Annotated in this window: 45 protein-coding genes (2 of these 45 cut by a window edge); 13 read left to right on the top strand and 32 right to left on the bottom strand. The window is 45.8% G+C overall.

Going from position 1 to position 57,671, the window contains the following annotated elements:
- Positions 1–352: the 3' portion of a hypothetical protein gene (locus AC6R00_RS04475; protein ID WP_500639459.1), read on the top strand. It extends 188 nt beyond the left edge of the window; the window shows 352 of its 540 coding nt (coding positions 189–540); the start codon falls outside the window, past its left edge; its stop codon occupies positions 350–352.
- A 5-nt stretch (positions 353–357) separates the two neighbouring features.
- On the opposite strand, the gene AC6R00_RS04470 is transcribed toward AC6R00_RS04475, so the two are convergent.
- Positions 358–1,335, bottom strand: coding sequence for an ion channel (locus tag AC6R00_RS04470; protein ID WP_004744420.1), 978 nt, complete (start codon positions 1,333–1,335; stop codon positions 358–360).
- Positions 1,336–1,479: 144 nt separating this feature from the next.
- A complete protein-coding gene (locus tag AC6R00_RS04465) occupies positions 1,480–2,364 on the bottom strand; it encodes a LysR substrate-binding domain-containing protein (protein ID WP_425666461.1) in 885 nt (294 codons plus the stop codon).
- A 104-nt stretch (positions 2,365–2,468) separates the two neighbouring features.
- On the opposite strand from AC6R00_RS04465, the gene AC6R00_RS04460 reads away from it, so the two are divergent.
- Together AC6R00_RS04460 and AC6R00_RS04455 are read left to right on the top strand one after the other, a co-directional pair.
- Complete coding sequence (locus AC6R00_RS04460) at positions 2,469–3,719, top strand: D-amino acid dehydrogenase (RefSeq protein ID WP_500639458.1); 1,251 nt, start codon at positions 2,469–2,471, stop codon at positions 3,717–3,719.
- 314 nt (positions 3,720–4,033) lie between these two features.
- The gene (locus AC6R00_RS04455; protein ID WP_004744423.1) at positions 4,034–5,572 is read left to right on the top strand and encodes an alanine/glycine:cation symporter family protein; all 1,539 of its coding nucleotides are present in this window, start codon (positions 4,034–4,036) and stop codon (positions 5,570–5,572) included.
- 161 nt (positions 5,573–5,733) lie between these two features.
- On the opposite strand, the gene AC6R00_RS04450 is transcribed toward AC6R00_RS04455, so the two are convergent.
- From AC6R00_RS04450 to guaB, 4 genes are all read right to left on the bottom strand, one after another.
- On the bottom strand, positions 5,734–6,330 hold the full coding sequence (locus AC6R00_RS04450; RefSeq protein ID WP_500639457.1) for an acetate uptake transporter: 597 nt from the start codon (positions 6,328–6,330) through the stop codon (positions 5,734–5,736).
- A gap of 240 nt (positions 6,331–6,570) precedes the next feature.
- Complete coding sequence (locus AC6R00_RS04445) at positions 6,571–8,247, bottom strand: glycoside hydrolase family 19 protein (protein WP_500639456.1); 1,677 nt, start codon at positions 8,245–8,247, stop codon at positions 6,571–6,573.
- Between the two features lie 292 nt (positions 8,248–8,539).
- A complete protein-coding gene (gene guaA / locus AC6R00_RS04440) occupies positions 8,540–10,093 on the bottom strand; it encodes a glutamine-hydrolyzing GMP synthase (RefSeq protein ID WP_500639455.1) in 1,554 nt (517 codons plus the stop codon).
- A gap of 211 nt (positions 10,094–10,304) precedes the next feature.
- Positions 10,305–11,768, bottom strand: coding sequence for an IMP dehydrogenase (gene guaB, locus AC6R00_RS04435; RefSeq protein ID WP_239850989.1), 1,464 nt, complete (start codon positions 11,766–11,768; stop codon positions 10,305–10,307).
- A 231-nt stretch (positions 11,769–11,999) separates the two neighbouring features.
- On the opposite strand from guaB, the gene xseA reads away from it, so the two are divergent.
- Complete coding sequence (gene xseA / locus AC6R00_RS04430) at positions 12,000–13,331, top strand: exodeoxyribonuclease VII large subunit (protein WP_500639454.1); 1,332 nt, start codon at positions 12,000–12,002, stop codon at positions 13,329–13,331.
- 36 nt (positions 13,332–13,367) lie between these two features.
- On the opposite strand, the gene AC6R00_RS04425 is transcribed toward xseA, so the two are convergent.
- The 14 genes from AC6R00_RS04425 to AC6R00_RS04360 form a co-directional block, all read right to left on the bottom strand.
- A complete protein-coding gene (locus AC6R00_RS04425; protein WP_004746282.1) occupies positions 13,368–13,589 on the bottom strand; it encodes a zinc ribbon domain-containing protein in 222 nt (73 codons plus the stop codon).
- Between the two features lie 37 nt (positions 13,590–13,626).
- On the bottom strand, positions 13,627–14,655 hold the full coding sequence (locus tag AC6R00_RS04420) for a sensor domain-containing diguanylate cyclase (RefSeq protein WP_500639453.1): 1,029 nt from the start codon (positions 14,653–14,655) through the stop codon (positions 13,627–13,629).
- Between the two features lie 318 nt (positions 14,656–14,973).
- Entirely contained in the window at positions 14,974–15,840 is an 867-nt protein-coding gene (locus AC6R00_RS04415) for an alanyl-tRNA editing protein (RefSeq protein WP_500639452.1), read from the bottom strand.
- Positions 15,841–16,001: 161 nt separating this feature from the next.
- Entirely contained in the window at positions 16,002–17,489 is a 1,488-nt protein-coding gene (der, locus tag AC6R00_RS04410; RefSeq protein WP_004746279.1) for a ribosome biogenesis GTPase Der, read from the bottom strand.
- A gap of 167 nt (positions 17,490–17,656) precedes the next feature.
- On the bottom strand, positions 17,657–18,817 hold the full coding sequence (gene bamB, locus AC6R00_RS04405; protein WP_500639451.1) for an outer membrane protein assembly factor BamB: 1,161 nt from the start codon (positions 18,815–18,817) through the stop codon (positions 17,657–17,659).
- A gap of 9 nt (positions 18,818–18,826) precedes the next feature.
- Positions 18,827–19,441: a YfgM family protein gene (locus tag AC6R00_RS04400; protein ID WP_004746277.1), complete on the bottom strand. Its 615-nt coding sequence runs from the start codon at positions 19,439–19,441 to the stop codon at positions 18,827–18,829.
- A gap of 57 nt (positions 19,442–19,498) precedes the next feature.
- Positions 19,499–20,767 carry a histidine--tRNA ligase gene (gene hisS / locus AC6R00_RS04395; protein ID WP_500639450.1) on the bottom strand — a complete coding sequence of 423 codons (1,269 nt, stop codon included), beginning with the start codon at positions 20,765–20,767 and terminating at the stop codon, positions 19,499–19,501.
- Between the two features lie 48 nt (positions 20,768–20,815).
- A complete protein-coding gene (gene ispG / locus AC6R00_RS04390; protein ID WP_500639449.1) occupies positions 20,816–21,934 on the bottom strand; it encodes a flavodoxin-dependent (E)-4-hydroxy-3-methylbut-2-enyl-diphosphate synthase in 1,119 nt (372 codons plus the stop codon).
- 9 nt (positions 21,935–21,943) lie between these two features.
- Positions 21,944–22,930, bottom strand: coding sequence for a cytoskeleton protein RodZ (gene rodZ / locus AC6R00_RS04385; RefSeq protein WP_500639448.1), 987 nt, complete (start codon positions 22,928–22,930; stop codon positions 21,944–21,946).
- Positions 22,931–23,254: 324 nt separating this feature from the next.
- Positions 23,255–24,382, bottom strand: a complete 1,128-nt coding sequence (gene rlmN / locus AC6R00_RS04380) for a dual-specificity RNA methyltransferase RlmN (RefSeq protein WP_500639447.1) — start codon at positions 24,380–24,382, stop codon at positions 23,255–23,257.
- Between the two features lie 219 nt (positions 24,383–24,601).
- On the bottom strand, positions 24,602–25,033 hold the full coding sequence (gene csdE / locus AC6R00_RS04375) for a cysteine desulfurase sulfur acceptor subunit CsdE (protein ID WP_500639446.1): 432 nt from the start codon (positions 25,031–25,033) through the stop codon (positions 24,602–24,604).
- 18 nt (positions 25,034–25,051) lie between these two features.
- Positions 25,052–25,861, bottom strand: a complete 810-nt coding sequence (tcdA, locus tag AC6R00_RS04370) for a tRNA cyclic N6-threonylcarbamoyladenosine(37) synthase TcdA (protein WP_500639445.1) — start codon at positions 25,859–25,861, stop codon at positions 25,052–25,054.
- Between the two features lie 73 nt (positions 25,862–25,934).
- Positions 25,935–27,038, bottom strand: a complete 1,104-nt coding sequence (gene mltA, locus AC6R00_RS04365; protein ID WP_500639444.1) for a murein transglycosylase A — start codon at positions 27,036–27,038, stop codon at positions 25,935–25,937.
- Between the two features lie 69 nt (positions 27,039–27,107).
- Positions 27,108–27,500 (bottom strand): DUF2850 domain-containing protein, encoded by a 393-nt coding sequence (locus AC6R00_RS04360; RefSeq protein ID WP_500639443.1) that lies wholly within the window; start codon positions 27,498–27,500, stop codon positions 27,108–27,110.
- A 237-nt stretch (positions 27,501–27,737) separates the two neighbouring features.
- On the opposite strand from AC6R00_RS04360, the gene argA reads away from it, so the two are divergent.
- Entirely contained in the window at positions 27,738–29,075 is a 1,338-nt protein-coding gene (gene argA / locus AC6R00_RS04355) for an amino-acid N-acetyltransferase (protein ID WP_500639442.1), read from the top strand.
- A gap of 206 nt (positions 29,076–29,281) precedes the next feature.
- On the top strand, positions 29,282–29,458 hold the full coding sequence (locus AC6R00_RS04350) for a hypothetical protein (protein WP_004746266.1): 177 nt from the start codon (positions 29,282–29,284) through the stop codon (positions 29,456–29,458).
- A 26-nt stretch (positions 29,459–29,484) separates the two neighbouring features.
- Here AC6R00_RS04350 and recD read toward each other — a convergent pair whose 3' ends face one another.
- The 9 genes from recD to AC6R00_RS04305 form a co-directional block, all read right to left on the bottom strand.
- Positions 29,485–31,626 (bottom strand): exodeoxyribonuclease V subunit alpha, encoded by a 2,142-nt coding sequence (recD, locus tag AC6R00_RS04345; RefSeq protein ID WP_500639441.1) that lies wholly within the window; start codon positions 31,624–31,626, stop codon positions 29,485–29,487.
- Between the two features lie 2 nt (positions 31,627–31,628).
- The gene (gene recB / locus AC6R00_RS04340) at positions 31,629–35,255 is read right to left on the bottom strand and encodes an exodeoxyribonuclease V subunit beta (RefSeq protein ID WP_500639440.1); all 3,627 of its coding nucleotides are present in this window, start codon (positions 35,253–35,255) and stop codon (positions 31,629–31,631) included.
- 307 nt (positions 35,256–35,562) lie between these two features.
- Positions 35,563–39,021, bottom strand: a complete 3,459-nt coding sequence (gene recC, locus AC6R00_RS04335) for an exodeoxyribonuclease V subunit gamma (RefSeq protein ID WP_500639439.1) — start codon at positions 39,019–39,021, stop codon at positions 35,563–35,565.
- Between the two features lie 167 nt (positions 39,022–39,188).
- Positions 39,189–40,907 (bottom strand): extracellular solute-binding protein, encoded by a 1,719-nt coding sequence (locus AC6R00_RS04330; protein ID WP_494505743.1) that lies wholly within the window; start codon positions 40,905–40,907, stop codon positions 39,189–39,191.
- 115 nt (positions 40,908–41,022) lie between these two features.
- A complete protein-coding gene (locus AC6R00_RS04325) occupies positions 41,023–41,295 on the bottom strand; it encodes a DUF2160 domain-containing protein (protein WP_004746261.1) in 273 nt (90 codons plus the stop codon).
- A gap of 11 nt (positions 41,296–41,306) precedes the next feature.
- On the bottom strand, positions 41,307–42,125 hold the full coding sequence (locus AC6R00_RS04320) for a carbohydrate ABC transporter permease (protein ID WP_004746260.1): 819 nt from the start codon (positions 42,123–42,125) through the stop codon (positions 41,307–41,309).
- A gap of 16 nt (positions 42,126–42,141) precedes the next feature.
- Entirely contained in the window at positions 42,142–43,005 is an 864-nt protein-coding gene (locus tag AC6R00_RS04315; RefSeq protein WP_004746259.1) for a carbohydrate ABC transporter permease, read from the bottom strand.
- On the bottom strand, positions 43,005–44,105 hold the full coding sequence (locus tag AC6R00_RS04310) for an ABC transporter ATP-binding protein (protein WP_171322221.1): 1,101 nt from the start codon (positions 44,103–44,105) through the stop codon (positions 43,005–43,007). The genes AC6R00_RS04315 and AC6R00_RS04310 overlap by 1 nt, the downstream gene beginning before the upstream one ends.
- Positions 44,106–44,110: 5 nt before the next feature.
- Positions 44,111–45,199: an ABC transporter ATP-binding protein gene (locus AC6R00_RS04305; RefSeq protein WP_500639438.1), complete on the bottom strand. Its 1,089-nt coding sequence runs from the start codon at positions 45,197–45,199 to the stop codon at positions 44,111–44,113.
- Positions 45,200–45,542: 343 nt separating this feature from the next.
- Here AC6R00_RS04305 and AC6R00_RS04300 point away from each other — a divergent pair, with 343 nt between their 5' ends.
- A complete protein-coding gene (locus tag AC6R00_RS04300) occupies positions 45,543–47,426 on the top strand; it encodes a sigma-54-dependent Fis family transcriptional regulator (protein ID WP_500639437.1) in 1,884 nt (627 codons plus the stop codon).
- Here AC6R00_RS04300 and AC6R00_RS04295 read toward each other — a convergent pair.
- Complete coding sequence (locus AC6R00_RS04295) at positions 47,423–48,397, bottom strand: TDT family transporter (protein ID WP_500639436.1); 975 nt, start codon at positions 48,395–48,397, stop codon at positions 47,423–47,425. The genes AC6R00_RS04300 and AC6R00_RS04295 overlap by 4 nt on opposite strands.
- Positions 48,398–48,501: 104 nt before the next feature.
- Here AC6R00_RS04295 and AC6R00_RS04290 point away from each other — a divergent pair, with 104 nt between their 5' ends.
- Positions 48,502–49,389: a LysR substrate-binding domain-containing protein gene (locus AC6R00_RS04290; protein ID WP_171322216.1), complete on the top strand. Its 888-nt coding sequence runs from the start codon at positions 48,502–48,504 to the stop codon at positions 49,387–49,389.
- A 53-nt stretch (positions 49,390–49,442) separates the two neighbouring features.
- Here the strand turns inward: AC6R00_RS04290 and AC6R00_RS04285 are convergent, their stop codons facing one another.
- Positions 49,443–52,625, bottom strand: a complete 3,183-nt coding sequence (locus AC6R00_RS04285; RefSeq protein ID WP_500639435.1) for an efflux RND transporter permease subunit — start codon at positions 52,623–52,625, stop codon at positions 49,443–49,445.
- 4 nt (positions 52,626–52,629) lie between these two features.
- Entirely contained in the window at positions 52,630–53,862 is a 1,233-nt protein-coding gene (locus tag AC6R00_RS04280; protein ID WP_272786453.1) for an efflux RND transporter periplasmic adaptor subunit, read from the bottom strand.
- A 150-nt stretch (positions 53,863–54,012) separates the two neighbouring features.
- Between AC6R00_RS04280 and AC6R00_RS04275 the strand changes: the two genes are divergently transcribed.
- From AC6R00_RS04275 to AC6R00_RS04255, 5 genes are all read left to right on the top strand, one after another.
- Positions 54,013–54,645, top strand: coding sequence for a TetR/AcrR family transcriptional regulator (locus tag AC6R00_RS04275; protein WP_500639434.1), 633 nt, complete (start codon positions 54,013–54,015; stop codon positions 54,643–54,645).
- Between the two features lie 129 nt (positions 54,646–54,774).
- Positions 54,775–55,077 carry a YebG family protein gene (locus AC6R00_RS04270; RefSeq protein WP_004747950.1) on the top strand — a complete coding sequence of 101 codons (303 nt, stop codon included), beginning with the start codon at positions 54,775–54,777 and terminating at the stop codon, positions 55,075–55,077.
- A 157-nt stretch (positions 55,078–55,234) separates the two neighbouring features.
- The gene (locus tag AC6R00_RS04265; RefSeq protein ID WP_500639433.1) at positions 55,235–55,984 is read left to right on the top strand and encodes a copper homeostasis protein CutC; all 750 of its coding nucleotides are present in this window, start codon (positions 55,235–55,237) and stop codon (positions 55,982–55,984) included.
- A gap of 57 nt (positions 55,985–56,041) precedes the next feature.
- Positions 56,042–56,824, top strand: coding sequence for a polyphosphate kinase 2 (gene ppk2 / locus AC6R00_RS04260; RefSeq protein WP_500639432.1), 783 nt, complete (start codon positions 56,042–56,044; stop codon positions 56,822–56,824).
- A gap of 12 nt (positions 56,825–56,836) precedes the next feature.
- Positions 56,837–57,671, top strand: partial view of a LysR family transcriptional regulator gene (locus AC6R00_RS04255; protein ID WP_500639431.1) — the 5' portion only. Its footprint extends 113 nt past the window's final position; only the first 835 of its 948 coding nucleotides appear in the window; it begins with the start codon at positions 56,837–56,839; its stop codon lies beyond the right edge, outside the window.

The raw sequence follows: 57,671 nt of genomic DNA, 5'->3' as shown, positions 1-57,671 counted from the left end.
TAATGTGGGTATCGAGGTTGTTATTCTTTATCGCGGTTTGGTGTTTCCAGTCGCCATTGACCTTGTTAACCAAGACTATACTGAAGAGTTAAAAGCTAATATCCACCAGCAAGCGAGGCGACTAAAAGAGTGCCATCTTGAAAGCAAGTCGAAGTTTATAGTCCCAGTGCAGATAGCGACAAACGCTACTCCTCTAGGCGGCGCGATTACCGTCTCTGAAGATTTAGTTGCTGACACCATGTGCGACACAGGCGAGCACCTTGCCGCTTTAATTGAGCACTTTTCTAACCAGTACAAAGACGACCAAATAATCCTCTCTGACTGGCTAGATATTGACTACAAAGCAAAGTAGTTGGTTTAACGAGTCATTTTCTTAACAAACACCACCACAAACAACGCCATGGTAAAGCTGCCTAAGAAGGCTTCACAGGCAGCGATAAACCTCGCGACCCCGACGGGCGATATATCTCCATAGCCTAAAGTGGTAAAGGTCACGACGCTGAAATAGAGCGAATTGAAAAACTCTAAAGCGTAAAACTTCCACCCCGTGACCCCTTCATAAATAGGATGTGCTCCGGTCGTGTCTAACAAGAAATAAGCCAACGCACAAACCAGTATTAAGAAGATAGAAAAGCCGACGACTCGCACAGGATCTTCACCATATCCACAAAAGACGTCCACCAACTTGGAAATCATTCTTTTCAAACTGAACAATGGCATTTGATAGCGCCGATATCGCATTTCGCGCTTAAAGAAGTCACCAGCCATTTCAAATAGCCCCTGCTTCTCACACTGCTTGCGAATGTTACGGCACACCTCTTCGGCTTCCTGACACAGCATGACAGACTTCTTTCGGTCCCTCTGCTTTAACGCTTTCTTCGCTTCAAGTTCTTGCTTTAAACAACCACCCCATTCGATGTTTTCTAACTTGGCTCGAGAAAGCTCTGCTCCAAGTAAGTTGCAATTGTCTAACTTGGCACAATGTAAATTCGCGCCAATAAGCTTGGCTTTCATCAAAGATGAACCACGTAAATCTAAGCCAAAAAAGTGAGCATCAGTTAAGTTTGCTCGATAAAAATCAACATCTCGACATAGATAACCTTCTTTACAGCCTCGGTTTACTAAATCTATGTCTTCGAGGTTTGTTTTTGCCAACTGAAATCCGTCTAAAGGTTTACCCGCTGCGGCCCATTCTTCAACCTGGTCTTTTATATCATCTTTGCTTTTATCGACTTTTGGGTCATGCCAGTAACACAAGCCTGACTCCCCACACGGTTGATCGCAGCACCAGCCATCAGGATTTTGATAGCTGCATTTGCCTTGGTGAGATTCCATATGCGCTGCCCCTAACATTATCTATCTCGGCAGAAGCCAACATAGACACATTACTAAGTGTAGTGGGTGCATATGGTCGCGCCATTGTTATTTACAATTTAATTAATAACGCTTAGGCTTAATGACTGACTTTACGTAAGAAATTTAGTTGACCTGCTCTCTCAACCATTGTTTGAACAATCGAGTGTAGGGATCATCGATATGAGTAAGAACAAAATAGCCCGCATTGGCTTCGATGGCAGCAAAAGGCGCAACCAACTTCCCCTGTTCAATCTCATCGCCTAATAGCGCAACCCTTGCTAGCGCTATCCCTACTCCGGCCTCTGCTGCTGACATCGCCATGTCGGTACGATTAAAAAAATGGCCGCGATTGGTTTCAAAATCTAGCTGCTGCTGAGACGCCCAATAGAGCCATTCATAATCTTTCGGCGCACCATGCCAAGGCATCACATCATGTAATAGTGTCACTTGTTGCCACTCGGTGTTTCCCTCCGTTAGCTGCGGATGTGAGCGCAAGTAGTCACGGCTCATGACCGGGATCAGCGACTCCTCCATCAACAGCTCGGCATCTGAGTGCTTGTAAGGGAGCGGCCCGTAATCAATCGCAATATCGAAGTTGCGCTTGTCACTGTCGACTAGCGCCCCTTCTGCAAAGGTATGAATTTGAATGTCTGGATACTGTTTGTGGAAGTTTTCTAGTCTTGGCACCAGCCATTTAAAGGCAAAAGAAGGCGTTAGTTTGAGGCGGATCTGTTTGCGCTCTGAAACCTGCGTCAGCTGAAAAACATTTTCTTCAATCGAAGCCAGATGATGGCTAGTCGCATCAACCAATTTCGCACCCTGCTCTGTTAAACGGATTCCACGAGCATGACGTTCAAATACACTAAACCCTAACCGTTGTTCAATTTGCTGAAGTTGTTGGCTGACAGCTCCGAGCGTAAGGTTCAGCTCTTTAGCAGCGCTTGTTAGGCTCTGATGGCGAGCAACAATGCAGATTAAGTTCACCCCATGCAGCAAGGTCGATTTCATATTAAGCCTTTAGAAAAACTAAAACCTAATATCAATTCTTATCGATTGTTAAGCGGATGTAAATTATTCATCCTTAGCAAAATTTCAAACTGTGAGTAGCGTTCGTGAAGGTTATTGTTTTAGGGAGTGGGGTCATCGGATTAACCAGTGCTTGGTACTTAAATCAAGCTGGATTCGATGTCACTGTGATAGACAGACAAGCTAAAGCGGGAGAAGAAACCAGCTTTGCCAATGCAGGCCAAATCTCATATGGTTACTCTTCACCTTGGGCAGCGCCCGGTATTCCAACTAAAGCTATTAAGTGGCTATTTGAACAACATGCCCCGCTGAAAATTAAACCCTCCCTCAACCCTGATTTGCTCCATTGGGCGAGCCAAATGCTCGGCAATTGCCAGTTGGATAAGTACCGTGTTAACAAATCTCGTATGCTTACCATCGCCAATCGTAGCCGTGAGTGTTTAGCCGCATTAAACCAACAGTTTGAGCTCGATTACCAAGGACGTACTCAAGGCACGCTGCAAATATTCCGCACTTCTACCCAGCTTAAAGCCGTAGAAAAAGATATGGCGCTGCTCGAAGAGAGTGGAACCCAATTCAAATTACTCGATGCCAAGCAATGCCTCAATCAAGAACCTGGGCTGGCTAATATGCAAGGTGAATTGGTTGGCGGGCTTTACCTGCCCGATGACGAAACCGGAGATTGCTATCTGTTTTGCCAACAGCTGCATAAGATGGCAGAGCAAGCCGGAGTTGAGTTTATGTTTAACACCGATGTTGAGGCTCTACTAACGGAAGGCACTAAGGTGGTGGGTGTTAAAACCTCTCTAGGGACGTTAAGTGCCGATCACTTTGTGGTCGCATTAGGCAGTTACTCGAAAGCTCTACTTAACCCGATCGGTCTCGATATTCCGGTTTATCCGGTTAAGGGCTACTCATTGACCCTGCCAGTGACTAACGAGCAGCAAGCCCCTTCGTCCACCATTATGGATGAAACCTACAAAGTGGCACTCACCCGCTTTGACCAAAGGATCCGTGTCGCAGGCACTGCAGAGTTGGCAGGGTTTGATCCTGCCTTACCCGATAAGCGCCTCGCAACACTGAACCACGTCGTCAGTAACTTGTTCCCACAAGGTGTTGATTTCTCTCAGGCTGAGTACTGGACAGGGTTTCGCCCCATGACACCTGATGGAACGCCAATCATAGGCCAAACAAAGTTCAGTAATTTGTTCACCAACACAGGGCATGGAACATTAGGCTGGACGATGGCGTGTGGTTCAGCCGATATCTTAGTGGAGTTGATGGCATCAAACGGTCAGAAGCCTCTTTCAGAGCTCAGTATGGAGAGGTATGCCTAAAAGCTAAGCTAGACCACACTTTTTACATCAACACAATTAACTCATTTACGTTCTATTAACAAAATATATAGCAACGTATCTGGGTTATTTGTCGTACGTATAAACCACCACCAAACCTCCCCATTCGACCATATAGCGTTCCAATTGAAGCCCAGTAAGTAATCAATCGCTACTATTTAACAATTTTTTAGCACTTTGTGTTTTGGGTCACGCTAATTAACACTAACAAATAAATAAATTAACAATTACATTACAGAAAGGGTAATATCCTGTTCAGAAAACAACCACTACAAAACAAAACAGGGAAAATACTTATGCAGTCATTAGTTGATTTTCTGAATGGAATTATCTGGAGCCCGGTATTGATTTACCTTTGCCTTGGCGCTGGTTTGTTCTATTCGATCATGACTCGATTTGTTCAAGTTCGTCACTTTAGCGAAATGTGGCGCTTACTACTTTCAGGGAAAAGTTCTACTAAGGGTATCTCATCATTCCAAGCACTAGCGGTTTCGCTGTCTGGTCGTGTGGGTACAGGTAACATTGCAGGTGTTGCGGCGGCTATCGGTTTTGGTGGTCCTGGCGCAGTATTCTGGATGTGGGTTGTTGCCTTCTTTGGCGCAGCGACAGCATATGCAGAGTCAACACTGGCACAGATCTACAAGGAAGAAGACGAAGGTCAATTCCGTGGTGGTCCGGCTTACTACATTGAAAAAGCAATGGGTCAAACTTGGTACGCATGGATCTTCGCAATCGCGACTATCTTTGCTTGTGGTTTCCTACTACCTGGCGTTCAGTCAAACAGTATCGGTAATGCGGTTGAAGCAGCATTCGGTTCTGGTGAAATGATTGAAACAGCTATCGGTACATTCAGCTTTGCGAAAATCTTCACGGGTACGCTGATTTCAGTCATCCTAGCGTTTATCATCTTCGGTGGCGTTAAACGTATTGCTAACTTCACGCAGATTGTTGTTCCTTTCATGGCGCTTGCGTACATCGTGACGGCGTTCATCATCATCCTTCTCAACATCGGCGAAGTACCACGCGTATTCTCTATGATCATTGGCGATGCATTCACACCTATGGCGGGTGTTGGTGCTGCTATCGGTTGGGGTGTTAAACGTGGTGTTTACTCAAACGAAGCAGGCCAAGGTACGGGTCCTCACGCAGCGGCAGCAGCGAGCGTTGACCACCCTGCGCAACAAGGTCTAGTACAGTCGTTCTCTATCTACATCGATACACTACTAGTATGTTCTGCAACTGCATTTATGATCATCATCACTGGTGCATACAACGTTCATGGCGCTGAAGGCTTCCTAGTACAGAACGTTGCTGCTGATATTGCTGCAAACGGCCCTGTATTCACTCAGATGGCGATTGAAAGTGCACTACCAGGCATTGGTAAGCCATTCATCGCAATCGCACTGTTCTTCTTCGCGTTTACTACGATTCTTGCTTACTACTACATCGCAGAAACTAACGTGGCTTACATCCGTCGCCACATCAAAGTTAATGGCCTGATGTTCCTACTAAAAGTGGCACTAATCGCTGTCGTGTTCTACGGTACAGTTAAGACAGCAAACCTTGCATGGGCAATGGGTGACGTAGGTGTAGGTCTAATGGCGTGGCTAAACATCGTTGGTATCCTAATCATCTTCTTCATGTCTAAGCCTGCTTTGAAAGCTCTGAATGATTATGAAGAGCAACAAAAACAAGGTGTTACAGAGTACACGTTCAATCCAGTAAAACTAGGCATCAAAGGTGCTGACTACTGGGAAGACAAGTACCGCCGTAAGACAGGCAAAGAGCCTTCGGCTGAAACTGAGTCTAAACCGGTTGAACAACCTTCAACCTAATAGCGACACGCTATAAAAAATAAGAAAATGCAGTGGTAAAAAAAAGGGGTTAGCCAATGGCTAACCCCTTTCATCTTATCGTTCCCAAAAATTTACTAAGTTAGATAACTTAGGTTTAGTCAATGTTGCTTCAGGCACACCATCAACCAAATTCTTTTTAATTATGCAGCTACCTGTTCTAGCGGCATTTCTTGGACTGGCTTCTTCTCACCAATTGGCAGAATAGTGCGACCGTATTCGTTGTTTAGTACTTGTGCCATAGCGAAGTAAATCGCACTCGCGCCACAGAAGATACCTTCAAAGCCAGCAATAGCGCCGATAAGCTGACTTCCAGTGAAATCACGTGCTGCCAGTAAGAAGAACAGGATTGTTAGTGAGCCAAATACCACTTGCTTTGCTACTGGGTAGCATAGTGAGCCAATAAACATAAAGCCTGTGAAAATGCCCCATAGCGCTAGGTACCAACCCATAAAGCTTGCTGGGCTTGCTGGTAGCCCCATGTAAGGCATAACCAGAATTCCAACTAGTGTTAGCCAGAACAGGCCGTAAGAAGTAAACGCCGTAGTACCAAAAGTATCACCACGTTTGAAACACATCATGCCGACAAAAACTTGGCTCAGACCACCATAGAAAATACCCATTGCTAGGATCATTGAATCAATAGGGAAGAAACCTGCATTGTGGATGTTTAGCAGGATGGTTGTCATACCGAAACCCATTAGGCCCAGTGGAGCCGGGTTTGCCAGTTTTGTTGACATTTTGCGCACCTTTAAAAAAAGTTAATAAAATTTACGCGCAAATTTTAGTGACGTTCAATAAAAAAGATAGTGTTCGGAATCGCAATCTAAGGTTGCGCAAATCATTAAGTTAGAACTTTGACCGTATTTGAGCCGATAAGGGATGTAAAACACGTGAAATCCGTACAACATCGAGCAATAAAAAATAGGCCCTGAAATAAATTCAGGGCCTATTCAATCGATTTAGCTTGTTTTAAAGACTTACTGGCAAGAAATTTCGTCCCAGAACCAGTTTGCTTGAGTTGGTGTATCCCACGTTCCTGGACCATTTTTAGCAATAAAGCACTTGCCGTTGTAGGTCACTTTATCGCCATTCGCGACCTGAGAAACACCCGGTTGCCACTGAATAAACGTATTTGGATCCGGTGTTGGGTCTGGAGTTGGTGTCGGTTCCTGATCAGGCGTTGGGGTTGGGTCTGGAGTAGGATCAGGCGTCGGCTCTGGTGTACCAGCCACTAGCTCCCATGGGCCACCTAAGCTTGGATCATCACCTTGCGTCCACCATTTCGCTTTATAAGTTGCCCCATTGAATGTCACTTGATCGCCCGTGTTATATACCTTAGTGGCGCTCCAGCCTGTTCCATTGTCTGGATTAGGATCGACGGGGTCTAACTTGTCGACAACTCGGACTTCAGGCCAGCTAGCGTGTGAGCCGTAGAGGTTGGTTACACACTTCTCGTAGTCACCCGGAACCAGCGCTGAATACGCAGTCTGGAAGCCCACCAGTTCACACTCAAACGAGTACCCACCCGGTCTGTCTGCATAGTATTTCCAGTTACCATCCCAGTTGGTGTAAAGCACATCCGTTGCGCCATTAAGATTCAGGCTGCCGTAAGGCGTTTGCTGCCAGCAAGTGTTCTTTTCATCGGCTTCAATAGGAATCTGATAGTGCGCCGACAAACCTTCCCAATAGCGGATACGGTTAACTGGCTGACCTTTGTCTCTGTTTTGCTCACCACACTCAATGCCACCGTTAATAATGTTGATAGTGGTACCAAAACCGTAACCAATACCAGCGTCAATTTCGCGCTGAGAAGGCGTCCATGTTTTGTCAATGACATGCAGCATAGCTGGCTTAGGTGCTTGTGGTGTCAAAAAGAACCAAATCGCAGAAGCTAGGTTTAACCAAGAGTCGGCAACTAAGCCAGGATTGTTAAGCAATACTGACGCGTCACCGTCAAACATGACTTCAGAGAATGCACCATAGTTGAAATGATAAGAAAGCTGTTTAGCCCCGCGGCCAAAATAGCCCTGCCCTGTAGCACACGGCCATTTTTTGTTTTGCCAATCGTTTTGACCACACCCGGTTGTGTAGCCTTCCTGACCTTCAGACCAGCCCATTTCACGCACATGTACTAGGGCTTGTTGCCACTCTTCCAACGCTAACGGGTTATCAGAGGTATTATCTTTAGCGATGTGGCCACCTGTTTCTTGCGCAAAGTGGGCAAAAGCGGTCACGATCGAACGTTTACAGATGGCATCAGAATCACGTCCATCCGTGTACTCTGCACAAAATGCCGGGAACTTACCAATTGCGCGCAAGAAACGCGTGTAGGTGTATTCCGGCGCGGCCATGTGGGTCAGAAAATCCCATTCCGCTCGTGGAAAGACACGTTCAGCCCTTTTTACGTTATCTGGGTTGGTTGCTAACCCAGAATCAATCGCTTCAACAACCGAGTTGGGTGCAGTACGCAGCGCTTGAGACCAGATTTGGTACATTGGATCCGCCGTCTTTTGACTCTCTGCTGCTTGGATATCAGCACGTGAAACGACATAGCCAGTAGGGTTTTGAGGATCGGGTTGGATGTTCATCGTCGCCCAAGAGGTAGGTGCCGCAGATAGCATGACCATTGCAGCGAGATAGCTTGTTTTCTTCATCAGACAAGTCCTTATGTGTATTTCTGATGAAAAGACTAGAAAACTCGAGCACTAACTTCACGGCTAGTGTGATGTGGCAAGGTCAACTTGCGAGTGACTCTTAAGTTGCAACGGAATTTGAAACTATAGGTTTAGTAAAAAGTGTCTAGTGGGTTCAAAAACCGAAAATACTAAAACTGCCCACCTAAATAGTGTGATCATTCGGTAAAACAAAAAAAAGCCACACTTTAAATCTTCCAAAATAAAAAAAGCCAGTCTGATGACTGGCTTAGCTTATCTATTCAAACAGGGGTTATTCCCATTCGATTGTCGCTGGTGGCTTACCTGAGATGTCGTAAACCACGCGAGAAATACCGTCAACTTCGTTGATGATGCGGTTAGATACCTTACCTAGGAAGTCGTACGGTAGGTGTGCCCAATGCGCAGTCATGAAATCGATGGTTTCTACTGCACGTAGAGAAACAACCCAGTCATACTTACGACCATCGCCCATTACACCTACAGAACGTACAGGTAGGAATACAGTGAACGCTTGAGATACTTTGTTGTATAGGTCAGCAGCGTGCAGCTCTTCAATGAAGATAGCGTCAGCACGGCGTAGCAAATCACAGTACTCTTTCTTGATTTCACCAAGAACACGAACACCTAGACCAGGACCTGGGAATGGGTGGCGGTAAAGCATGTTGTAAGGCAGACCAAGCTCTAGACCAATCTTACGTACTTCATCTTTGAACAGCTCACGTAGTGGCTCAACAAGACCCATCTCCATATCGTCTGGCAGACCGCCAACGTTATGGTGAGATTTGATTACGTGTGCTTTGCCTGTCTTAGATGCCGCTGATTCGATAACATCTGGGTAGATAGTACCTTGAGCTAGCCATTTAGCATTTTTCAGCTTCTTCGACTCTTCATCGAATACGTCTACGAATACGTGACCGATTGTCTTACGCTTCTCTTCTGGATCAGACTTACCTTCAAGAGCCGCAAGGAAGCGATCTTCCGCATCAACTTTAATGATGTTTAGGCCGAACTTGTCGCCAAACATATCCATTACTTGTTGGCCTTCGTTTAGGCGAAGTAGACCGTTATCAACAAATACACATGTTAGTTTGTCGCCAATTGCACGGTGAACCAGCATCGCAACAACTGATGAGTCAACACCACCAGAAAGGCCTAGGATAACTTCGTCATCACCCACTTGCTCTTTAATACGTGCTACCGCATCTTCGATGATAGATTCTGAAGTCCAAAGACGCTCACAGCCGCATACGCCAAGAACAAAGTTCTCTAGCATTTGTAAGCCATTTTTGGTGTGCGTTACTTCTGGGTGGAACTGAACGCCAAAGTATTTTTTCTCTTCGTTCGCCATCGCAGCGTAAGGACAGGTGTCTGTCTCACCGACTTTCACGAAACCTTCAGGGATCTCGACCACTTTGTCGCCGTGGCTCATCCATACATCTTGAGAAGCTTCAAGATCTTTAAAGATTGATGATTCGCCAGAAACTTGTACTGCAGCGTAACCGAATTCACGCTCATCAGAAGTTGAAACTTTACCACCTAGCTGCTCTGCCATCGTCTGCATGCCGTAACATACACCAAGCACAGGAACACCTGAGTCAAATACATATAGAGGAGCGCGAGGAGAGTTGTCCTCGGTAACACTTTCAGGGCCACCAGATAGGATGATGCCATCTGGGTTGAATTCACGAATATCCGCTTCTTCTACATCCCAGCTCCAAAGTTCACAGTAAACGCCGATTTCACGTACGCGGCGCGCGACAAGTTGAGTGTACTGAGAACCGAAGTCCAAGATCAGAATACGTTGGTCATGGATATTTTTAGTCATTTTGAGCAGTCTTATAAGCTAGGTTATTAAAACGGAGGCGAGTTTACTCGCCTCTTATTAATGCTTCAAGGAAAAAAGCAAACGTTTCCGTCAAATATATAGGTTTTATTTTTACGACGATATTTCGTTTGAGAGCCAAGAGAAAGCGCGCAGTTTATAAGTATAAATGAGCACTTTCGATGCAGCTACCGAACGAAATAGCCAGTAAAAATTAACCTAGACGGTAGTTTGGTGCTTCCTTCGTGATCTGAACGTCGTGTACATGAGACTCTTTCATGCCAGCGCCTGAAATACGTACAAATTCAGCTTTAGTACGCATATCTTCAACCGTTGCACTGCCTGTAAGACCCATGCTTGAACGTAGACCACCCATCTGTTGGTGAACGATCTCTTTTAGGCGGCCTTTGTATGCGATACGACCTTCGATACCTTCTGGTACTAGCTTGTCTGCTGCGTTATCTGACTGGAAGTAACGGTCAGAAGAGCCTTGAGACATAGCGCCTAGTGAACCCATACCACGGTAAGCTTTGTATGAACGACCGTTGTATAGAATCACTTCACCCGGAGCTTCTTCAGTACCCGCAAACATTGAACCAACCATCACACAAGATGCGCCAGCAACGATTGCTTTACAGATATCACCTGAGAAACGAATACCGCCGTCAGCAATAACAGGAATGCCGTACTCGCCAGCAACTTCTGCTGCGTCTGCAATAGCAGTAACTTGAGGTACACCAACACCAGTAACGATACGAGTTGTACAGATAGAACCAGGGCCAATCCCCACTTTCACTGCGCTTACGCCAGCTTCGATCAGAGCCTTCGCACCTGCACCTGTTGCTACGTTACCGCCAATGATGTCTAGATCTGGGTATGCCGCGCGAGTTTCGCGAATACGGTTTAGAACACCTTCAGAGTGACCGTGTGAAGAGTCGATAAGTAGAACGTCAACGCCTGCTTCAACTAGAGCTTTTACGCGCTCTTCGTTACCCGCGCCCGCACCAACGGCTGCACCTACACGTAGGCGACCTTGCTCGTCTTTACATGCGTTTGGTTTACGCTCTGCTTTATGGAAGTCTTTTGCGGTGATCATACCGGTTAGTTGGAACTCATCATTCACAACCAGTACTTTCTCTACGCGCGCTTCGTGCATTTTCTCTTGAACTTCTTCGCGAGTCGCACCTTCTTTAACAGCCGCTAGACGCTCTTTAGGCGTCATCACAACTTCTACTTTCTTAGAAAGATCCGTTACGAAACGAACGTCACGACCAGTGATGATACCAACAAGTTCATTGTTTTCAGTAACTACAGGGAAACCTGCAAAACCATGCTTTTCAGTAAGAGCAACCACATCAGCAATTGATGCATCAGGGCTAACTGTCACAGGGTGAGAAACCACACCTGCTTCGTAAATCTTAACCTGATGAACCATTTCTGCTTGCTGCTCAATCGACATGTTCTTGTGGATAAAGCCAATGCCACCCTCTTGCGCTAGTGCAATTGCTAGGCGCGCTTCAGTAACGGTGTCCATAGACGCCGAAATCATTGGGATGTTTAGGGTGATGTTCTTAGTTAGCTGAGTGCGAAGATCAGCTGTGTTTGGGAGAACAGTGGAGTGTGCTGGCACAAGTAGTACGTCATCGAATGTCAGCGCTTCTTTGGCAATTCTTAGCATTTGCAATATCTCACAATTAGAGGAGTAAAAAGAACAATCCAATCTCATCGTTTCGCATAATGAGGGCAGTAAGCGGAGATGCTTGGCTGCATTTGGATTAGATATTGCGGACGGATTATACGGCTAACGCAATCGCTTGACCACAAATTTTTTAATTTTTTTCTTGCATTTACCCCCTTGCTATGTATTATATTGCCGCTAATTTCCATACCCACGTCCACGGAATTAGCTGTGTCTTCTCTGACCAATCAAAACATCTTCACTGTTTCTCGTCTTAATGCTGAAGTCCGTCTGTTACTAGAAAATGAAATGGGCATTGTTTGGTTAGTAGGAGAAATCTCTAATTTCTCCGCGCCTGTTTCTGGGCACTGGTACCTCACTCTAAAAGACTCTCGCGCTCAAGTTAAATGTGCCATGTTTCGTGGTAACAATCGTCGCGTTACTTTCAAACCTCAAAACGGCAATCAAGTCTTAGTCAAAGCACGTTTATCTCTTTATGAGCCTCGCGGTGACTATCAGTTGATCATTGAAAGTATGCAGCCCGAAGGTGATGGCAGACTTCAACAGCAATTTGAAGAGCTGAAGATGAAACTGGCGGGGGAAGGTTTATTCGCTCAAACCAGTAAACAGCCGTTACCAGAGCACCCTAAGCGCGTCGGAGTTGTCACGTCGAAAACGGGCGCTGCACTGTTCGATATCCTCGATGTACTTAAGCGTCGTGACCCTTCCCTTCCTGTGGTTGTTTATCCAACCATGGTTCAGGGAGAAGAAGCCGCTATCCAAATAGCACAAGCCATTGGCTGTGCAAATAGCCGCAATGAGTGTGACGTTTTAATTGTTGGACGTGGTGGTGGCTCACTGGAAGACTTGTGGTGTTTTAACAATGAAATACTGGCGCGCACCATTGCCGCCAGCCAAATCCCGATCATCAGCGCAGTCGGCCATGAAGTCGATGTGACGATTGCCGACTTTGTTGCGGATATGCGTGCTCCTACTCCATCAGCCGCAGCCGAATTAGTTAGTCGAGATAACAGCCACAAAGAGCAAGCGCTCACCACTCGCCAGCACAAACTGATTAGATCAATGCGCTACTACTTGGCTGAGCAAAAAAGAACGACCACTTCTTTACTTCACCGTATCGAGCGCCACCATCCTAATTATCAACTGCAGCGTCAAAGCCAACAGTTAGACGAGCTTGAGGCTAGATTGCACCGTGCTATGGGGCAATTTATCTCTCTGCGCAATCAGAAGATTGAACGTCAGCAGCACAAAATTCAGCTTAATTCTCCAATCAAACGACTAGCCGAGCAAAATGCTTCATTACAAAGACTGGAGCAAAAGCTATTGGATGCAATGGATCGAAAACTGCTCAATACTCGCCACCAACTTGCAATGGCAGCGGAAAAGCTTGAGACAGTAAGCCCACTAGCCACGCTCAAACGTGGTTATTCGATCACCCAGACCGAACAAGGTAAAGTAGTGACTCAATCCTCACAAATAAAAACAGGTGACACTTTGGTCACCCGTCTTTCTGATGGCGAAGTTCGTTCAATCGTGAACTAGAGAACTAGAGAACTAGAGAACTAGAGAACTAGAGAACTAGCTTGGTTGAAACTCGAATCGAACACGAGATTTAGATTTCAGTTCATTGCAGTTATTGCAAAAGTAGTTCGCTGCTCCACATGCTTGGAGCTTTTCTAACTCGGCTTCACAATCAGGGCAAAAGCCCACCTTAATATAACTCTCATCACAAGCAGAACAGTGGTATTTGCCTGTCCACTCGAGTTCGTCTTCGCATACAGGGCAAATGTTATCGTTCATACGGGCACTCAACAATCTTTCACAACTTACGTTCACTTTAATATTCTGCGGTAAGTTTGCCTTGATCTTTGTCATGCCTGCGCTGGTGTTTAACCTTATACATCTGCTGATCAGCAAGCTTTATCAAGCTTTGTAGTGATGTCACTCGGCTTACTTCGCATACGGCCTTACCCACACTCACTTTGATCGTTAAACCTTCTATTGGGGAGACATTCTTCAGCTGTTGATTAAACATTTCTTCGAGCTCTGTGAACACTTCTCTACTATTCGAGAAGGAAAACACAACAAACTCGTCTCCGCCATAGCGGCCTTTTAGACTGCAACCTTTAAAGGTTTGGTTAAGCAGCGCTCCAACGGTAGACAGTACTTTATCACCGACTTCATGACCAAAACGATCATTAATCAACTTAAACTGGTCTATATCGGCGAAGAAGCAAGAGACATACTGAAGATCGGTGTTTAAGCAATCAGCGACTTGGTCTAGCAATGCAGAGCGATTTAAGCACTTGGTTAGCGAATCATACCGCGCATGATAATAAAGCTGTTCTTCAAGCTGATATTTTTCCCAGGCAACCGCATACAATGAGGCTAACATCTCAAGTACTTCGAGCTCATGAGCCGCGGGAGCAGATGGTGTTGAGCTATAGATTGCAAATGTCCCCATTGCGGTGTCTTCGCTTGATAAGATAGGCACCGACCAGCAAGCTCTCAAATTGGCTTGAGCCGTTATTGAAAGAAATGGTGCCCAATTAGGGTGAAGGTTGATATCCTCGACGACCACTGTCTGCTTTAGATATGCAGCTGCACCACAAGAGCCAACATTAGCCCCTATTTCAACCCCTTCTATGGCATCGTTGTACAACTTTGGCAAACTAGGGGCATACTCTAAATATAGTTTCGCAGTGTTCTGTTCTAAACGAAGAATTGATGCTCTGCGCTCGCCAAACCAACTTTCAGAAAGATCGACAACTCTTCGATTGAGTTCTTCTTTTCCCATTCCTAAGGCTAGTTTTGCGAGCAGCTTATTTACTTCTCTGTGAGCTGTGAGAAGTTCAAGGTGACTCATAAGGCGACTACTTTATTTGTTTTAGTTTTTCACCTCGAACACTAGCATAAAGTTTGAGCTTTTTAGCCGATCTCTAGCTCATTAATAATCACGAGCAATTAATCTTTACTACCAAAACCGTTAAGATGATAAAAGATCCAAGTCTGATCGTCGGCAAAATCCAAAGTGATCAGCGATCTGCCCCAAAAAGAACATTTATATAACCACATACCGAAAGCATAAGTTACATGTGCTGCATTTGGATTTTAAAAAGCATAAAACTTCATGAATGAAACTTTAAATCCAACTTTTAGCATTTAATAAAAAGATCAGATTCCATTAAGCCGGTTTTACATTGGTGTGCATTTCAATATTTTGTTCATCGACACTACGTAAACTTACCTCAATAGCAAGATATTCATCCAGTGAGTTGGCATGTGTGCCGCCGCACGGAATGACTGCCACCACAGATTCATTTAAGTCACATTGCCAGTATCGAGAATCGGTCAAAGCCTCGCCATCACACTTAACTTTGATGTCAGAATTGAGCTCAAGCCACTTGATCAACTGCACGTTAACTAGCTGCTCAATGTGACTTAAATCCGAAAGCATATCAGCGCTATTTAAACCTCGTTTACGTAGTGTTTTCCCTAATCGATAGGTATCTAAGCACTTATCTGGGGTAACAAAGCTGGTCACTTGAGCATAACTGTTGAAATCATAGTTTCCGTGAGGGTCTTTGCGATCAGCATCTTTGCGCCAATAGCCTTGTTCGGTCAGGACCTTATTTAACGCAAGATAGGATAAGTGGCCTGCACTATGGCCTCGACTGAGTGCCAATTGGTAATCTTTATCAACAGATAAGTTCACGCTCTGCCCTGTGGTTAAATCAGAACAATCTGCTGATAAACAATGCACTGTGACAAACACCCATCCAGCTTCATCGCGTTTAACCGGAATCGCTTGTCCAACATAGAGTTCACCGCTTTCAGTATCGACAGCACCCACTTGGCAATCTTGTACAACATGACCATTCAGTGTGCCTTTATCTGCTGGGTGATCAGGCCAAATATGGCTCACTGGATGAAAAGGCGTGGTATCGGTTACGACATAAAAGTGCTCTTCGGTTAACTTGGTCAGTTGAATACTGGCTTCTAGCTGCCAAGTCTGATGACAGAATTGTGTAATGGTGGGTGTAATGTGCATCTTTCTATTCTTTCCATATCATACTAACCAGAATAAACATCTGGTCATTCTTGCTAGTGAACATCGCGGATCACTGATTCATCCCGACTGGTATAAAAAAAGCGCCGAGATTATCAGGCGCTTTTGTCGAAATTAGTCGTTTCTACCGTTAGGAAGCAGAGTTACTTCTTACGATTTTTCATCATGCTCATTAGGCGTTTACGTTTGCGCTCTTGAGACATAGTCATTTTGTTCGATTTACCCTCAAATGGGTTATCGCTGCTTTGGAACTGGATACGAATCGGTGTACCCATGATTTCCAATGACTTACGGTAGTAGTTCATCAGATAACGTTTGTACGAATCTGGTAGTTCATTTACTTGGTTACCGTGAATCACAACGATCGGTGGGTTGTAACCACCAGCGTGCGCGTATTTGAGTTTAACACGACGACCGCGCACTAGTGGCGGTTGGTGATCATCAGTTGCCATTTTCATGATACGCGTCAGCACAGAAGTCCCTACACGAGTTGTCGCTGATTTGTATGCCTCTTGAACAGACTCAAATAAGTGACCAACACCTGTACCGTGAAGTGCAGAGATAAAGTGAATTCGAGCAAAGTCGACGAAACCTAAGCGACGATCAAGCTCTTTCTTAACGTGCTCTTTTACGTCCATATCCAGACCGTCCCACTTGTTCACTGCAAGCACAATTGAACGACCAGCGTTAAGTGCAAAGCCAAGTAGACTTAGATCTTGATCTGAGATGTTTTCACGAGCATCGATAACCAGTAGGACAACGTTAGCGTCTTCCACAGCCTTCAACGTTTTAACTACAGAGAACTTTTCAACAGTTTCGTTGATACGCTTACGACGACGTACACCCGCTGTATCGATAAGAACGTATTCACGACCATCACGCTCCATAGGAATGTAGATAGAGTCACGAGTCGTGCCTGGCATATCGTAAACAACCACGCGCTCTTCACCGAGAATACGGTTAGTCAGGGTAGATTTACCTACGTTAGGACGACCAATAATCGCCAGTTTGATCGGCTGATCTTGTAGACGTTTGAACTCTTCTTCCGCTTCTTCTTCGGTGTAGTCGAGTTTCTCTTCTTCTTCGTCAACGAATTCAGTTAAGTCTTCGATTTCACCTTGCGCTTCTTCCGCCATTTTTTCAGCAAATGGATTCAGAGCTCGGTCGATCAGTGCACCAACACCACGGCCATGAGCAGCAGCAATCTGGTACATGTTTTCAACACCCAATTGCCAGAAGTCAGCAGATGCAGCGTCAGCATCAATACCATCAACCTTGTTCACCACAAGCATTGAAGGTTTTTCAATTTTGCGTAGGTGATTAGAAATCGCAATATCAGACGGCGTAAGACCAGCGCGGCCATCGACCATAAACAGCACGACATCAGCTTCGTCAATCGCTGCCAATGACTGTTCAGCCATTTTAGTTTCAACGCCTTCTTCCGTACCATCAATACCGCCGGTATCAATCACGATAAATTCATGCTCACCAAGCTTCGCTTGGCCATATTTACGGTCACGAGTTAAGCCAGGGAAATCCGCAACCAACGCGTCGCGAGTACGAGTCAATCGGTTAAACAACGTTGATTTACCAACGTTTGGACGCCCTACCAGAGCAACAACAGGTACCATAACAACCTCTACAATATTCTTTTCTTTATGTAGTTATAGGTAACAACTCAGCAGAGTCCACATTTTGAGCGCTTTACCTATAACCACATGTAACTATGGGTTCTAAAACAAACAAACGGCTCCCAACTGTTACCAGCTAGGAGCCGAATGTGAATTATATCACACGATTACTCGTTGATCGTCAGTTTCTTTACATCGCCATTGCGAGTCATCAGCACGTAGCCACCAGGCACTGCAATCGGTGCTACAGCAAAGCCAGTACTGTTCACTTGCTGCATTGAAACAAATTCGCCACTGCTGCGATCGATCCAGTACAAATAGCCTTCGCTATCTCCAACCACAACGTACTCATCAATCATTACTGGAGCTGTCAGTAGTCGGTGCTCAAGCTGGTCATTGGTCCACAGCTCAGTACCACTTCGAGCGTCAACAGCAACAAGATGATCTTTTTCTGTCACTAAGTACAGACGACTGCCGTCGCTAGCAAGATCGGTCGCTGAAGAGTAACTACGTTTCCAAGCTGGTTTGCCAGAACGCAGGTCAATTGCTGTTAGCTGTCCGTTGTAACCTACGATATAGAGAGAACTACCCAAAATCAGCGGTGCGGCATCGACATCAACTAGGCGATCAATCTCAGTGGCGCCTTGTGGCATACCGATTGGTTGTTGCCAAATGAGCTGTCCACGCTCAACAATCGCTGCCGCTAGTCGACCGTTTGCCGTGCCCCAGAAGACACCACCAGAAGCAGTAACAGGTGTACTATTACCACGCAAAGTTAGGTTTGGCACTTCCGTACTGATGGTCCATTTAGTTTCGCCAGTTTCTTGGTCTAGCGCCACTAACATACCGCTGTTGGTGTGAACAATGACAAAATTGTTGTCTGTTGCTGGTGCCGTTAGCACTTCGCCGTCAACGTCGACTTGCCAGTTAACTTCACCAGTTTCTTCATTGAAGGCGATCACTTGACCGTTTTCACTACCAATAAAGATTTGGCTGTAACCTGCAGTAATACCACCCGCTAGACGAGCAGACACATCCGCTTCAATCTCGGTTTCCCACAAGGTTTTACCATTTTCAGGATCCAAAGCTTTAACTACACCGTCACGGCTTGCGACAAAAACTTTGCCATAAGCGTACTCAGGAGTCAGCTTAGAGTAGTATTGACCAACACCATTACCAACAGAAGTGCTCCATTGGCTTGACGGAGTGAACTCACTGTCAACTTGCGGTACAGGTGACATAATGATGGTATCTTCTTCGCCGGCACAGCCCGCAAGAACACCAACGAACATCGCCGTTGTGAGTGCTTTTTTCAGCATATTCTTCATGCGACGCCCTTACTTGGCTAGATCATCCAGTTTCATCTGTAGAGTCTGGCTCGCATCACCTGACTGCTGTGCTTCGGTGTATGCTGCATACGCCGCTTGTGCATCACCTTTACGCAGAAGGATGTCACCTTTTAGCTCGGCAACACGACCAGCCCAGCTTTCGTCTGTAATGTTAGCCAGCTGAGCAACAGCTGCATCAAATTCGCCTTGCTCCGCTTTAACACGTGCCAAACGGTAATCAAGTACCGCAGAAACCGCTGCATCTTTCGTTGCTGACTTAGCCCACTCTAGTTGAGCCAAAGCTTCATCAAGGTTACCAGCTTCAACTTGGACTTTGGCCAATTGCAGCGCGGCTAACACTGAGTATTCAGTTTCTTTGTTTGCATCGATGAAAGCTTGAATATCGCCTTCTGCAGATGCGCCTTTTTCAGCGAGTGCTTGAACCGCTTTAGTGTAGCTTTCAGACGCCGCTTCTTGAGCCGCGGTCACTGAATCTTGGTAATAACGCCAGCCAAACAGACCGCCTAGACCAACGACAGCACCTAAAATCACTGCTTTGCCGTTCTCTTTCCACCAATCTTTGATCGCTTCTACTTGTTGTTCTTCAGTATCGTAGAGTTCCACTTCCTGTCCTCTTACATCAAAATGGCAGCCGAAACTGCCACTCAAAATTCATTAATATTAAACGAGCTCTGCTAGCTTAGCGATAACATCTGCTTGGCTCAGCGTATCTTGAGTACCGCCAATCAGATCCTTCAATACCACTGTGTTGTCAGCGACTTCGTTTTCACCAAGTACTAGAGCCACAGCTGCGCCTACTTTGTCTGCGCGCTTGAACTGCTTCTTAAAGTTACCACCACCGAAGTGGCTCATAACACGTAGTCCAGGGACTTGTTCACGTAGTGTCTCTGCTAGCTTCATACCCGCGAGCATTGTGCCTTCGCCTGCCGTTACCATGTAAACATCAACACTACGACGAACTTCTGTTAGCTCTAGAGTTTCTAGCATAAGAACCAGACGCTCAAGACCCATAGCAAAACCCACTGCTGGTGTAGCTTTACCGCCTAGCTGTTCCACTAGACCATCGTAACGACCACCACCACATACGGTGCCTTGAGCACCTAAGCTTTCAGTAATCCACTCAAATACAGTACGGTTGTAGTAATCCAGACCACGAACTAAACGCTCGTTAACTGTGTATTCGATACCTGCCGCGTCAAGAAGTTCACAAAGACCTGCAAAATGTTGCTTTGACTCTTCGCCAAGGTAATCAGATAAACGTGGTGCATCACCTAGAATCGCTTGTACATCTGGGTTCTTAGTATCCAGTACACGCAGCGGGTTAGTGTGCATACGACGTTTACAATCATCATCCAGAATATCAATGTGCTGCTCTAGGAAGGCAATCAGTGCAGTACGGTAATTCGCACGGTCTTCCAGTGAACCAATTGAGTTCAGCTCTAGACGAACGTGCTTATCAATACCAAGTTCACGCCATAGACGAGCCGTCATTATGATAAGTTCTGCATCAACATCTGGGCCATCTAGACCAAATACCTCAACACCACATTGGTGGAACTGACGGTAGCGACCTTTTTGCGGACGCTCGTGGCGGAACATTGGACCCATGTACCATAGGCGCTGTTCATCACGGTTGATCAGGCTGTTTTCAATACAAGAACGTACACAGCCAGCCGTGCCTTCTGGACGAAGGGTTAAGCTGTCGCCGTTACGGTCTTCAAAAGTGTACATCTCTTTTTCAACCACGTCGGTCACTTCACCGATAGCGCGACTGAATAGATGAGTCATCTCAACGATTGGCATACGCACTTCGTTGTAACCGTAGGCGCTGATTACGTTCTTCACTGTGTTTTCAAGTTTCTGCCACAGTGGTGATTGAGTTGGAAGGCAGTCGTTCATGCCTCGAATTGCTTGGATTTTCTTTGCCACAGTTATCTACCGTAAAAAATAGTTACCGTAATTTGGGTTACGTTGAGATTAATCTTGTACTTTAACGTCGATGCGGTTTGCTTCGTCTAATGTTGAAGCTTTTGCACGAATTTTAGCTTCTAGCTGGTCAACAAGGTCGTTATTGTCAAAACGCTCTTTCTGACGTTTACCGTCTTCGTAGAATGCGCTCTTCTTGTTACTTCCTGCTAAGCCTAAATGAGACACTTCTGCTTCACCCGGACCATTGACCACACAGCCGATAATGGACACATCCATTGGTGTAATCACGTCTTCTAAACGCTGCTCCAGTGCGTTCACGGTACCAATCACATCAAATTCTTGGCGCGAACAGCTTGGGCAAGCAATAAAGTTAATACCGCGAGAGCGAATACGTAGCGACTTTAGGATATCAAAACCGACTTTGATCTCTTCAACTGGGTCAGCCGCAAGAGAGATACGCAGCGTGTCGCCAATCCCTTCTGCCAACAACATCCCGAGACCAACTGAAGATTTCACTGCGCCAGCTCGTGCGCCGCCTGCTTCAGTAATACCTAAGTGAAGCGGCTGTTCGATCTTCTTCGCTAGTAAACGATAGGAATCGACAGCAAGGAAAACATCTGAGGCTTTCACACTTACTTTAAATTGGTCGAAGTTAAGTCGATCAAGAATATCGACATGACGCATCGCAGACTCCACCAACGCCTCTGGAGTTGGTTCGCCGTATTTCATCTGAATGTCTTTCTCTAACGAGCCACCATTCACACCAATACGAATCGGAATGTTTTTGTCGCGTGCGCAGTCAACCACTGAGCGGATACGGTCTTCATTACCGATATTGCCAGGGTTGATGCGTAAACAGTCCACACCGTACTCTGCCACTTTTAGCGCGATACGATAGTCAAAATGAATATCCGCTACGAGAGGGATATTGACTTGCTGTTTAATTTGCTTGAATGCCTCTGCTGCATCCATAGTTGGTACCGATACGCGAACGATATCAGCACCGACATTTTCCAGTGATTTAATTTGAGCAACAGTCGCTTCAACGTCTGTTGTTCTAGTATTAGTCATCGACTGCACAGCAATCGGTGCGCCGTCACCAATAGGTACGTCGCCCACATAGATACGAGTCGATGGGCGACGTTTGATAGGAGATTCGTATTGCATAGTAATTTTTTAAGGTAAGTTGAATCTTGCTACTTTGCCTGAAGTATACCCAGAAAGGTCGACAGGTTCACTCGCTAATGTCATTGAAACGTTTTCAGGTGCACCTAAAATGACACTATAAGGCAAATTGCCGCTTAAATTGAGGCTCTGTCCTGCTTTCTTCACTCCAGTAGAAAGGGTTTTTCCTGAAGCGTCTTTGACTTGAATCCAGCAGTCATCGCTGAATGACATAACCAACAGGTTTTCAGCTGCCGCAGGCTGTTCAGCTTTTGGTGCCGCAGCTACAGCTGTCGGTTCTACTTGCTCTTCACTAACGCTTGGTTGCTGCGGCTGGGTCTCTGGTAACTCCTGAGACTCTGCAACAATTTCGGTTTCTACCACATCAGAAGACGTGCTTTGTGCGCTTGGCTGATTCACAACTGAATCAACAGCTTGAATGGCGTCTTCGCCAGACTGTGGCTCTATCTCGGTACCAGCCTCTGTAAGAGTTGTAAAGTCCAGAGGCTGATTCTCTGTCGGCTGTTCTTCTAACAGCAGCTCTTGATCCGTTTCTGTCGTTAGTGACTCCATGCTTTTTTCTTGGTTTTGCCACCACCAAACGGATGAAATGCCTAACACGACAATTACGATGCCCATCGTTAGAGTCATTATGCGGCTATCATGAGCTTCACGCTTGGTTTTATGCGAGAAGCTTTTCATTTCTTGCTCTTCAGGTTGAGTCTCTTTACAACCGTCAAGCGCACACAACACTTCTGATTCAGCTATCCCAACCGCTCGAGCATAAGAGCGTAAGTAACCACGGGTGAATGTTGCAACCTGATCAGAGGCAAAGTTATTGGCTTCGATGTTTTCGATGATAGAGAGACGCAAACGCAAGCGATCGGCAATTTGCTTTTGACTCAGGCCAAGAGACTCACGTTTATTTTTAAGCAGAGTCCCTGCTTCTACTTTTTCTACGTTCTCGTCGCTCGCTTGAAGTTGTTGTTCAGCTGTCATGATTCTAAAAATTCTCTTCTCGTTTAAGTTTCGTCATATCCCCGCTTAATTATTTATTTTTCGTTGCGCGCAAATAACCAAACTCTGAATTATGTCGAGGATTAACCTCAATTACTCTAAATTAACGCCCCACTCAATAGACAGGGGAATTTACCCCGAAAGCGTTAACCTTCAATTCTAATAGATATCATAGATGAAACAACACAAACAAAGCGCATAATTTACAAGCAGCTCAAGGTTTTTCGTTATTTTGACAGAGAGATCGCTACCAGATGTAACAAAAAAGCCAGAGCTAGGCTCTGGCTTTGGCAAATTTAGCACGCTTTATGAAACTGCTTTAACTTGGATTGTTTCACCTTTGGCCGCTTTAATGGTCGCCGTACGTTTAGTACGGTCGATCACGTCGCCAACTAGCTGACCACATGCTGCATCGATATCATCACCACGAGTTTTACGCACTGTTACCGTGTGTTCATATTGCATCAAGGTCTTCTGGAAGCGGTCGATACGAGAGTTGCTGGGCTTCTTGTATGGCGATCCAGGGTACGGGTTAAACGGAATCAAGTTGATCTTACAAGGCGTGTCTTTTAACAGCTCAGCAAGCTCACGAGCGTGGTCCATATCATCATTGACATGGTCAAGCAGAACATACTCGACCGTTACCTTGCCGCGGTTTGCGTTAGAGGACTGAATGTAACGACGAACTGATGCTAAGAAATCTTCTATATCCCAACGATCATTGATTGGCATGATTTCACTACGCAGCTTATCGTTAGGCGCATGCAATGAGATTGCCAGTGCAACGTCAATCTTACCAGTCATCTGATCAAGACCAGAGACGACACCAGATGTTGATACCGTCACACGGCGCTTTGACAAACCAAAACCTAGATCATCAAGCATTAGCTCAAGCGCAGGAATAAGGTTCTTCATGTTAAGCAGCGGCTCACCCATCCCCATCATTACTACGTTAGTAATTGGACGACGGCCCGTCTCTTTTTCTAAACCGATCTCACGCGCAGCACGCCATACTTGACCAATAATTTCAGAGACTTTTAGATTGCGGTTGAAGCCTTGTTGAGCAGTTGAGCAGAATTTACACTCTAGCGCACAACCTACTTGTGAAGAAACACACAAGGTAGCTCGGTCATCTTCTGGGATATACACCGTTTCTACGTCTTGGTCGCCAACCTTCATTGCCCACTTAATCGTACCATCTGACGAGTGCTGAGCTTCCGCTACGGTTGGTGCTTTAATTTCACAACGATGTTGCAGCTTTTCACGTAACTTCTTATTAATGTTGGTCATATTATCGAAGTTATCGACACCGAAATGGTAGATCCACTTCATCACCTGATCTGCACGGAATGCTTTTTCACCAAGCTCATCGGCAAAAAACTTACGCAAACCTTGACGATCAAAGTCGAGTAGATTGATTTTTTCAGTGGTCATGTGGCCTCTCAAGCGACGGAACATTAATTAAGGGCGCGAATTGTACAGCCTTTACGCAGCGACAACAAGACCTGTAAAGCCCTGTATTTACTAAGGCGTTAATATCGAAGCGGTTATTTATTAACCAGGCCTATAAGGGAGCATATAAATGGTGGAAAGATTCCCGATAGCGCTTATTTTTCGCTCTCGGGAATAGCAAACTAGTCAAAGATGGTTAGCTTACTCAGCCGTCGTTTGCTTAATTTGCTCAACAATTGCTTTTAAGCCATTGCCTCGCGAAGGACTCAAATGAGCGATCAAACCCAGCTTGTCAAAATAAGCATCAATATCAAAAGATTGAATCTGTTGTGAAGATTTACCATCAAAGGCTGCCATCACTAAAGCAATCAGACCACGGACAATACGTGCGTCAGAATCAGCACAGAAATGCCATAATCCATCTGACTTTTGACTGACTAGCCATACCGTGCTTTCACAGCCTGAAACTGTCACTTGTTCAGACTTTAATTCTTCAGGCATCTTCGGCAGTTTTTTACCCCATTGGATAACCTGACGATAGCGATCTTCCCAGCCTTTGAAACCTTGCATGGTTTGGGCAATATCTTCGGCAGTAATTTCAGTGCCAAACGGCGATTGAGGAAACGGTGACATTCTTTTCTCTAACCTAATTTACTTGCTGTACTTCTGGATAAGCTTTTCAACAATACGTGATACCGCCACAAAACCAAAGGTGGCTGTTACTACGGTAGCCGCACCAAAACCACTGGCACAATCCATACGTTTTGGCCCTTCAGCGGTTGATTTGACCCCACACACGCTGCCATCTGGCTGAGGGTATTTCAGTTGTTCTGTGGAAAAGACACACTCAATTCCGAACTTGCGCGCCGGATTGGTTGGAAAGTTATGATGACGACGTAGCGTATCTTTGATCTTCTTCGCTAGTGGGTCTTGGATCGTCTTTGTCAGGTCTGCGACTTTAATTTGCGTTGGGTCAACCTGACCACCAGCCCCGCCCGTCGTAATGACTTTGATTTTGTTACTGCGACAGTAAGCAAGTAGTGACGCTTTTGCTTTGACACTATCAATGGCATCCAGCACATAGTCGTATTCTTTGCTTAAATACTCATGCTGGTTATCTGGTGTAATGAAATCATCGATCAGATTAACTTTACACTCAGGGTTAATCAGCTTAACCCTTTCCGCCATCACTTCGATCTTGCTCTGACCAACCGTTCCGCTCATTGCGTGAATCTGACGGTTTATATTAGTCACACACACATCATCCATATCGATCAGGGTTAGCTCACCGATTCCCGTTCTTGCCAGAGCCTCAACGGCCCACGAGCCAACACCACCAATACCAATTACGCAGACATGCGCAGCGCGTAAAATCTCAACTTCACTGTTACCGTAAAGACGGCGTGTGCCACCAAAACGTTGGTTGTAATTTTCAGAAGCAGGAGTGTCGAGTTCACGCATAGGGGTTTTCCGCTGGGTACAAAAACAAAGAGTGCGATTTATACGCACTCTTAATTAAAAAGTCTAGATGAAGCTATTGTAGCTTTTCTGGAGGCAATGCCCAAGGCGCTTGTGTCGCACTTCCTTCGAGCCCCAATTTCCAGACTCGACCGAAATGTTTGTAATGACCAGCTTCTGTGCCTGCACGCGGCCCCATGCCATGGTAAAGGTCGAGATGGTTCTGTTTTACAGCGCCGCCAGTATCGAGCACTATCAATAAACGCAGCTGATGCGCACCACTCCATGAACCATCAGGATTAAGCAGCGGTACTTCAGCAAGGATTGGTGTCCCCATTGGGAATATGGAGCGATCGCCTGCGACAGATGCCATAGGTAAAAGTGGAATACCGGCCGAGCCAGTTACTGGCGCGTCAGCGCGAGGCTCAAAGAAAACAAAAGAAGGATTCTGTTCAAGAAGCTCACGTACGGTCGCTTCATCATTTTCCATTACCCATTCTTTGATCGCTTTCATCGACATTTTTGCTCTAGGCACTAAGTCTCTTTCTATTAACACCTTACCGATGCTGACATACGCCTTGTTGTTTTTGCCTCCGTAGGCGAAGTACTCCAAAGTATCGTCATCTTCGAAATGGACAAAACCACTACCCTGAACTTCCATCAAAAACGGGTCGATCCTATTTGATGCGTAACCTAGCTCCAGCCCCTGACCTTCTAGCGCACCATCATAGATTTGAGCTCGGGTCGGGCAATCGCTATCACACTCAGGTTTGGCATAAACTGGGTATTTAAATTTTTCATTGGGTTCATGGCGCAGTTCCATCACCGGAGAAAAGTAGCCGGTAAATAAAACATTACCTTGTTTGTCGCCACCACCCAGTTGAGCCGCTTGAATGCCAAAGCTGGCTAAGTCGGTTGGTTCACCGCTTTGTAATACCCATTCATTTAACTTGTCATATAGGGGCTGATAGATCTTTGCCATCGACGGAGAGTTATCAACGACTTGTTCAGCCTGACGATGAAACTCGGTAAAATCGCGCGGTTTGGTCGATTCGACAACTGAAGATTTATTCAAAATTGAATTGAATTCATCATCGACATATTGCTGAGCGCGGTCAGTAGGTTGAGCACAGCCAAACAAGACGCTGGCGGCTGCGAGAGGAAGATATTTTTTAAACACTGATTTTATCCCTAACAAGCTATGCCATGAGCATGACAAACTTGTTAGGAATTCGCAATCGAGTCATCGTTAATGAATGTTATTTTTAACTTTTTCTGACAATCGATACACGGGTTGGTAGTTGGGCTCTGACACTAACTGCAGCTCGGTAAATTCCTCATTGAGCGCTTTAAACTTACGTACCTTATCGCCAAGGCGATACTCCAAATGGGAGCCGTCCCAACTATACTGAGTATCAACAATACCACCGTTGATCGAAATGCCCGACGAGCTAACAACGAACTCTTCCGCCGCATAAGATGCGACGTTTTGCTCAACCCAGGTGCCATAAACATTCGATTTAGGGTAGATCTTTTCCAAATAAAGCTGATACAAACTGCTCGCCATCATTATGGCTAAAACCGCCGCAATGATTGCACCTAACACTATCGATCGCTCAAGAAGTTTTTTCTTACCGCTCACTTTCTTTATCACCAATGCACTACTGATAACATCACCATTAAGTGTTAACCAAAAATGTGTTTACCGCGAATTACAAAACCATTTTGACGCGCTCAATGACTCCAAGTCTCAAAGTCGAAATTCGCTCGTTACACCGAAAGTATAAAGAAGCACTTACATCACATTGAAAAAACGCTTGCTGAATAACGAATAAAATTGCAATATCAGTGTATATAAATTCAATTCACGGAAGATATTGTGAAGATTCGAAGCACTGCCCTAGTCAAAGGGTTTAGACAATCAGCTCCTTACGTCAACGCTCACCGAGATAAAACCATAGTTATTATGCTGGGTGGAGAAGCCGTGGCTGACGGCAATTTTTCGAATATTATCAGTGATCTGGCTCTATTGCATAGCTTGGGAGTCAAAATTGTTCTCGTTCATGGAGCACGACCACAAATCAATCACCTTCTTCAGCAAAATCAGTACGATAGCCCATATCACAAAGGAATCCGCGTTACGGATGAGACATCCCTTAATTACGTCATGCAAGCTGCCGGGCAATTACAGCTGACCATCACTGCCCAGCTGTCGATGAGCTTAAGCAATACGCCTATGGCTGGAACTCAGTTAAATGTCGTCAGCGGCAACTTCATTACCTCTCAACCTCTCGGGGTAGATGATGGCATCGACTATTGTCACAGTGGCAGGATTCGACGCATCGATGTTGAAGGGATCAATCGCATGTTGGATCAGGGTTCAATTGTTCTCCTTGGCCCGATAGCGAGTTCTGTAACTGGAGAGTCGTTTAATCTACTTTCCGAAGAAGTGGCTACTCAGGTCGCCATTAAGCTCAATGCAGACAAACTAATCGGCTTTTGTTCAGAGCAAGGCATCATCGATGAGAACGGCGATGTCGTCGCAGAGTTATTCCCAAAAGATGCTGAAAGAATTTTATCTAGACTAGAAACAGATCGAGTCGAAGGCGTTGATAACTCCTCTGGTACACTGAGGTTCCTACGTGCAGCAACAGCGGCTTGTCGAGCCGGGGTTCCACGCAGCCACCTAGTGAGCTATAAAGTTGATGGCGCTTTAATACAAGAACTGTTTTCACTCGATGGTATCGGAACCCAGGTGGTGAAAGCGAGTGCTGAGCAAGTTCGAGTTGCCGACATTGATGACATTGGTGGCATTTTAGATCTGATTCAGCCACTAGAAGAGCAAGGTGTATTGGTAAGGCGCTCACGTGAACAACTAGAACAAGAGCTGCATCAGTTCACCATCATCGAAAAAGATGGACTGATCATCGGCTGCGCTGCTCTGTATCCTTATCCAGATGAAAAAATGGCAGAGATGGCCTGTGTTGCGATTCACCCTGAGTATCGTGACGGAAACAGAGGCTTACTGCTGCTTAACCATATGCGCTTACAATCTAAGGCTCAGGGTATTGAACACATCTTTGTTTTAACCACTCATAGCCTTCACTGGTTCAGAGAACAAGGCTTCCATGAGATGGGGGTCGATTTCCTGCCCTCCCAGAAGCAAAACTTATACAATTATCAACGAAAATCGAAGATTCTAGCACTTGTCCTCTAAGCAATTGTAATTCTTACACTTGCGACCAAATTGCTTATTTTTCTTACATTATAAGCTTTATTTCATATTTCCAATTGGTTAATATTTCAGCTCCTCACCTCTAGTGAGGAGCTAGATAGGATTCACTTCTCTACTTAACTTTTTATTCAGTTGAGTCGCAAGGATTGCTTGAGGTTACTGACTACGTCACTAAGAGCAAACTATCGATGAAGAAAATTATCTGTAACTCTGTACAGAGTTTTTGGGACATGGCAGACAATGAACTACTAGAAGATCTAGACGTTCATTGTGTCTTCCCAGTGACAGAAGGCTTAAAAGCGTTCATTCTGAACTATCAGAAAAAGTACCGCATCCGCAGTATCTCTTTCTCTAAAGCACTTTAATCGTTTAATACGGTAGCCACGGATGGTTATCCCCTTCGCTGCAACCTGTGTATCAACCCACTCGCTCGCTCAGTTCGAACTTTAATTCCACGCTTCATCACTCGCTCATCAATGTATAAACTCAAACGTTTCTTCGCGCGCGTTATCCCTGTATAGATCAACTCGCGTGTCAAAATCGGGGTAAAATCTGGTGGCAAAATCATTAGCGTATGCTCAAATTCACTCCCTTGAGATTTATGAATCGTCATCGCATAAGCGGTTTCGTGTTCTGGTACACGGCTTGGCAACACTGACTTGACGCTGCCATCTGGCAGTTCGAAGAAGACCTTCAATCTTGGCTCGCTTTCCGAGTCATCCAGCATGCAAATGCCGATATCACCGTTATACAAACCTAGTGCATGGTCATTTCTCGCCACCATCACAGGTCTACCGTGATACCAAAGCTCGTCTTGGGTTTGAATCAACTTTTTAGCCGCCAGTGCACGTTCAATACGCTGATTAAGCCCAGTAACACCAAAGTCACCCTCACGAATAGCGCACAACAAACGACAACGCGCAAACTGATCCAATACCGCTTTGGCCCGCTTCGCCATGGTTTCGACTTCGCCCGTTGCAGAATCAAGTTGCTGCACATCAATTCGCTTAAGGTAATGGCTGTATTCAGCAAGCAAAGTCTGCACCATTTGATTGTAGTGCTGGCTATCGATCGGAAACTTAGCGATATCAGAGAAGTCTTTCTGCCAAACCCAATCAACTTTTTGCGCTGAACCAGCGTTAATGGCTTGCGCTAATTGACCGATCCCAGAGCGAGCATCAAATCGATAGCTCTTCTTCAGCATACATAAGCTATCAGCAATAGAGGGCTGCGTGTTCGTCGTGTGAGTCAGTGTTTCAAAACCAGTTAAGCGAGCAATTTGAGCCGCTTGACCATGACTAAAACCTAGCTGGCTGAAAGAACAAATGTCCCCCAGTACCGCCCCCGCTTCGACTGATGCCAACTGATCTTTATCACCCAGTAGAATCAATCTGGCATGCTTAGGTAACGCATCGACCAATTTGTACATCATAGGCAGATCGACCATTGAGGCTTCATCGACCACCAGCATATCTAAGTGGAGTGGATTATCTCTGTTGTGTCGAAACTCTGAGCTGTTAGGCAGTGCGCCGAGCAATCGGTGTAATGTACTGGCATCGGTTGGAATGGCTTGTTTTAGTTCAGGCGCGACAGGTAACTCTGCCACGGCTTTACCAATCGACTCAGTTAATCTCGCAGCTGCTTTGCCTGTTGGTGCGGCCAACTTAATCGTTGGCTGCTCAGCTTGAGCATTTTGCTGCGATGAGCTTTGAACTTGCTCAATCAAAGCGGCAAGTAGCTTGGTTACGGTGGTCGTTTTACCTGTACCCGGACCACCAGAGATCACGGCAAACCTTTTACTCAGTGCAACCGCGGCTGCAACTTTCTGCCAATTCACACACGCAGATAAAGGAACTAACTTATCCAGCACCGAAAGTTGCTCAAAGTTTTTAGCGGCTAGGAGCTTTTGGTCTATGGTAGGCCAATCCAATTTATCCTCTGCCACGACGTCTAGATGGTCACAAACCATACGCTGACGCATCACAGGAGAAGAGTCACCTTCTTGCTGAGATTTATTAATTGCTTCAAATAGATAGCGATAGTTGCGAGCAAATAGATGATCGAGAAGATTAGAAAGATTTTGGATTTCAGTAGGCTTTAGGATCATAGGTGACCCAAAGCTATTCAAACGCTCAGCCAAGGTCACTTCATAGTGCCAATAGCGGTGTAGATAGAGTCGCTCACCATCAAATATCAGTGGTAGCGCTTCACTCTCTTCAGCTGAGTTTTTAGCCACCAAACAAGAGTTGTTGAGCAAGGACACCCAGTCAATTGCCACTAGCGTTTGATTCAACTCTAATGCTGCTTCGCCAAACAAACCCAGCTTAGCGGCGAGGTCGACCGACTGCCCTTCTGCATCAAACAGCGGCAGACAAATATGGCCTTTACCAAGTTCGTGACTGACGACTCCTGCAATAAAAGCGAGCTGATCATCCTGAGACTGGCTAGCGATAAAGCGGGCAAACTGATAATCAAGTTGTCTGATGCTGGATTTGTTTGCCAGTTGTTTAAGCACAGAAATAAGAGTGGTCATGATTACAGTAGCTCCATCTGGCCAGCTTGATTCGTTTTCACATCGACACTTTGCCCATCGATGAGTCTGTCCATATCGTTAAGAAACTCTAGGCTTGGTTTGGCAGAGAAAATGCCATGCTCACTTTCTCCGTCCATCCCTCTAAGGAATAGGTAGTAGACACCGCCAAAGTGCTGATCGTAGTCGTAATCTGCGATTCGACTGCGTAAGAAGCGGTGTAGCGCTAAGGCATAGATTTGATATTGCAGGTCATAACGATGATCTGCCATGGCAGATTTTAGCGCTTCTCCGTGATAGAAACCGACCTCATCACCAAGATGATTCGATTTCCAGTCAAGGACATAATATTTACCTTGATGCTCAAATACCAAGTCAATAAAGCCCTTCAACATACCTTGAACGGTATAGAAGCCTAGGTCACCAGCCTTTGCAGATAAAGGATCATGACGTTGGATGACGCGATTTAATGCGGGCGCCGCCAGTACCTCAATCGGTAGCAAGAACTCCATCTCAACTAAACGTTGGCTTGGCCCTTTCTGGTTAAGCAGCAAAGATTTGCCATCCAGTGGTGTGGCTAACACGGTATCAATCAACTGCTGTAAAATCGGTAGCCAACTTGGGTCTAACTGCTCACTGTCGAGAAGATGAGTGATAATCTCAGTATTCGCTTCGCTAGTACTTGGCTCGGTAAATTCGACTTCTTCGAATAACGTATGCAGGAAAGTACCGGGTCTAGCGCCGCGCGGGAAAGTGAAGATGGATTGCTCTGGTTCAACTAACTCATCTTCATCATGCTCATCGGAAGAATCAATATCAAGATGCATTAAGTCGGTAAAGGCATCTGAGCTATGATGAGAGCTCTGTTTTACCAATCCAGAATAACTGGTGATTCGCCAATCTCGATCAATCACACTTTTCAGCTCGCTTGCAGTTAAATCTTGCTGCTGCGAAGTATGGGCAACAAAGACCTCTTGTTGTGGCTCTGGTAAGTCGCTTAATCGCACACTTTCCAGCCCATTAACATGCTGTTGGATAGCATTAGTGAGATCATTGATCCCCCCTTCTTTACCATCTTGTAGCAAATATCCCATCGCACTGTGATGAACACCGGTTGGTTCTTTAGTAGAACGACCGTTTCTTAGTGGCGCAGCCCCGACAAAACAGCTATAAACGGCACGGGTAAGCGCTACGTAGATTAGGCGTAAATCTTCAGCAAGGCGCTCTTTATCAGCTTGCGCTAAAGAAGCATCTTGCCCAGTAATATCTAAAATAGTTTTGTCTTGTTGCTCATCATAGTATTTTGCTTCGCTAGCCTCGCGATAGCTGAGAACAAAAGGCAAGAACACCAGATCATATTCCAGACCTTTCGATTTGTGGATTGTTACGATTTGCACCAAATTACGCTCTGATTCCAAGCGTTGGATTTGGTCTTCGCTGCCACCTAAACCATTTTGTGCATCACTGATTGCTTGAGCCAACCAACGCAGTAAACCATGGTCACTATCGAGCTCCTGACTTGCTTGCTGTAGCAGCTCACCAATGTGCATCAAATCGGTCAGTGCACGCTCTCCACCTTCTTCTTCTAGTAAACGCTCGGCAATATGTCGCTTGCTCATCACACTGCGCAACATAGGGAGCACACCTCGCTGAATCCAGAGTTTACGGTACTCTTTAAACTCATTGATTGCGTTTTCCCACTCATTTTCATCGTTGTTGAGCTTATCTAAACTACCTGCATCGAGAGCAAACATTTCACAAGCCAAGCTTGCTCGTAAGGCGCGATCATTTTCTGGCGTCAGTACCGCTTGCAATAAACGCTGAATATCTTGGGCGACAAGCGAGGTAAACACACTGTCTCGGTTTGATAGATAAACACTCGCAATACCTTGTTTGGCGAGAGCCTCTTTCACCATACGACCTTCATTACCGGTTCGAACCAGTACTGCAATATCTCCCGCCTGAATAGAATGCTCTCCTTTGCCATCTTCAAAGAACGCTTGCTCGTTTTGCGCTGCAGTAAGAATGGTTTGGATTTGATCCGCGGTAGCTTTAGACATCGCCTCTAGGTACTCACCTTTTGGTAATGGCTTCTCGTCGGCATCTTGCAACCAATAAGTGAGCGCGGGTTGCTTTTGACCACCGATAGTCCAAACGCGTTTATCCGCGTTGGGGCTAGAGTCGACAGGCAAGAATGGAATATCTTTATCGTAAATAAACGGGCTCGAAGGCAACTCAAAGATCTGGTTTACCGCACTGACCATATCCGCGCTAGAACGCCAGTTAGTGCCTAGAGTGAAGTGCGACGAAACCTGATTACGCGCTTTGATGTAAGTAAAAATATCTGCGCCACGGAAGCCGTAGATTGCCTGTTTGGGATCGCCGATCATAAACAAACCACATTCAGGGTTGTTCAAATAGATACGGCTAAAAATACTGTATTGAAGGGGGTCGGTATCTTGGAACTCATCAATCATAGCGACCGGATAGAGACTTCGAATCCGCTCTGCAAGTAGCTCAGATTCATCACCATCAATAGCGGCAGAAAGATTAGTCAGCAAGTCATCAAAAGAGAGCCACTGTTTCTGCTGTTTGGCTTTTGCCAACATCTCGCGACAATGTTCAATCGCATGGGCAAGAATGGGCGCTTTAAGACTGATTGGCGCAGCAAGGAAAGCATCAATCGCTTCAAAAACAAGGTGCTGCGGCGCGGTGCCTTTCGGCGTTTTCTCAACCAAGGTATTCTGGGCAAACTTCTCCAGTTTGTCTGGATAGTCATAGCCCGTCGTTTCTGTTGCCGCCCACACATTGACCGCTTCGAGCCAAGTCGGTAAAGACTTTTTGGTGTAACTGCGTTTGTTGACGTCAGAGTCACTAACTAGGGCAAAAAAGTCATCCTGATGCTCTCGCCATAGCGATTTCAATTCATCGATACGCTTTAGATTTTGTTGGTGTAAGTCCGCTAGACTGCCACTCATCGCAGCCACAGACAGGCTCAGTGGCGCACCAGTCAGATAGTTAGTCACATCGCGCAATAAATCAGAGGGGGCATTCCAGATTCGACGCACCTCTCCTGCTAAATTAAGCGGCAGGGGATAGAAATTACGTCGCCAGTAATCGGCAACAATCTGAGCTTTAAGATGACTCTCATCAGTCACAAATTCGTTGTTAAAGCGACTACCTGATTCAAATGCATTTTGGGTTAGCATACGTTGGCAAAAGCCGTGGATGGTATAAACCGCAGCTTCATCCATTTGCCTTTCCGCTTGCAAAAGGATCTCCGCGGCTTGTTTGTGGTCACTGAACTCCGAAACTAATGCATCAATTATTTCATCACCCGATTCAGTTTGCTTTACTCGTTTAAACGCTAAATAAGCTTTGTGAATTTTTTCTCGGATACGCTCTCGTAGCTCAGAAGTCGCAGCTTCAGTAAAGGTCACCACTAAAATCTGGTCGACAGTCAACGGCAGCTGATGTTTGGTCTCGGATGTACCGTGACCGAGAAGCAATCTTAGGTATAAGCCAGCGATAGTAAAGGTTTTACCGGTACCCGCCGATGCCTCAATTAATCGTGCACCGTGCAAGGGAAAAGTCATGGCATTAAGCGGAGTAACCATTGACGTTGCTGTCATAAAATATTTGCCCTTTGTATGAAAACCCGAGATCCAAATGTGATCCAGACTTAAAAACGATTGTTATTAATATAAATCCCTAAAAACTTGGGACTTTATGAGATCTTTCTCACGGCAGGCTTGTTACCTAACCGCTACTATGCGCGCCATGTGTTGAGCAACTCTGAGCTTGTCTAAACAGCCAAGTTGCAACAAACCGACAGAATAATGGTCCCTCTGACCTGTGGCCGTACAGCGAACGCCCTACACTATAATGATTTACTGGCGGCCACCTACTTTCCTTCAACCCGTTTTCCACTAAGCTGATCTATTGCATGTCTTCACTGCTCTTTGCCTCTAGTCGAGGGGTTTGCAGTACCAATGCTGTGATGGTGCGTGCCTGCGCTGCTAAGTTGTCGTTCCAACTTGGCCAGATACGCGAGATGTAAGGGTTATTGCCTTCACCTGCTGCCATAAAACCATCGTTAAATGTATCGGCCATTTTCTTGAATGATTTCTCTTCATCATCCACCCAGTTCCCGCGACTGAATCCCGCTTCAACACCTGCTAATGCAGTTCTCGGGAAATAGCACAAGGGTTCGGTCATGCCTTGATAGAACAAACGAACTAGCTCAGCTAACAAGCTATGAGCGTAGCTGGCATCTGCAATTTCAGGGTAGATAAGATGAACAACCCCTTCCTTGCGATCATAACCAATCATATGGGTGCGCTTACTAATGCCCATCGCCGACATCGCTAGGTGGTCTATCCAAGCAGACAAGTAGTCTTGTGAGCGAATCTTACCGCTGCGAAAACGAATTAAACCCGACTGATAATACTGTGTCAGCCAGCCAGTTAGGTTAATCTTTTTATCCTCACCTAAGACGTCAAATGTCAGCTTTACTTCGAGGTCATTAACTTCGCTGCCACATAAGAAAGTCAGTTTTTCCACCAGCTCCTGCGCCTGAACTCGGTTAGTTTCAAACTCGATATCACCAAATGCGCCAACCGGTAATTTCCCTTGCGCCCGTTGCTGCTTAACAAAGCTTTCAATCACACCCTTGCTATCTTGCCCACCAGAAAGCTGCTGTTTGAATAAGCTATCCAATAAACTGTCGCGCATTTGATAGCTTTCTAAGCCATTAAGTACAAAAGGCTCGTCATCTTCCATTACCGGTAGCGGTGGCTCAAACATCACTTTTAAGCGGCGATTGAAAAAGTATTGCACCGGCAAACGCCAGAAGCGTTGCAACTCAACCAGATCTAGCTCTAACGGGTAGGTCGCATCGAGTAAGTAATCTTGCAGTTGTCGATTAAACTCACCGCTCACCTGGCCTAATCTGTTCACCGCAGGTAACCACTCTTTAGCATAACTTGGATGCTCACCGACAAACGCGGTAGCACTAAACGGCACCATAGAGTGGTGAGTGATAAGTTCTGATAGCAGTTTTTCTCCAGACTCATCACTCGCTAACACCTCGTCTCCATCTAGGCGGTAGTTTTGGTGGCAATACTCCATCAGCTCAGAAACCAGCACCGATGGCACACGCTCTGTATTGTCTTGGATTGAGCGGCCAACATAACTGATGTATAGCGTTTGCTGTGCAGACAGCATGGCCTCTAGGAATAGGTACCTGTCATCATCTCGGCGAGAGCGATCCCCTGGTTTGGTTCGCCCATTCATCAGATCGAAGCCCTCTGGCGGCATAGAACGTGGATAGACACCATCATTCATACCCAGTAAGCAAACCGTTCTGAACGGAATAGAACGCATCGGCATCAAGGTACAGAAGTTCACTTGCCCAGCAAGGAAGCGTTGGCTGATCCGCGTCCCAGACAGCTTGTTGTTCAAATAGGTGGTAATAATCGCCGGAGATAATGACTGCTCGAAAGCAGCGTCAGTCAGTTGCTCTTTTAAATTGGCTAAGGTGTCACGAATCGACTTCAGCGCCGCCTCACCTTCCAGTTCAACACTAAAGAAATCATCCAGCAGCAAGGTCAGTATTTCGCGCCAACTATCAATTGATTGAGTTTGTAGCAGTTTGTGTCGGTAATCGCTGACCGTCTCAATAAAGTGCGCCAACTTGCCCGCTAATTCCGCACCCATTCCTTGCACTTCATTATAAGGTGAAAGCGCTCCTGACCTTGATTCAAACAGCCCTGCTGATTCTGGCATGGCGTAACCAAGCAACATGCGCTCAATACCAAACTGCCAAGTATTTTGCGCTGTCTCAGGCAAATCAAATTCTTGCCCTGTGGTTGCATTCAATCCCCAACGAATACCCGACTCTTCTACCCACTGTTTGGCCAAAATAAACTCATCTTCCGTTAACCCGAATCGAGCTAAGATCGCCGGAGTTTCAAGCAGTTCGAGTAACTCAGATGCTAAACAACGGGTGTTTGGCAGGTTAACCAACTGCATAAATGCATTAAGGATTGGGCTTTCTTGGTCGGCGGTACGGTCAGAAATAGAGTAAGGGATAAATCGCTCACCGGGAGCGTTGCCAAACACGGCTTGAATGGCTGGGCTGTAGGCATTGATGTCCGCCACCATGACAATAATATCGCGTGGCTTTAAACTTGGATCGGCATCGAACATCGCCAAAAGCTGATCATGTAAGACTTCCACTTCACGCATCGGGCTATGGCAAGCGTGTAGCGTGAGGGACTTATCGCCTAATTGCACCACTTGCTTATGCGAGCTGGTTTCTAACTGATGATCATCTTGATGCTCTTCAAGATTGAGAATGTCTGCTTGAAGTTGATGGAGCAATGAGTCTCGCTCGACATCAACAAAGGCTTCAATCTCATGGGACTCTAGCTGCGAAAGAAGATACATGTTGTCGCGTCCCAACTTACCCATTGAAGCGAGTAAGCTATTACCCACCGCATCGGTATGTAGCTCATCAAGTACGTTATCTTCAATCGAGCCTTTTAGTTGCTCACTCTCGCCCTGTTGCTCTGAGTGGTCTTGATTCCACACTACATGTTTACGGTGTTTTGCCGCTAAACGTGCTAAGAACTTTCTGTCTCTTACCTCGCCCCAGTAGTAACGACAAGGGTTGGTAAACATCAGGTGGACATCAATGTGCTCACCAATGGCTTTAAGCGCATCCATATAACGTGGCGGCAGTGAAGTAATTCCGAACACAAACAAGCGCTGAGGCAAATGTTCAAAACTGCCCTGAAAGTTTTCTAAGGTATCGATAAAGTGTTCGTACAAGTTGGCGCGATGATAAGGTGATTGACCTAAGGCAACGGTATGATCGTAAAGCGCTTGCCATAAAATCGGCTGCCAAGGGTGCTCATCTTCCAATTCCAGTACCGCTTGGCCCGCTTCCCAACTGGCAATCCACTCTGGTCGATAAACCAGATAACCATCAAAGATATCGGCAATTTTCTCTGATAATTGATAAAGCTTGGAGCTATCTTCGTCTTGCTCTAGATAGCGTTTAAGCGGCTCGAACTCTGGCTGACCCAAAAGCCCAGGCAAGATGTGCATCAGCTTCCACGTCATCGACTCTTTGTTAAAGGCGCTACGCTTAGGTACATCTGGCAATACCTCTGTGAACATATTCCAGATAAATGTCGCTGGCAGAGGAAAATCAATGTTCGCCGCTACGCCAAACTCTTTAGCCAGTTCCATCTTCAACCACTGAGACATACCCGGGCTTTGCACCAAGATCTGCTCTTTATCGAAAGGGTTTTCTAATGGATTGAGACGAACAAGCTCAACAAGTAGTGACTTTAAGACGTCGACTTGGTTGGAATGGTAGACAGTAAACAAAATGCACTCACACTAATATTGCCGCAACTAGGGTGAGACTAGCACAAGCTGATCAATTTCGAGAGCGTTATAAGCGTATGATTTGGCTCGAATCAAAATACCCGCTCAAGCCTTAAACAGACAAGAGCGGGTAGGAGGGAGAAATCATCAATTAAGGCGATAAAACCTTATTGAGCGATGAGATCTTTGTAAGCGATAGTCTTACCTTGTGGCTTCTCGTTAGCCAGTTTCGCTTTTGGAGCACCTAGCTGAGATAACCAGTGTTCAGGGTCTTTCTTCGGATTCAGCTGAGGACCACACTCACCTTGTGCGCCACTACGCTCTAGACGTTGCAATACTCGGTCTTGGGCTTTTGCTAAACCATCCAGCGCTTCTTGAGGTGTTTTCTCACCGCTTGCTGCTTCAGAAACGTATTGCCACCAAAGCTGAGCCAGTTTTGGATAATCTGGCACGTTGGTTCCTGTTGGTGTCCATTGTTTACGAGCATCACTGCGGTAGAACTCAACCAAGCCACCTAGTTTTGGCGCCGCTTCCGTCATCGCATCTGAGTTGATATCCGACTCACGAATTGGCGTTAGACCAACCAGAGTTTTCTTCAAGCTGACCGATTTAGAAACCACAAACTGAGCGTATAACCATGCAGCCTGACGACGATCAACAGGTGTACTGTTGAGGAATGTCCACGAGCCCGCATCTTGGTAACCTAGCTTCATACCGTCTTCCCAGTATGGACCACGTGGTGACGGAGCCATACGCCATTTAGGTGTGCCGTCTTCATTAACAACAGGAAGACCTGGCTTGGTCATATCAGCAGTAAAGGCGGTATACCAGAAGATTTGCTGCGCGATAGAACCTTGAGCTGGAACTGGGCCTGCTTCACCAAATGTCATACCCTGAGCTTCTGGTGGCGCATATTGCTTAAGCCAATCCACATATTTGGTCGTTGCATAAACCGCTGCTGGGCCGTTGGTTGCACCGCCACGAGCGACATCTGAGCCAACTGGCTTACAACCTTCAATACGAATACCCCATTCATCAACAGGTAGGCCGTTTGGAATACCTTTGTCACCCGCACCCGCCATTGAGAACCACGAGTCCGTGAAACGCCAACCTAGCGAAGGATCTTTCTTACCGTAATCCATGTGACCGTATACAGGCTCGCCATCAATGGTCTTAACTTTATCGGTAAAGAACTCGGCGATATCTTCATACGCTGACCAGTTCAAAGGTACACCAAGCTCATAGCCATACGCTTTCTTGAACTTAGCTTTCAAATCTTCGCGTTCAAACCAGTCTGCGCGGAACCAGTACAGGTTCGCGAACTGTTGGTCAGGAAGTTGATAGAGCTTACCGTCAGGGCCTGTCGTGAAGTCCAAGCCAATAAAGTCTTGCAGGTCTAAGTATGGGTTAGTTACGCTTTTCCCTTCACCTTCCATGAAGTCTGAAATAGGTACAACTTTACCGTAACGAACGTGAGTACCAATCAAGTCGGAATCGTTAATGTAGGCGTCGTAGATGTTACGCCCTGTTTGCATCTGAGTTTGTAGCTTTTCTACTACATCACCTTCTTGAATCAGGTCATGATTTACCTTGATCCCTGTGATTTCATAGAATGCCTTTGCCAATACTTTCGCTTCGTACTCGTGCGTAGTAATGGTTTCAGAAGCAACATTGATTTCCATACCTTGGTAAGGCTTAGCAGCATCGATAAACCACTGCATCTCTTGCGTTTGTTCATCCTGTGACAAGGTCGTCGGAGTAAACTCTTCACTCATCCATTTTTTTGCCGCCGCCATGTCAGCTAGCGCAGCAGGAGAGATTGCAGCAAGCGCAAAGGTCAGTGCTAAGCTACGTGCAAGGTAAGACTTTTTGATATCCTTTTTCATTATTGTGTAACTCCAGTTATGAGTATTCTGTCTCTTACGTTATTGATTACACTCATTACCTAGCGACTATGGCATCCTGTCAGACTGGTAATGAGCACATGTCAGTCAGTTGTATTTATCCCCATTTCAAAACTGTACCCAGCCAGATCACGCAAAGCGTAAATGGCACCCAAATCGATAATTCAGTCAGCCCTACAAATCCAAGGTGGATAAATGCGGAGCTTAATAAGCCGATAAACAGACGATCGCCACGTGTGGTCGTGATAGGAAGAAACCCTTTACGCTCAATACATGGCGTACGAATTTCTCGAATCGTCATTGTGAGTAAGATCAGCGCAATCCCCAGAAAGAACAGTGCTGAAGGTGTTGTCCATGCCATCCAAGCCATGATTTATCTCCTTAAACTCGACCCAATGCGAAGCCTTTCGCAACATGGTTTCTCACAAACCAGATAACCAAAATACCTGGCAAAATGGTCAGCACACCGGCAGCCGCCAATACGCCCCAGTCAATACCAGACGCACTGACAGTACGGGTCATAACCGCTGATATAGGCTTGGCATCAATAGAGGTCAGCGTACGTGCGAGTAGTAACTCTACCCAGCTGAACATGAAGCAGAAAAAAGCCGAGACCCCAATCCCCGAACGGATCATCGGCAAAAAGATTTTCACGAAAAACTTCGGAAAGCTGTAACCGTCAATGTAAGCGGTCTCATCGATTTCACGTGGCACACTCGACATAAAGCCTTCAAGAATCCATACCGCTAAAGGGACATTGAACAAACAGTGCGCAAGCGCGACCGCAATATGGGTATCGAAAAGACCAACCGACGAGTAAAGCTGGAAGAATGGCAGCAGGAATACCGCTGGTGGCGCCATTTTGTTGGTCAACAGCCAAAAGAACAGATGGTTGTCGCCAATAAACTTGAAACGCGAGAAAGCGTATGCGGCTGGCAGTGCCACTGTTAGGGTAATAACCATGTTCATGACTACGTAAATGATGGAATTCACGTACCCCATGTACCAGCTTGAATCAGAGAAGATGGTCGCATAGTTTTTCAGCGTCCAAGTCTCTGGCAGGAAGCTCAGCCCACCTAAGATTTCTTGGTTCTCCTTGAAAGACATGTTGAGTAACCAGTAAATCGGCAGCATCAAACAGATGATGTAGAACGCTAACCCGACAATTTGTGTATAGCGGGTGTATTTTGATTTTGTCATCGCCATTGTAGTTTCCTTACTTGTTTTCACCGTGCGTCATTGCGGTATAGAACACCCAACTCACCAACAAGATGATTAGGAAATAGATAATTGAGAAAGCGGCCGCAGGACCAATATCGAACTGGCCAATAGCCATTTTGGTCAGCGTTTGGCTGAGGAAGGTCGTTGAGTTACCCGGTCCACCACCCGTCAAGACAAACGGTTCGGTGTAAATCATGAAGCTGTCCATAAAGCGGATAAGAATGCCGATTAACAGCACACTCTTTAGCTTCGGCAGCTGAATGTAACGAATGATTGACCAAGTAGAAGCGCGGTCGATGTTCGCCGCCTGATAGTAAGCGTCAGGAATAGCGCGTAAGCCTGAATAACACAGCAACGCGATTAACGATGTCCAGTGCCAGACATCCATCAGAATAACCGTTAACCATGCATCAATTGGGTTGCCCGCGTAGTTGTAGTCAATCCCCATGCCATTGAGTGCCCAACCAAACAAACCGATATCTGCTCGACCAAAGATCTGCCAAATCGTGCCGACTACGTTAAGTGGAATTAGCAATGGAATCGCTAACACAATCAGACAAAATGCAGACCACTTACCTTTGGTTGGCATTGTCAGGGCGACAATGATCCCCAGCGGAACTTCGATAAGCAAAATCGTGAAAGTAAAACCAAACTGACGAAGAAGCGCGCCATGTAATCGATCATCATTAAGAATTTCTCGATACCACTCGGTGCCAACAAAGTATGCGGTGTTAGCATCAAAAATATCCTGTAGCGAATAGTTCACTACGGTCATCAAGGGCACAATCGCACTGAATGCGACCAATATGAAGACGGGTAGAACGAGGAACCACGCTTTATTGTTTGCTACCTTATCCATTACTCTTCCCCTACGTTGACTAAGAATTCATCGACATACAGCATGGTCCATTGTTCAGGGAAGCTGATGTAAGCCTCTTTTTCTGGAACAGGTTGATCCTCTTGAAGACGTGCTTTGATTTGTTTATTACCCAATTGCAGTGTGACAATCTTGTAGGTACCTAAGTCTTCAACGTGTAACACTTCACAACGCAGCGCAGACTCATTGCCCTTCTCCCACACATGGACAAATTCAGGTCGAATACCGATCTTGATGTTGTTGCTACCTGCTTGAGCAACGGCATGACGGTAGGACTCAGATAACGGCACTTCCACACCATCGAACATCACGCCATTATCCGTTGGCGTCACCTCCATTAAGTTCATGCCTGGACTGCCAATGAAGTAACCAACAAAGGTGTGGTTCGGTCTTTCAAACAGCTCTCTTGGGGTACCAAATTGAACAATCTGGCCGTTGTACATCACGGCAATTTCATCAGCGAACGTCGACGCTTCAAGCTGATCGTGTGTGACGTACACCATGGTGATATTGAACTGCTGATGGATTTGCTTTAGCTTGCGGCGCAGTTTCCACTTCAACTGCGGATCGATAACGGTGAGCGGTTCATCGAACAAAATCGCCGACACGTCATCTCGCACTAGACCGCGCCCCATTGACACTTTCTGCTTTTCATCTGCGGTAAGGTGTTGCGCTTTTTTCGACAGTACATTGGTCAGCTCTAAGATTTCAGCAATTTCGGTCACTTTGGAGTGCACCTTTGCTTTGTGTACCTTCATGTTGCGCAGTGGAAACGCCAAGTTGTCGTAGACAGACATGGTGTCGTAGATGACTGGAAACTGGAAAACCTGAGCGATATTACGGTCTTGTGGGCGAAGCTCGTTGACTCGCATGTCGTCAAACATCACATCACCTTGAGATGGGCTCATCAATCCAGAAATAATGTTCAGCAGTGTCGACTTACCACAGCCCGATGGCCCCAATAGAGCGTATGCACCGCCCTGCTTCCAAACGTGATTCATCTCTTTAATCGCATAAGGCGATGAAGCCGTTGGTTTCTTATCATAAGTATGTGCGAGTGAATTGAGTGTAATTTGAACCATGGCGACTACCCCCTAACATCACGAATCGGGGCATGGATAAGGTTCTGATCCATACCAAAGACATAGAATTTGTGGATTGGAATATAGATTTTGATCGTCTCATCCACATCGTAGGTATGCACGCCTGGTAAGTGCAGCACCATATCGAGGTGCGCATTACGTACATGGAGAAACGTCTCAGAGCCACTAATCTCTGCGACTTCTACCTGAACGGTTAGCTCTACATCGTCGTCATTTTTTGGCAGTAAACTCAGATGGCTCGGGCGAATGCCAAATTGATACTCCCCTTTATCCAACTTACTGAGTGACTGGTTAAGTGGGAAATGAGCACTCTTATCAAACGTCACTTCATTGCTGGTTACTGCACCCGAGATCAGGTTAATAGGTGGTTCACTAAATAAGGTTGCTGAATCGACGTTATCTGGTTGGTGATAAACCGAGGCAGTCGGGCCAGATTGAATCACCTGACCTTCATGCAGAATGGTGGTTGTACCGCCAAGCGCAAGCGCTTCATTCGGCTCCGTTGTCGCGTAAATCGCAATGGTGTGTCGAGTTTGGAATAGCTCACGCATTTCTTGACGCAACTCTTCACGTAGCTTGTAGTCAAGGTTTACGAGCGGTTCATCAAAAAGAATGATTTCCGCATCTTTAACTAAAGCGCGAGCCATCGCTGTACGCTGCTGCTGACCGCCAGAAAGCTCTAATGGATGTTTCTTCAAGTGTTCAGTAATGCGCAACATTTCTGCGGTTGCGCGAACACGCTCTTGAATCTCTTTCTCTGGCATACCCGCCAAGCGTAGTGGCGAAGCCACGTTCTCAAACACGCTTAGGTTGGGATAATTAATGAACTGCTGATACACCATCGAGATGTTACGCTCCCTTACGGAGACTCCCGTGACATCCACGCCGTTTACCAGAATCTTCCCTGATGTTGGTTTGTCTAGACCTGCGATAAGTCGCATCAACGAGGTCTTTCCTGCCAATGTGCGTCCTAGCAACACATTGAACGAACCAGGCTCAAAGGTGAGGTTAACGTCTGAGATATGCATCTCACCGTCAACGTATTTGCTTACCTGCTCAAGTGTTAATGACACTAAAAACTCCTTACCATTCGAACAATAATTTTTTTCGATATTGTTCGGTAGAGCGAGAGTCATGCCAACTTACAAAATTTGAAACAATTATTTTACAATACAGTTTTCCAGCCCTTTAAACATAAGGATATTGTGACTAAAAACTCAGTAAGGACCTAGATTTCATACTCATTCCACATATGAGACCACCGTAACATTTGTTAATAAAATGTGTTCAAAACATGTTCAAGGTGTTCAGATGAGTGATATGTTAAGTGAGCGTTTGTGATCATTAACGTTCACATACGAACAATTAGAATAATTACTTAAAAATGACTTTGTATCGCTGCTATTGGCCAACACTATGGACAAAAAACATCAATCAATGATCGAGAGCTCCTGGCAACGCTGTCGGGATGCTGGGCTAGTTCACAACAGCAACCCGATAATAGAGATGGAAACAGGACAAGCCTTTTCGCACACTCTCGAAGAACACTCGGGGTTGCTGACGACAACTCAGCAAAAGGTATTGCCTTTCTATGACAGCTTACTTTCAAATAGCAATTGCTTGATCACGCTAGCAAATACTAATGGTCAGGTGTTGAACAGCTGGGGTGAACAACGCTTTTTCTCGCAAAGGCAACCGCAAGTTTTCCAAAACGGTGTGCATTGGCAGGAAGGACTTATCGGCACCAACGCGATAGGTACCGCCCTTGAAACGGGTTCTATTGTTCAGGTGTTTCACGATGAACACTTTTTGACATCCAATCGATTTATGACGGGTTCAGCTGCGCCACTATTTGATGCCGAAAGAAAGATTGCTGGCGTACTGTCTATTTCTAGCGATGCCTACATGCCGACGGCGCATACCTTGGGTATGGTGAAGTTGATGTCACAAGCAATTGAGAACCAACTCATCGCCTCTAAATTTCAATCTGATCACTATCTACTGTGGTTTAACACTTCCCCTGAAAACATTGATAGCCAGTGGTCATCTTTGCTGGTGTTCAATGAACAAGGTGTGATCGTTTCTGCTAATCGACGTGCAGAAGTCGTACTCGGACAAGATCTAGCTTTGCAAAGACTGGAACAGATTTTTGATATTAAGCTTGAGCAGCTGTTGTCTCACCCTCCTTTCAATCCGACGGCGATTAGCACCCATTCACGCTTTAGTTTTTTTGGCATTATTACCCCACCAAAGGTGCCTCAAGGAAGGCAAATCGACTACCGTAAATCGATTCCTAAAACTGAATTAAAAGACGCAAAAGCACCGCTGGATTTGGAGCGCTTGAACATGGGCGATCCTAGATTGGCAAAGGCCATTACTCAGGCAAGTCGCATTCTAAATACCGACATTCCGATCTTGATTCACGGTGAAACGGGCGTAGGTAAAGAGGTATTCGTCAACGCTCTACATCTATCTAGTGAACGAAAACACGCTCCTATGATTGCAGTAAACTGCGCAGCAATTCCGGCCGAGTTAGTGGAGTCAGAGCTATTCGGTTACGAAAAAGGTGCTTTCACCGGAGCGAACACCAAAGGCTATATCGGATTAATCCGCAAGGCAGACAAAGGCACCTTGTTCTTAGATGAATTGGGCGATATGCCAATGAATGTTCAGGCTAGACTGCTGCGCGTCTTGCAAGAACGTAAAGTAACGCCACTCGGTTCAACCACATCATATCCTGTTGACTTTAAATTAGTTTCTGCGACAAACCGGAATTTAAAACAGGATGTAGAACGAGGCACATTTCGCCAAGATTTATACTACCGAGTTACGGGACTCAATCTATCTCTGCCCGCTCTGAGGGAGAGAACAGACAAAGAAGCCTTAGTGAAGTTCTTGCTAGCCAAATACTCGCTCGATGAGGAAACGCCCACTATCAGCCTAGAAGTGCTAGCCATGTTTAAGTCACACCCTTGGCCGGGTAATATCAGGCAGATGGTCAGTGTGATTCAAATTGCGATTGCGATGGCTGGCGATGAGACTATCTGTGTCGAACACCTTCCTGATGACTTTCTGCATGATCTTGAACTGCACGACCTTGAAGCACAGCAACCAGAGCCAATAGCGATGGCAACAACCAATATCAGTCTCCTGACTCATCCCGAACAATCCGAGTTAGACCAGGGAGAGTGGCTGAGCGTTTATGAGCAAAACGGCCGCAATGTTTCTGCGACCGCGAAAGATTTGAACATCAGCCGCAACACCTTGTATAAAAGGCTGAGAGAACAAGGACTGCGTTAATTTGATGCTAAGCCCAATGCATTGCTCACAGGCTTGTAGAAGGTGAGATATCTTAAGGCCACGTAGCTAACGACTAAGGTCGCTACAACCAGTTCAATGGCGGCTATCCATTGCACTTGCACAATGTACTTGTTTGCAACGCCAATGGTTTCCATCCATGCGGCAAGTTTAAATAGCGCTGTTGCACCAATCACCATTGGGAAGGTAAATGCTGCGTAACCTGGGCTAAATGGCAGTCTGAGTAATTTAAAGAAAGCCAGATAGATAATAGCTGTCATCAAGATCGCAATGCCAAACAGCAGACCAATGATCACAGGTGAAGGGTCAGCAGTGACCGTTAAATATCCCGCTAACGATAAGCTGGCAGGTGCTGCCATGATCGCCATGGTTGGTTTTGCTGCGTCTGGAATCTCATGAGTAAACATAAAACGATAGATCATCATTGGCAGCATCACGGCATAGGCGACCATTCCGAACAATAGCGCCCCATCTGCAATATGGCTCAAAACAGGGTTACCTGAGAAAGATACATCAGCCACTATGATGCCTACCGGTGGTACGAACCAACTCGGTACCATATGGTGCAATTCAAACTCTTGCGCTCTGTGGTAGATAAAACTGACTAGAAACACAATGTGAAGACCGACCGCAAATAACCAAAGTAAATCGCCAGCTAAAGGGTAAAAATGCCCTAAAGAATTCGAAACCACCATAGTGCCCATCGCGAACGTTGGTACAACACTACCCACGACAGGGTGAGCAAGATCTTCACGCAATAGATGATTATGAAAGAGAAATTTTACTGCTAGAACAGCCAGCAATACACTTGCGATTACCGCACCACTCCACTGAGCATAACCATCAAATGGGGCTGCATTTTCCCAACACCATCCTAAACTGGCGATACCAAGCGCTAAGCCTGCCATAGGAGTAGGTGCACCCATCACTTTTGCTTTTGCTGCTTTAATCATCTTTATTTACCTAGTTTGCTTACCATGGAGCTAGTTTACGCTTGCCAACTGTTCGATAATATCTAATTATTTAAAACACATGTTCAGACAATCTAAACGAAGCTATGGCCGCGAATATTTCTCTAAAACAGCTCAGAGTGTTTATCTCAATCACGCAACATGACACGTTAACGGCAGCGTCAGAAGCCTTGTTTTTGTCTAAGGCGGCAGTCAGCATGGCGTTGTCAGAGCTAGAAAAACAAATCGGCCATTCATTGTTCGATAGAGTCAATAACCGACTTATCCTCAATCAAGAAGGGCAGAAACTACTGCCTTTAGCGGACGAACTCATTGAGCGGGCGCAAGATATTGAACAGTTATTTGATAATGACCAGACATTAACGGGTGAACTAAGAATTGGGGCTAGTGACACCATAGGTAATCAAGTTGCTCCCTATCTAATTAGTGATTTCCGTCGCCATACCAATCACCACTCGCAAAGTTTGTTTATCTCCAACTCTGCATTGATCTGTCAGAAGTTGGTCGACTATGAGCTCGATCTTGCACTTATTGAAGGAAAAACACTGCACCCTGAACTTATTTCCACTCAATTCAGCCAAGACGAGATGTGCGTGATCTGCTCCCCTGATTCGCCACTGGCAAATAAACAAAGGTTTAGTGTTGGTGATTTAGAAGAGAGTGAGTGGATTTTACGCGAGCCGGGTTCAGGCTCGAGAGAGTTTTTCCTTCGCGCAATTGCTCCTCGTATTGAACAGTGGCATGAGTCATTTCAGCTCAACACCACAGAAGCGTTGATTAACAGTGTCTCTGCTGGGCTTGGCTTGGGTTGCTTATCAAAACTCGCGGCTCAGCCGGCGCTAACCGATGGTAGAGTGGTAGAACTTAAACTCTCTTTGGATATGAAAAGGCGCTACTGGTTGCTGGTACATAAAGAAAAATATCAGAGCCCATTGCTCAAATCCTTTATCGAATATTGCCATCAATGGGATTAAAAAAAGGGCAACTCCAATAACCAGAGTTGCCCTACGAATCCTAATTAGCGGGATCAGACAGTGGATTCATTTGCAGGTTCAAGTGCAATATTGTGCTCAGCTGCTTGTTTCTTCTGTTGGCCACGTTTTGCCAGTACGTAGTAGAACAACGGTGTTAGCAGTAGTCCAAACACAGTGACACCAATCATGCCGGAAAAGACGGCAATACCCATTGCTTGCCTCATTTCGGCACCTGCACCAGTTGAGAACACCATAGGAACCACGCCCATAATAAAGGCGATAGATGTCATTAGAATCGGGCGCAAACGTAGGCGAGATGCCTCTAAGATTGCTTCCATGACTGTACGACCTCTATCTTGTAATTCCTTGGCAAACTCAACAATTAAAATTGCGTTCTTAGTCGCCAAACCAACCAATACAATCAAACCTATTTGGGTGAAGATGTTGTTGTCACTTCCCCACAAGATCACACCGCTGATCGCTGATAACAACGTCATTGGAATAATCAATATAATCGCCATAGGTAAACGTACACTCTCGTACTGTGCAGCCAGTACTAAGAACACCAATAGAATCACCAATGGATAGATTAAGGTTGCGGTATTACCTGCAAGTTTTTGCTGATAAGTGAGCTCCGTCCACTCGTAAGTCATGCCGATTGGCAAAGTCTCAGCGAGAATCTTTTCAATCGCTGCCTGCGCTTCACCAGAGCTAACACCCGGCATTGGGCTACCGTTAATTTCTGCGGTCTTATAGGCGTTGTAGTGCATGACGCGATCAGGGCCCGCGACGTTATCAACATTGACAAATGAGCCAAGTGGGATCATTTCGCCATCGGCATTTCTTACCTTAAGTTGGCGGATCTGCTCTGGGTTTTGACGAAACGCTTCATCAGCCTGAACATTCACCTGATAGGTGCGACCAAATCGGTTGATGTCGTTGACGTAAGTTGAGCCCATGTAAGATTGCAGCGTTGCAAAGACCTCATCTAAAGAGACATTTTGTTTCAGCGCTTTAGTACGATCTACGTCTAGCTCTAGTTGTGGCACATTAACCTGATAGCTTGAGAATACACCTGTCAAAGCAGGATCAGCCCAAGCCTTCATGATGACTTGTTGAGTGACCTGATACAAAGCCTCATAGCCGTGATTACCTCTATCTTGGATTTGTAGCCTAAAGCCACCAATCGTACCCAGACCTTGAACGGGTGGCGGCGGGAAGATGGCAATAAAGGCATCTGGAATCGCAGCAAACTTCTGGTTAAGTTGCATCGCGATTGCACCTGCACTCAAGCTAGGGTCTTGTCGGTCTTCAAAATCAGACAATGGCGTGAAGACAATTCCGCTGTTCGGGCTATTGGTAAAACCATTGATGCTTAATCCCGGGAAAGCCACCGAGTGTTCAACGCCTGGTTGAGCAAGTGCAATCTCAGACATTTCACGAATCACAGCATCGGTACGCTCAAGGGAAGCCGCATCAGGTAACTGAGCAAAAGCAACTAAATACTGCTTATCTTGCCCTGGTACATAACCTGTCGGCGTTTGATCAAACTGATAAGCGGTTAAGCCTAGTAATCCAACATAGATAACACCAATCAAGGCACCGAGGCGGATGGTTTTCTTCACCACATAGCCGTAAGCATTCGCACCTTTATTAAACAGCTTATTAAACGGAGCAAAAATCAGGCGCCCAAACAGTGAATCCATCACACGAGTTAGCCAGTCTTTAGGCTGATCATGACCTTTTAGTAACAGTGCCGATAACGCAGGACTCAAGGTCAATGAGTTAATCGCAGATATAAAGGTCGAGATGGTAATCGTCAGCGCAAACTGCTTATAGAACTGCCCCGTTAAGCCAGACATAAAGGCGGTAGGAATAAATACCGCAGCAAGAACTAAGGTCGTCGCGACGATAGGCCCAGTCACTTCACGCATCGCTTTTTCCGTTGCCGGAATCGGGGCCAAGCCTTCTGCTATGTTTCGTTCAACATTCTCCACCACCACAATGGCATCATCGACCACGATACCTATCGCCAGTACCAAACCAAACAGCGATAGCGCATTGAGTGAAAAGCCCATCAGGTGCATGAACGCAAACGTACCGACCAAAGAAACCGGAACAGCCACCAGCGGGATGATTGACGCGCGCCACGTTTGTAGGAACAGCACTACAACCAAAACAACCAGCAATACCGCCTCTAGCAACGTTTGAACAACCGCTTCAATTGAGCCACGAACAAAGACTGTCGGGTCATAAACGATGTCGTATGCCACGCCTTGTGGGAAGCTCTGCTCAAGCTCAGCCATCTTGCTACGCACATCTTCAGAGATCTGGATTGCATTCGAACCAGAAGCTTGGAAAACACCGATCGCTACCGCATCTTGGTTATCCAATAGTGAACGTAGTGAGTAGGTTTCTGCGCCAAGCTCAATTCGAGCAACATCTTTAAGACGGTTAACCTGACCGTTTTCACCGACTTTGATAATGATGTTTTCAAACTCTTCAACATCAGTGAGACGACCTTTCACATTGATCAGCAATTGGAAGTCAGAATTGCCGCTTGGCTGCGCACCTAGGCTACCTGCCGCTGCTTGTTGGTTTTGCTCACGTACTGCTGCAATGATTTCGGTAGGGTTTAAGCCCAGTGCAGCGACCTTATTAGGGTCAAGCCAGATACGCATGCTGTACTCGCCGCCACCAAATACACGCACCGCGCCAACACCTTCAATGCGGGTAATTTCATCACGTACGTTAAGCGCCGCATAGTTTGCTAAGTAGAGCAAATCGTAGCGTTCATCTGGAGAGTAAAGGTGAACCACCATGGTCAAGTCAGGAGACGACTTCTCGGTAACCACACCTAAACGCTGAACCTCTTCTGGCAACCTTGGTAATGCGCGGTCAACGCGACTTTGCACTAAGGTTTGAGCTTTGTCAGCGTCCGTCCCAATTTCAAAGGTTACCGTTAAGGTCATCATCCCATCAGAGGTGGCTTGCGAAGACATGTACAACATATCTTCGACACCATTAATTTCCTCTTCGAGAGGAGATGCGACCGTATCGGCTATAACTTTAGGGTTTGCGCCCGGGTAGGTTGCCGTAACAACGACCGTAGGAGGCACAACTTCTGGATACTCAGTGATAGGCAGCTGCCACACTGACAGTGCGCCTGCGATAAAAATGAGTATCGACAGGACCGATGCAAATATCGGCCTACGAATAAAATACTGAGAAAACATCCTGTTATCCCTTCTCGTTTAATGCCGCTGTAGTAAGAGATTGGCGCTGTTGGTCAATCAGATCTTGTTGGTCACGCAACATTGATAAGGTCAATTCGTTCGCCATCGTGACTTCACTTGGTGTCACTGGCATGTTGGCACGCACACGTTGCAGACCATTCACCACCACTTTATCGCCCGGCAATAAACCATCCGCCACAATGCGTAAACCATTGAGTTTTTCACCTAGCGAAACCGCGCGATACTGAACGATATTGTTCTCATCAAGAACCAACACATACTTATTGTTGAGGTCTGTGCCCACTGCACGATTGTCGATCAATACACCTTCGTAGCTGCTTGAACCCGTAATACGCAGCTTCGCGAACATACCAGGCCATAAAGACTGATCTTCATTATCGAAGACAGCACGAACTCGAATTGTGCCTGTTGCTTGATTGATTGCGTTATCAACAAAGTCGATGTGCCCTACTCGTGGGTAAGCCGCGTCATTCGCTAAGCCAAGCTGCACTAGCTGCTTCGCGTAACCTTCACCTGCTTTAAGCTTGTTCAACTTCTGGTACTTAAGGAAGGTCACTTCATCAACATCGAAGTAAGCGTACATATGAGCGGTCGACACTAGCGTGGTTAACTGAGTATCACCTGCTGATACATAGTTGCCCTTAGTGATATCAGCCCTAGACACTTTGCCTGTGATCGGGGCAGTGACTTTGGTAAAGGCTAAATCTAATTTGGCTTGAGATAGCGAAGCTTTAATCGCAGCAACACTCGCCGCACCGCGTTGCTTAGCGGTAAAACGTGCATCCACCGTTTCTTGCGAAATAGCGTTGTTCTTATTGAGCTTAAGCGCGCGCTGGTGATCTTTGATCGATTGGTTGTAACTGGCTTTAGCGCTGCTCAGTTCCGCTTCAAGTCGCTCTACTTCCGCAACAAATGCTCGGTCATCAATGGAGAAAAGAACGTCGCCTTCTTCAACCATGGTGCCTTCTTCAAAATGCACTTGTTCAACATAGCCCGACACTCGCGGAATCACCGATACAGTCTGAGGTGATTCTAAACGACCCGTATATTCATCAAGCTCAGTGATGGTTTCAACCAGCACTTCTGCCACCTCAACACCTGGCGGTGGTGGTGCAGACTGAGTCACTTCTGCATGTGAATCCTGACATCCCGACAACACCAAAGGTGCTGCAATTGAGATAAGTAGAAGGGGTGTTTTAAGGTGTTTACCTACCATCTCGCTATCCTTACATTGATTTTGTACCGATCGGTATAATAATCTTAACTTTTGACATTGATCAAGTTAAATTTACCAAATGAATACATTTGCGATATGGACAACGCACGGCCTGCGATTTACCATTTGAGTGTTATATTTGAGAAGTTGTTGAATAAAGTTATGGTCCGTTTAACCTGTGGTCGCCCAAAAAGCTTTGATAAAGAAATCGCTCTAGAGAAAGCCTTGGATGTCTTTTGGACACAAGGTTACGACGGCGCGTCACTCAAAGATCTCACCCAAGCGATGGGTATCAACAAACCAAGTATGTACGCAACGTTTGGCAATAAAGAGCAACTCTATTTTCAAGCGGTAGAGATGTATAAGAATCGTGAAGGCGCACCATTCTTTAGTGCATTGGAGCAGCCTCAAATTCGCGATGTGATTGAGACTATTTTTTCCCGAACTGCCGAAGCAAAATGCAGCAACGAGAAGAACAAAGGTTGCTTGATGATCCAGAGTTCTCTGGCCTGTAGCGATGAATCTAGTGTGGTTAAAATATCCGCTTTGAAGATGCGTGCAGAATTCATTCAGCTCATTCAAAATCGTTTTGCAAGAGCCGCCAATGATGGTCAACTCGTGCAAAATGCCGACATTCAAGTCATGACACATTATGCTGTGACCATGCTCGATGGATTGCAGATTCACTCGATAGATAATCCTCCGCCAGAGATGCTAGAAAGTGTTGCCAAGATAGCGGCGGAACACCTTTTCCAGTTCTGCTTACCGTTATCTTCTCAATAACGAACAGAGCGTTATCAAATTTTTGCCGATCTCAACCTCATGATCGCCTGTGCTACCTAGACTTTGCCATCAATAAGCTGTATAAACAGACAGTAAATATTTTTGATAATTTGAGTTAGAGGACCAACCATGGCTGTAATCGTCAAGTACGTGGTAGAACGCAACGGAGAAGAGAAAATGACTTTTACCTCTAAAGCGGAAGCTGACGCATATGACAAGATGCTTGATATGGCTGATGAGCTTTTTGAGCTACTAGGTAAAAGTGAACTGCTAGAAGACGAAGGCAAGAAAGAAGACTTGGCTATGTTCCTAGCGCAAAACAAAGAAGAAGTGCTCTACGCACTGGGTGCAAAACGCAAACCTGCACCTAAGAAGCCTAAAAAGGTTGAAGCAGTCGAAGACGCTGAACCAGCACAAGACGACGCAGCTTAATCTAGCTCCTGCTCAAGATCTTAAACCTCAGCTCATGCTGAGGTTTTTTATTTTCTCCCACTCATTTTTGAGGAAATCAAATCTTCGACCTTTACCCTAATATCTTTCTCTTCGACTGCTAAAATAACGCCAACTTTATCCTCAGAGAGCTTTACTTATGAAGTACCACGTTGAAGTTTGTATCGATAATCTTGAATCACTGCATAATGCGATTACAGGTGGCGCAACACGCATCGAGCTATGCTCATCTCTAGCGCTTGGTGGATTAACGCCCAGCTTTGGTTTTATGAAAAAAGCAGCTCAAATATCCCCTATCCCTGTCTACGCTATGATTCGCCCAAGGCAAGGCGACTTCTTGTACGACCAAGATGATATTGAGGCAATGTTACTCGATATCGAAGCGGCAGCAGAGGCGGGATTAGCAGGCGTAGTGCTGGGGGTGCTGAGTGCCGATGGACATATCGATATGCGGTTAGCCGAACAGCTGACTCAACGCGCCAAGTTGTATAATTTAGGTATCACGTTCCACCGTGCCATTGACCAAAGCAGCAACTGGCAGCAAGCTCTTGAACAGATAATTTCATTAGGCTGCGAGCGTATCCTCACTTCAGGTTTGGCTGCCAATGTAGGACAAGGAAAAGAGGTTCTGCAACAGATGGTCAAAGTGGCTGACGGTAGAATCTCAATCATGGCCGGTGCTGGACTAACAGCCGACAATGTTCAAAGCATCGTTCAACACACTGGCGTCAGAGAAGTTCATCTATCAGGTAAGAGTGCCCGCTCAAGCTATATGACTAACATCAGCGAAGAAGCCAAAATGGGTAATCAGAACATCGACGATTTCATGATTCCAGTGACCAATAGCTCTGCCATCGAAAAGGTCGTAGAGGCTCTCAGTTCTCAGTGATAAAACTCTCATCCCTACTCCACAAGTGCTAACCTTTTGATAACAAAGGAGTGCGCTATGGCTAAGAGCAAACTGGATAAGAAGTTTTACGAAAAGGAACTTCAACGCCTTCAAATTGAGTTGGTAAAGCTGCAAGAGTGGGTAAAACAGGAAGGCCTCAAAGTCGTTGTGATCTTTGAAGGACGTGACGCCGCTGGCAAAGGTGGCGTTATTAAACGCATCACAGAAAAACTCAACCCTCGCATTTGTAGAATCGCTGCATTACCCGCCCCTACTGAAAAAGAGAAAACCCAGTGGTACTTCCAACGTTACGTTGCACACCTACCTGCCGCTGGTGAAATAGTCCTTTTTGACCGTAGTTGGTACAACCGAGCGGGTGTTGAAAAGGTGATGGGCTTTTGCTCTGATGAGCAGTACGATGAATTTCTGCGATCTTGCCCTGAATTTGAGCGTATGTTGCAGCGTTCTGGCATCATCTTGCTCAAATATTGGTTTTCCGTCTCCGATGAAGAACAGGAAAAACGCTTTTTAGAGCGAATCAAAACTCCCATCAAGCGCTGGAAGTTCAGCCCAATGGACTTAGAATCGCGCAACCGCTGGGCTGAATACTCTGAGGCCAAAGATAAGATGTTTGCCTATACAGACACCAAGCAGTGCCCATGGTGGGTAGTCCCTTCAGATGATAAAAAACGTGCTCGCCTAAACTGCATTAGCCATCTACTTGAACAAATTGAGTATCAGGATATTACCTACCCAGAGATCGAACTACCAGAGCTCAACAAAGAAGGTTATATTCGAGCTCCACTTGAAGAACAAACCTTTGTTTCGCAAAAGTATTAAGGTTATCCGCACATGGCAAAAGATCTGTTTTCCAACTTAGATTTAAACCTACTGAGAACCTTTCTGGTTTTATCTCAAGAACTCAATATGCGCAAGGCTTCTCAGCGTCTATTCGTCTCTCAGCCTGCGATCAGCCAGTCACTTAAAAAACTGCGTAATCATTTCAATGATGATTTGTTTGTCAAAGTGTCTTCTGGGTTAGAGCCTACCTCATTTTCTATAGAACTAGCAGAAGCTATAACTCCCCATTTAGATGGATTGGCTACAGCACTGAACAGATCTCAAGAATTCGATCCTAAAATGATCGATACCAAGTTAAAAATTGCACTCTCGCCTATGGTTCTCGCTTGCTTATCGGGAACCTTGTTTCATCAGTTGCGAGAGCACGCACCGCAAGCAGACATCGAACTCGTCGGTTGGACGCATAATACGTTATCAAGCATCAGTAAAGGGGAGATACTATTTGGCGTCAATTACGATATTAGCGCCCCAAAAGAAATTTACTTAAAGCCTCTTATTGAGCTAAAAGGCAGAGTTTTTGTCCGCCAAGGACACCCTATTAAAGGTCCGATAGCAAACTTAGAAGACTTTGACGGCTATGAAATCGCATCATCAATAACACCAGGTTGGAATGACAGTTTTAGCGTCGCTGAACAGATGATGAAAAATCGTGGCCTGAAAACCAGAGTCGCGTTCCGATCAGAGTTAATCATGGCAATCATCGATGTAGTACAACACACAGATATGTTTATGCCGCACTCTAATCTATTCCCGATTGACCTCTACCCTAATCTTCGCGCGATCGATATTGTGATGGACGAGCAAGACAAATCCATGCCCGTGTTCA

The sequence above is a fragment of the Vibrio sp. R10-SF1-ISO8 genome (assembly GCF_059833805.1).
Note: the sequence above shows the minus strand (reverse complement) of the source record. Positions and strands in the feature narration are given on the sequence as shown.

Coding starts and splice junctions, on each gene's coding strand:
- AC6R00_RS04465 (WP_425666461.1), bottom strand. CDS start 2,364: ATGAAATCGACCTTGCTGCATGGGGTGAACTTAATCTGCATTGTTGCT.
- rlmN (WP_500639447.1), bottom strand. CDS start 24,382: ATGACCACTGAAAAAATCAATCTACTCGACTTTGATCGTCAAGGTTTG.
- recD (WP_500639441.1), bottom strand. CDS start 31,626: ATGACCACTCTTATTTCTGTGCTTAAACAACTGGCAAACAAATCCAGC.
- ispG (WP_500639449.1), bottom strand. CDS start 21,934: ATGCAATACGAATCTCCTATCAAACGTCGCCCATCGACTCGTATCTAT.
- rodZ (WP_500639448.1), bottom strand. CDS start 22,930: ATGACAGCTGAACAACAACTTCAAGCGAGCGACGAGAACGTAGAAAAA.
- AC6R00_RS04300 (WP_500639437.1), top strand. CDS start 45,543: ATGGACAAAAAACATCAATCAATGATCGAGAGCTCCTGGCAACGCTGT.
- AC6R00_RS04425 (WP_004746282.1), bottom strand. CDS start 13,589: ATGAACGATAACATTTGCCCTGTATGCGAAGACGAACTCGAGTGGACA.
- tcdA (WP_500639445.1), bottom strand. CDS start 25,861: ATGCGTGAACTCGACACTCCTGCTTCTGAAAATTACAACCAACGTTTT.
- guaA (WP_500639455.1), bottom strand. CDS start 10,093: ATGACTAAAAATATCCATGACCAACGTATTCTGATCTTGGACTTCGGT.
- AC6R00_RS04290 (WP_171322216.1), top strand. CDS start 48,502: ATGGCCGCGAATATTTCTCTAAAACAGCTCAGAGTGTTTATCTCAATC.
- AC6R00_RS04420 (WP_500639453.1), bottom strand. CDS start 14,655: ATGAGTCACCTTGAACTTCTCACAGCTCACAGAGAAGTAAATAAGCTG.
- AC6R00_RS04415 (WP_500639452.1), bottom strand. CDS start 15,840: ATGCACATTACACCCACCATTACACAATTCTGTCATCAGACTTGGCAG.
- AC6R00_RS04310 (WP_171322221.1), bottom strand. CDS start 44,105: ATGGTTCAAATTACACTCAATTCACTCGCACATACTTATGATAAGAAA.
- AC6R00_RS04320 (WP_004746260.1), bottom strand. CDS start 42,125: ATGACAAAATCAAAATACACCCGCTATACACAAATTGTCGGGTTAGCG.
- AC6R00_RS04315 (WP_004746259.1), bottom strand. CDS start 43,005: ATGGATAAGGTAGCAAACAATAAAGCGTGGTTCCTCGTTCTACCCGTC.
- AC6R00_RS04455 (WP_004744423.1), top strand. CDS start 4,034: ATGCAGTCATTAGTTGATTTTCTGAATGGAATTATCTGGAGCCCGGTA.
- AC6R00_RS04350 (WP_004746266.1), top strand. CDS start 29,282: ATGAAGAAAATTATCTGTAACTCTGTACAGAGTTTTTGGGACATGGCA.
- AC6R00_RS04270 (WP_004747950.1), top strand. CDS start 54,775: ATGGCTGTAATCGTCAAGTACGTGGTAGAACGCAACGGAGAAGAGAAA.
- der (WP_004746279.1), bottom strand. CDS start 17,489: ATGGTACCTGTTGTTGCTCTGGTAGGGCGTCCAAACGTTGGTAAATCA.
- AC6R00_RS04265 (WP_500639433.1), top strand. CDS start 55,235: ATGAAGTACCACGTTGAAGTTTGTATCGATAATCTTGAATCACTGCAT.
- guaB (WP_239850989.1), bottom strand. CDS start 11,768: ATGCTAAGAATTGCCAAAGAAGCGCTGACATTCGATGACGTACTACTT.
- AC6R00_RS04295 (WP_500639436.1), bottom strand. CDS start 48,397: ATGATTAAAGCAGCAAAAGCAAAAGTGATGGGTGCACCTACTCCTATG.
- AC6R00_RS04280 (WP_272786453.1), bottom strand. CDS start 53,862: ATGGTAGGTAAACACCTTAAAACACCCCTTCTACTTATCTCAATTGCA.
- bamB (WP_500639451.1), bottom strand. CDS start 18,817: ATGAAGAATATGCTGAAAAAAGCACTCACAACGGCGATGTTCGTTGGT.
- AC6R00_RS04285 (WP_500639435.1), bottom strand. CDS start 52,625: ATGTTTTCTCAGTATTTTATTCGTAGGCCGATATTTGCATCGGTCCTG.
- AC6R00_RS04325 (WP_004746261.1), bottom strand. CDS start 41,295: ATGGCTTGGATGGCATGGACAACACCTTCAGCACTGTTCTTTCTGGGG.
- ppk2 (WP_500639432.1), top strand. CDS start 56,042: ATGGCTAAGAGCAAACTGGATAAGAAGTTTTACGAAAAGGAACTTCAA.
- AC6R00_RS04450 (WP_500639457.1), bottom strand. CDS start 6,330: ATGTCAACAAAACTGGCAAACCCGGCTCCACTGGGCCTAATGGGTTTC.
- AC6R00_RS04330 (WP_494505743.1), bottom strand. CDS start 40,907: ATGAAAAAGGATATCAAAAAGTCTTACCTTGCACGTAGCTTAGCACTG.
- csdE (WP_500639446.1), bottom strand. CDS start 25,033: ATGTCACCGTTTCCTCAATCGCCGTTTGGCACTGAAATTACTGCCGAA.
- AC6R00_RS04445 (WP_500639456.1), bottom strand. CDS start 8,247: ATGAAGAAAACAAGCTATCTCGCTGCAATGGTCATGCTATCTGCGGCA.
- AC6R00_RS04470 (WP_004744420.1), bottom strand. CDS start 1,335: ATGGAATCTCACCAAGGCAAATGCAGCTATCAAAATCCTGATGGCTGG.
- recB (WP_500639440.1), bottom strand. CDS start 35,255: ATGACAGCAACGTCAATGGTTACTCCGCTTAATGCCATGACTTTTCCC.